55 protein-coding genes and 1 tRNA gene (1 of these 56 cut by a window edge) are annotated in these 57671 nt (G+C 46.0%); 39 read left to right on the top strand and 17 right to left on the bottom strand.

The window, feature by feature from the left end; translation table 11 throughout:
• A protein-coding gene (locus QUB20_RS04175) for a Ycf66 family protein (RefSeq protein WP_333243486.1) crosses the window boundary here: on the bottom strand, positions 1–1403 show its 5' portion. 223 nt of this gene lie to the left of the window's left edge; only the first 1403 of its 1626 coding nucleotides appear in the window; the start codon lies at positions 1401–1403; its stop codon lies beyond the left edge, outside the window.
• A 372-nt stretch (positions 1404–1775) separates the two neighbouring features.
• Here QUB20_RS04175 and QUB20_RS04170 point away from each other — a divergent pair, with 372 nt between their 5' ends.
• Positions 1776–1958 (top strand): hypothetical protein, encoded by a 183-nt coding sequence (locus QUB20_RS04170; RefSeq protein ID WP_333238998.1) that lies wholly within the window; start codon positions 1776–1778, stop codon positions 1956–1958.
• Positions 1959–2490: 532 nt separating this feature from the next.
• Positions 2491–2931, top strand: coding sequence for a DUF6918 family protein (locus tag QUB20_RS04165; protein WP_333243483.1), 441 nt, complete (start codon positions 2491–2493; stop codon positions 2929–2931).
• 116 nt (positions 2932–3047) lie between these two features.
• Here the strand turns inward: QUB20_RS04165 and QUB20_RS04160 are convergent, their stop codons facing one another.
• The 3 genes from QUB20_RS04160 to QUB20_RS04150 all read right to left on the bottom strand — a co-directional run bounded on the left by QUB20_RS04160 (position 3048) and on the right by QUB20_RS04150 (position 7554).
• Positions 3048–4550 (bottom strand): HoxN/HupN/NixA family nickel/cobalt transporter, encoded by a 1503-nt coding sequence (locus QUB20_RS04160; RefSeq protein WP_333243480.1) that lies wholly within the window; start codon positions 4548–4550, stop codon positions 3048–3050.
• Positions 4551–4823: 273 nt separating this feature from the next.
• Entirely contained in the window at positions 4824–6230 is a 1407-nt protein-coding gene (locus QUB20_RS04155) for a hypothetical protein (RefSeq protein WP_333243476.1), read from the bottom strand.
• 109 nt (positions 6231–6339) lie between these two features.
• A complete protein-coding gene (locus QUB20_RS04150) occupies positions 6340–7554 on the bottom strand; it encodes a DUF4331 domain-containing protein (RefSeq protein WP_333243472.1) in 1215 nt (404 codons plus the stop codon).
• Positions 7555–7757: 203 nt separating this feature from the next.
• Between QUB20_RS04150 and QUB20_RS04145 the strand changes: the two genes are divergently transcribed.
• From QUB20_RS04145 to QUB20_RS04125, 5 genes are all read left to right on the top strand, one after another.
• Positions 7758–7991 (top strand): hypothetical protein, encoded by a 234-nt coding sequence (locus QUB20_RS04145; protein WP_333243469.1) that lies wholly within the window; start codon positions 7758–7760, stop codon positions 7989–7991.
• 184 nt (positions 7992–8175) lie between these two features.
• A complete protein-coding gene (locus QUB20_RS04140; RefSeq protein ID WP_333243466.1) occupies positions 8176–8742 on the top strand; it encodes a sigma-70 family RNA polymerase sigma factor in 567 nt (188 codons plus the stop codon).
• 139 nt (positions 8743–8881) lie between these two features.
• Complete coding sequence (locus tag QUB20_RS04135; protein WP_333291181.1) at positions 8882–9502, top strand: cupin domain-containing protein; 621 nt, start codon at positions 8882–8884, stop codon at positions 9500–9502.
• Positions 9503–9722: 220 nt separating this feature from the next.
• A complete protein-coding gene (locus QUB20_RS04130) occupies positions 9723–10166 on the top strand; it encodes a DUF732 domain-containing protein (RefSeq protein WP_333243459.1) in 444 nt (147 codons plus the stop codon).
• A 366-nt stretch (positions 10167–10532) separates the two neighbouring features.
• Positions 10533–11351: a hypothetical protein gene (locus tag QUB20_RS04125; RefSeq protein ID WP_333243456.1), complete on the top strand. Its 819-nt coding sequence runs from the start codon at positions 10533–10535 to the stop codon at positions 11349–11351.
• A gap of 89 nt (positions 11352–11440) precedes the next feature.
• Here the strand turns inward: QUB20_RS04125 and QUB20_RS04120 are convergent, their stop codons facing one another.
• Together QUB20_RS04120 and QUB20_RS04115 are read right to left on the bottom strand one after the other, a co-directional pair.
• Positions 11441–12028 carry an acireductone dioxygenase gene (locus QUB20_RS04120; RefSeq protein WP_333243453.1) on the bottom strand — a complete coding sequence of 196 codons (588 nt, stop codon included), beginning with the start codon at positions 12026–12028 and terminating at the stop codon, positions 11441–11443.
• Between the two features lie 221 nt (positions 12029–12249).
• A complete protein-coding gene (locus QUB20_RS04115; RefSeq protein WP_333243450.1) occupies positions 12250–13458 on the bottom strand; it encodes a NupC/NupG family nucleoside CNT transporter in 1209 nt (402 codons plus the stop codon).
• 247 nt (positions 13459–13705) lie between these two features.
• Between QUB20_RS04115 and der the strand changes: the two genes are divergently transcribed.
• From der to QUB20_RS04070, 9 genes are all read left to right on the top strand, one after another.
• Positions 13706–15067 carry a ribosome biogenesis GTPase Der gene (gene der / locus QUB20_RS04110; protein WP_333210999.1) on the top strand — a complete coding sequence of 454 codons (1362 nt, stop codon included), beginning with the start codon at positions 13706–13708 and terminating at the stop codon, positions 15065–15067.
• A 119-nt stretch (positions 15068–15186) separates the two neighbouring features.
• On the top strand, positions 15187–15603 hold the full coding sequence (locus QUB20_RS04105) for a four helix bundle protein (RefSeq protein ID WP_333057887.1): 417 nt from the start codon (positions 15187–15189) through the stop codon (positions 15601–15603).
• A gap of 246 nt (positions 15604–15849) precedes the next feature.
• On the top strand, positions 15850–16845 hold the full coding sequence (locus QUB20_RS04100; protein WP_333243446.1) for an energy-coupling factor transporter transmembrane protein EcfT: 996 nt from the start codon (positions 15850–15852) through the stop codon (positions 16843–16845).
• Between the two features lie 213 nt (positions 16846–17058).
• Entirely contained in the window at positions 17059–17517 is a 459-nt protein-coding gene (acpS, locus tag QUB20_RS04095; protein ID WP_333059107.1) for a holo-ACP synthase, read from the top strand.
• A 42-nt stretch (positions 17518–17559) separates the two neighbouring features.
• The gene (gene pipX, locus QUB20_RS04090; protein ID WP_333058020.1) at positions 17560–17829 is read left to right on the top strand and encodes a transcriptional coactivator PipX; all 270 of its coding nucleotides are present in this window, start codon (positions 17560–17562) and stop codon (positions 17827–17829) included.
• 72 nt (positions 17830–17901) lie between these two features.
• Positions 17902–18567, top strand: coding sequence for a YggS family pyridoxal phosphate-dependent enzyme (locus QUB20_RS04085; protein ID WP_333058021.1), 666 nt, complete (start codon positions 17902–17904; stop codon positions 18565–18567).
• A 117-nt stretch (positions 18568–18684) separates the two neighbouring features.
• A complete protein-coding gene (locus QUB20_RS04080; RefSeq protein WP_333058022.1) occupies positions 18685–19299 on the top strand; it encodes a cell division protein SepF in 615 nt (204 codons plus the stop codon).
• A gap of 304 nt (positions 19300–19603) precedes the next feature.
• On the top strand, positions 19604–20449 hold the full coding sequence (gene proC / locus QUB20_RS04075) for a pyrroline-5-carboxylate reductase (protein WP_333141028.1): 846 nt from the start codon (positions 19604–19606) through the stop codon (positions 20447–20449).
• Positions 20450–20460: 11 nt separating this feature from the next.
• A complete protein-coding gene (locus QUB20_RS04070) occupies positions 20461–21048 on the top strand; it encodes a Uma2 family endonuclease (protein WP_333243443.1) in 588 nt (195 codons plus the stop codon).
• A gap of 22 nt (positions 21049–21070) precedes the next feature.
• Here the strand turns inward: QUB20_RS04070 and plsY are convergent, their stop codons facing one another.
• From plsY to QUB20_RS04050, 4 genes are all read right to left on the bottom strand, one after another.
• Positions 21071–21751 carry a glycerol-3-phosphate 1-O-acyltransferase PlsY gene (gene plsY / locus QUB20_RS04065; RefSeq protein WP_333243440.1) on the bottom strand — a complete coding sequence of 227 codons (681 nt, stop codon included), beginning with the start codon at positions 21749–21751 and terminating at the stop codon, positions 21071–21073.
• 113 nt (positions 21752–21864) lie between these two features.
• Positions 21865–23196, bottom strand: coding sequence for a DUF3086 domain-containing protein (locus QUB20_RS04060; protein WP_333243437.1), 1332 nt, complete (start codon positions 23194–23196; stop codon positions 21865–21867).
• Between the two features lie 58 nt (positions 23197–23254).
• Positions 23255–23647, bottom strand: a complete 393-nt coding sequence (locus QUB20_RS04055) for a DUF3119 family protein (RefSeq protein WP_333058028.1) — start codon at positions 23645–23647, stop codon at positions 23255–23257.
• A gap of 63 nt (positions 23648–23710) precedes the next feature.
• Positions 23711–24505 carry an MlaE family lipid ABC transporter permease subunit gene (locus tag QUB20_RS04050; protein WP_333243434.1) on the bottom strand — a complete coding sequence of 265 codons (795 nt, stop codon included), beginning with the start codon at positions 24503–24505 and terminating at the stop codon, positions 23711–23713.
• Between the two features lie 186 nt (positions 24506–24691).
• On the opposite strand from QUB20_RS04050, the gene QUB20_RS04045 reads away from it, so the two are divergent.
• The 18 genes from QUB20_RS04045 to QUB20_RS03960 all read left to right on the top strand — a co-directional run bounded on the left by QUB20_RS04045 (position 24692) and on the right by QUB20_RS03960 (position 42809).
• Positions 24692–24979 (top strand): hypothetical protein, encoded by a 288-nt coding sequence (locus QUB20_RS04045; protein ID WP_333238961.1) that lies wholly within the window; start codon positions 24692–24694, stop codon positions 24977–24979.
• Between the two features lie 98 nt (positions 24980–25077).
• Positions 25078–25206: a hypothetical protein gene (locus tag QUB20_RS04040; RefSeq protein ID WP_333243429.1), complete on the top strand. Its 129-nt coding sequence runs from the start codon at positions 25078–25080 to the stop codon at positions 25204–25206.
• A 27-nt stretch (positions 25207–25233) separates the two neighbouring features.
• Complete coding sequence (locus QUB20_RS04035) at positions 25234–25680, top strand: Hsp20/alpha crystallin family protein (protein WP_333243427.1); 447 nt, start codon at positions 25234–25236, stop codon at positions 25678–25680.
• 236 nt (positions 25681–25916) lie between these two features.
• Complete coding sequence (locus tag QUB20_RS04030) at positions 25917–26171, top strand: hypothetical protein (protein ID WP_333243424.1); 255 nt, start codon at positions 25917–25919, stop codon at positions 26169–26171.
• Between the two features lies 1 nt (position 26172).
• Positions 26173–26562: a hypothetical protein gene (locus QUB20_RS04025; protein ID WP_333243421.1), complete on the top strand. Its 390-nt coding sequence runs from the start codon at positions 26173–26175 to the stop codon at positions 26560–26562.
• Between the two features lie 128 nt (positions 26563–26690).
• The gene (locus QUB20_RS04020) at positions 26691–27053 is read left to right on the top strand and encodes a hypothetical protein (protein WP_333205343.1); all 363 of its coding nucleotides are present in this window, start codon (positions 26691–26693) and stop codon (positions 27051–27053) included.
• Positions 27046–27444, top strand: a complete 399-nt coding sequence (locus tag QUB20_RS04015) for a hypothetical protein (protein WP_333243418.1) — start codon at positions 27046–27048, stop codon at positions 27442–27444. The genes QUB20_RS04020 and QUB20_RS04015 overlap by 8 nt, the downstream gene beginning before the upstream one ends.
• 173 nt (positions 27445–27617) lie before the next feature.
• Positions 27618–28019 (top strand): fasciclin domain-containing protein, encoded by a 402-nt coding sequence (locus tag QUB20_RS04010; protein ID WP_015178455.1) that lies wholly within the window; start codon positions 27618–27620, stop codon positions 28017–28019.
• Positions 28020–28352: 333 nt separating this feature from the next.
• Positions 28353–33455, top strand: coding sequence for a PAS domain S-box protein (locus tag QUB20_RS04005; RefSeq protein WP_333243415.1), 5103 nt, complete (start codon positions 28353–28355; stop codon positions 33453–33455).
• A 308-nt stretch (positions 33456–33763) separates the two neighbouring features.
• Complete coding sequence (locus QUB20_RS04000) at positions 33764–33991, top strand: hypothetical protein (RefSeq protein ID WP_015178453.1); 228 nt, start codon at positions 33764–33766, stop codon at positions 33989–33991.
• 317 nt (positions 33992–34308) lie between these two features.
• Positions 34309–35394 carry an amino acid ABC transporter substrate-binding protein gene (locus QUB20_RS03995; RefSeq protein ID WP_333243412.1) on the top strand — a complete coding sequence of 362 codons (1086 nt, stop codon included), beginning with the start codon at positions 34309–34311 and terminating at the stop codon, positions 35392–35394.
• A gap of 297 nt (positions 35395–35691) precedes the next feature.
• Positions 35692–36906 carry an ABC transporter permease subunit gene (locus QUB20_RS03990; protein WP_333243408.1) on the top strand — a complete coding sequence of 405 codons (1215 nt, stop codon included), beginning with the start codon at positions 35692–35694 and terminating at the stop codon, positions 36904–36906.
• A gap of 50 nt (positions 36907–36956) precedes the next feature.
• The gene (locus tag QUB20_RS03985; RefSeq protein ID WP_333243405.1) at positions 36957–37559 is read left to right on the top strand and encodes a hypothetical protein; all 603 of its coding nucleotides are present in this window, start codon (positions 36957–36959) and stop codon (positions 37557–37559) included.
• 45 nt (positions 37560–37604) lie between these two features.
• Positions 37605–38126: a DUF29 family protein gene (locus tag QUB20_RS03980; protein WP_333243402.1), complete on the top strand. Its 522-nt coding sequence runs from the start codon at positions 37605–37607 to the stop codon at positions 38124–38126.
• 133 nt (positions 38127–38259) lie between these two features.
• A complete protein-coding gene (locus tag QUB20_RS03975) occupies positions 38260–39492 on the top strand; it encodes an amino acid ABC transporter permease (RefSeq protein ID WP_333243398.1) in 1233 nt (410 codons plus the stop codon).
• A 162-nt stretch (positions 39493–39654) separates the two neighbouring features.
• Positions 39655–40407 (top strand): amino acid ABC transporter ATP-binding protein, encoded by a 753-nt coding sequence (locus QUB20_RS03970; protein WP_333243394.1) that lies wholly within the window; start codon positions 39655–39657, stop codon positions 40405–40407.
• A gap of 116 nt (positions 40408–40523) precedes the next feature.
• Positions 40524–42587 carry an excinuclease ABC subunit UvrC gene (uvrC, locus tag QUB20_RS03965; RefSeq protein ID WP_333243390.1) on the top strand — a complete coding sequence of 688 codons (2064 nt, stop codon included), beginning with the start codon at positions 40524–40526 and terminating at the stop codon, positions 42585–42587.
• 151 nt (positions 42588–42738) lie between these two features.
• Positions 42739–42809 (top strand) — tRNA-Gly (locus QUB20_RS03960).
• Positions 42810–43408: 599 nt separating this feature from the next.
• On the opposite strand, the gene mutS is transcribed toward QUB20_RS03960, so the two are convergent.
• The gene (gene mutS / locus QUB20_RS03955; protein ID WP_333243386.1) at positions 43409–46036 is read right to left on the bottom strand and encodes a DNA mismatch repair protein MutS; all 2628 of its coding nucleotides are present in this window, start codon (positions 46034–46036) and stop codon (positions 43409–43411) included.
• Positions 46037–46722: 686 nt separating this feature from the next.
• Here mutS and QUB20_RS03950 point away from each other — a divergent pair.
• Positions 46723–47889: a zinc-dependent alcohol dehydrogenase gene (locus QUB20_RS03950; RefSeq protein WP_333243383.1), complete on the top strand. Its 1167-nt coding sequence runs from the start codon at positions 46723–46725 to the stop codon at positions 47887–47889.
• A gap of 27 nt (positions 47890–47916) precedes the next feature.
• Entirely contained in the window at positions 47917–48126 is a 210-nt protein-coding gene (locus QUB20_RS03945; protein WP_333057082.1) for an acetyltransferase, read from the top strand.
• 86 nt (positions 48127–48212) lie between these two features.
• On the opposite strand, the gene QUB20_RS03940 is transcribed toward QUB20_RS03945, so the two are convergent.
• Positions 48213–49367: an AAA family ATPase gene (locus QUB20_RS03940; RefSeq protein WP_333243380.1), complete on the bottom strand. Its 1155-nt coding sequence runs from the start codon at positions 49365–49367 to the stop codon at positions 48213–48215.
• Positions 49368–49382: 15 nt separating this feature from the next.
• The gene (locus QUB20_RS03935; protein WP_333291178.1) at positions 49383–50174 is read right to left on the bottom strand and encodes an RNA ligase family protein; all 792 of its coding nucleotides are present in this window, start codon (positions 50172–50174) and stop codon (positions 49383–49385) included.
• Positions 50175–50295: 121 nt separating this feature from the next.
• Here QUB20_RS03935 and QUB20_RS03930 point away from each other — a divergent pair, with 121 nt between their 5' ends.
• From QUB20_RS03930 to hpxZ, 3 genes are all read left to right on the top strand, one after another.
• Positions 50296–51165: a prohibitin family protein gene (locus tag QUB20_RS03930; protein WP_333057085.1), complete on the top strand. Its 870-nt coding sequence runs from the start codon at positions 50296–50298 to the stop codon at positions 51163–51165.
• Positions 51166–51399: 234 nt separating this feature from the next.
• A complete protein-coding gene (locus tag QUB20_RS03925; RefSeq protein ID WP_333057086.1) occupies positions 51400–51819 on the top strand; it encodes a peptidylprolyl isomerase in 420 nt (139 codons plus the stop codon).
• Between the two features lie 230 nt (positions 51820–52049).
• The gene (hpxZ, locus tag QUB20_RS03920; RefSeq protein WP_333243374.1) at positions 52050–52436 is read left to right on the top strand and encodes an oxalurate catabolism protein HpxZ; all 387 of its coding nucleotides are present in this window, start codon (positions 52050–52052) and stop codon (positions 52434–52436) included.
• A gap of 278 nt (positions 52437–52714) precedes the next feature.
• Here hpxZ and QUB20_RS03915 read toward each other — a convergent pair whose 3' ends face one another.
• The 4 genes from QUB20_RS03915 to QUB20_RS03900 all read right to left on the bottom strand — a co-directional run bounded on the left by QUB20_RS03915 (position 52715) and on the right by QUB20_RS03900 (position 57391).
• Entirely contained in the window at positions 52715–53839 is a 1125-nt protein-coding gene (locus QUB20_RS03915) for a THUMP domain-containing protein (protein WP_333243371.1), read from the bottom strand.
• 225 nt (positions 53840–54064) lie between these two features.
• The gene (locus QUB20_RS03910) at positions 54065–55411 is read right to left on the bottom strand and encodes a TldD/PmbA family protein (protein ID WP_333243368.1); all 1347 of its coding nucleotides are present in this window, start codon (positions 55409–55411) and stop codon (positions 54065–54067) included.
• A gap of 59 nt (positions 55412–55470) precedes the next feature.
• Positions 55471–55722 carry a DUF4926 domain-containing protein gene (locus QUB20_RS03905; RefSeq protein ID WP_333243365.1) on the bottom strand — a complete coding sequence of 84 codons (252 nt, stop codon included), beginning with the start codon at positions 55720–55722 and terminating at the stop codon, positions 55471–55473.
• Between the two features lie 181 nt (positions 55723–55903).
• A complete protein-coding gene (locus QUB20_RS03900; RefSeq protein WP_333243362.1) occupies positions 55904–57391 on the bottom strand; it encodes a TldD/PmbA family protein in 1488 nt (495 codons plus the stop codon).
• Between the last annotated feature and the right edge of the window lie 280 nt (positions 57392–57671).

The following is a 57671-nucleotide window of genomic DNA, read 5'->3' as shown; positions in this document are numbered from 1 at the left end:
ACAGGCGCTGCCATTTCCACCACAGTCATTTCCAGAGATACAGCAGGGGCTTCTGCTTCCGGTACGCCTGCTGCTGCTTCCGGTTCACCAACTGCAGCCAGCGGTGTCTGGGTTTCCAGAGATAAAGCAGGGGCTGCTGCTTCCGGTTCACCAACCGCAGCCAGAGGTGTCTGGGTGTCAGCGGACGATCGATCTTCGATCGTCCCGTCCCCTATTTTGTCAGAACTCGCGGTTTCTGTAGCCATCAACTCGGCCATTGCTTCAACATCGTTGGGAAACGGCACTCCAAGGCTTGTTTCCACAGCAGTGTTGCTGGTTTCGGCTGCCACTTCCGCAGCCGCCTGGGCTAATTCGGATTCGAGAATTTGGTCAATACCCGATGCTGGAGTTGCCGTTATTTGAGATTCAGGTGCGATCGATTCTGGAGTCACTGAAGGTTTTGGCGTCTGCGGAGTTGCATCAGATTTGTTTTTACCCGCACCCCGTCCCAACATACCGCCGAGACTATTTTTGATGTTGTCAAACAGACTACCGAAACCGCCGGATTTTTTAGCTGGTTTAGGAGGAGTAGGAGGAGTTGGGGCCGCCGTTGGGGCCGCCGCTGCCGCTGCCGCCTGCGACTCTTTAACGGCTGTCCTCCATTCTGTTTCCTCGTCAAAATCATCGACTTCTGGCTGCTGTGGAGGCTCTGGCTGAGCCTCTACTGGCTCCACACTTGGTGCAACGGCTATTTCTGAAATTTCTAGAGGTAGAGGTAGAGGAGTGAAGCTGCTGGCTAATTCTGCTGGGGTGGGTGAAGTCTCAGCAGCAGGAGTTTCGACTGAAAAGACGGGTATTTCTGCAATTGCAGGTGGTTTCGAGTCGGGAATTTTCAAGTCAGGGGCGATCGCACTTTCAGCCGTTGCCTCGTCGATCGCACTTTCTGCAATACTTTCAGCTATGGGGGGAATCGCTGGCTGTTCCTCTAGCTTTACCTCGCCCTTATCCAGAGTGGGTGCTGGAACCACATCAGTTTTCGGTTTGGGCGATCGAACAAACTTAGGTTTTTTCGCCGCTGCTGCGGGTTCTTTTTTCTTGGCAAACAAGCCAGTAAACGGCACGCCTGCTGCTGCCAACTTCGCCGACTGAGGAATCGGCGTTTGCTCAGCAATCGGCGTCACCTGCCGGCGCAAAGTCAGAGTTTCCCAGGCAAACCAGCCCAACATCGCCACGCCCGCCATTTGACCAAGCAGGAGAGCACCAGTAATTCGTCCCGCACAAGCCCATAAAATTAACGCATAAAAAAGCCCTACCCCGCTCCAGGTAAAATCACTTTTGCGGTGCACTTCTGGAAAAAAGAAGGCCGCCATGTAAATACTGAAGCTGCCTAGACCGACCGCTAACGCCAGAATGTATGCAAGCATCTTGTCGGTACCTCCGCTGTGTCAAATAACTTCTACGCGCTAATTCTACCTTTGAGAGAGACTCAACGGCTTCTTTCTCTAGGACAATTCTTGATTTTTAGGGAAGTTTGGCAGGGAAGCAGTGTAAGGGATTTAACACGTTCAACGGATGTTGACGCCAGAAGTGCGAGTCAAGATTTCCCACTCTCCCCCACATCCCTAATGCCCATTACCCCCTATGCCCACACCCCCTATCCCCATCACCCCCTCCTCAGTGGTGATAGATGTCACTTAAACTATGCCCGTGCGATCGCACCAAGCGACTGAGGATGTTTATATGTTGTAGGTGTAAGAGGAATTATGCCCTAGGGCATATGTATGGGAGAAAGTGCCATGTTAGAAAAATTATTATTAGCGGCCGGCTTAACCTTATCGCTTCAAATATTTCCCGGACTAAGCACTTCCGCGAAATTACCGAAAAATTTGGTATTGCGATCGAGCGATCGTCCGGCTCAAACCCTGAAACTTCCCATCGTTTCAGTACCTGCAGGCATCAAGCCGAATGTCCAATCCTAATGATACGTGCCAGATCATACGTGCAAGTGCGATCGGACTTAGGCAGAGCCTTTCTAATATTTTTTTCGAGCTGTTCTCTTTTCTATGTGACTGTTCACAACTCATCAGTTTGTAGTCAGGGCTTTAGTCCTCATTAATATCACCTAATAAGGACTAAAGCCCTTACTACAAACCGTAGGCAAATAATTAGTAGCAGATAGAACATTAATTCCTATAACATACTACTAGACAAATCTCAACACCAGCTTGTCAAGTAAAGACTTTCAAACCTTAAAAAACTTGGGAAACCTTGAGTAATGGCTCAAAATAGATATATGATGTCAGATTGAGATCGAAGCTAATAATACCAATTTATTGTAAAGTTGCACATATCTCGATCCCCCTAAATCCCCCTTAAGAAGGGGAGTAGGGGTTGACTTTGATAAGAATCTTGTTCCCCCCTTATTAAGGGGGGCTAGGGGGGATCGGATTCTATGCAGCCGCATAAAAAATTGGTATAAGCACATTGACTATTAAATCAAGGAAAGCGAAAATGGGACTTAGCGATATTCTCTTGAATGAAAACCACAGAGACACTTTTGTTGATGACTGTGTAAAGTTGATAGACCAACAAGTTGCAGCAGCGTCCGGATTGGGTGGTCTGGCTCTGAAAGCTGCCTACTCTACTGTCAAGGGGATACGGGCTGACTATTGCGCCCAAGTCGTCGATCAACTTCTGCCAGAAATCTCGATCGCACTCGATCCGATGTGGGCTGAAGGGGTAAACAATGGCAACCCAGTAGAATATCTAGCCCAAAGAAAAGGTGAAGTAGCAGACGAATTGCTCCAAATCAGCGACAAAAGGGTCGAGAAAAGCACAAGATCGATGGTTAAAGGCGCCTATGCCAAACTCCGCCCCTCAGCCAAGAATTACGTGGAAAAGGGAGTACCCGATTTAGCCGAAATTATTAATAAACATAGTGCGGCCGGATAAGTGAGCAACGGCTAAAAACAAAATACCCAGATACCCGGCTTCTTCAAGAAATCGGGTATCTAAAATCCGACTTATTCGTAAGTTTGTAGTTAGGAGGGAGAGTCATAATTTTATGCTTATCCATTGCCAATTACCCATTGATTTGCAGCCAATATTTTCAACATCGCCTGTCCGGTAATTCCCAACCCCAAAAACATTACAAACATCGCACTAATCGCAGGCAGAAATTTGACTGCTGTTATCTGTTTGGGCAGTTTATCAAAATTCCGTTTGGCATAAACTAAGATTAATCCGATCGCACTCAGCACTAAAGCCAATCCCAAACTAAACGCTACCACTAACGTCATTCCCAAACCAACATTGCCCAAAGCCGACGCGCTCAACAGCATCACCAAAGCGGAAGGACAAGGCAACAAACCACCGGAAATCCCCAATGCTAATAAGCTTTTCCAAGTAATGGGAGAACCGTCAGTACCGGGCGGCAAATGCGAGTGAAGGCGGCCGTCTCCGTGATCGTGATAGTGGTGAGAGATATCTGGTTTTACAGGTTTAAATTCTCTCTCCCAAGTTCCTCTACTCAAAAGATTTACTGGTTCTTCACTTTCCGCAGTAAAGACTTTACTCCTTAAAAACCAGTTTTTATTAAAAATTTTACTTTTGATTTTTTTGAGAACTTCAGTCCTCACTCCCAACCTCGTCTTAATTTTTGATAATAATAAGTTAAACCCGATAAAAGCTACTAATAAACCCGATATTAAACTCAGCCAAGGATCTAATTTTTCGGGGTCGATCAAGTTAGAAGCAAACAAAGTAATTCCGCCGACAGCAAACACGCCCGCAGTGTGAGTAATTGTAGTCGTCGCTGCTAGAAATAAAGCGTGTAGGGGAGTAGCCCGCGAACCCACTAAATAAGCACCGACTATGGTTTTTCCGTGTCCGGGCGACATCGCGTGCACGCATCCCCAAGCAAATGCTCCCGCTATTGCTAGCAGTAAACTCCAACCTGAATCCCAGATAGATTCCTTTCCTGCTAACAAAAAGTCCCGGTTTTGCGGCGTAAACACAAAGCTTTTTACAGCACCCGCTTGCACAATCGTAGCTTGACAGCTAGCTGTCGGAACTCCGGGCAAAAACAGATTGTAATTAATCCGCAATTGCTCGGGTTTGGAGATAGAAATTGCATCAGGTAAAGCGGGGGTTTTATCTTGAGAAGGTGCGGGCCAGGTGTAGTCTAAAATTAACGTGCTGTGGGTATTGGGCTGCTGGATCACACTGGCGGTTTTAGCTGATATTTCTAGCGGTTTTACTGCTACGGAGCCTTGAATGTTACTGCTGTTGGTAATGCGAATTTGTTGGCTGAAAAACTTTTCTAGCTGTGTTTGGTGGCTGCGAACTTCAGCAGGTTGTAGCTGGCTGTCTCGATTGTCGTCGGCGAAGTTTGTTAAGCCGGTTGGGAAAGTTAATGTTATTTCGGTTTGTAAATCGTTGACTACTATTTCTGCTACGGATAAGTCTGCCCAGTGCGAGTAAACTGGTCGGGTTGAGGTTGTTAGTAATAATGAAAGTGTTAGGAAGAATAGGATAAATAATTGGGAAAGTCGGTTCATTTTGTACAGCATAAATTCCTTTTTTTTGTAAGTTTTTTGGTAAGTAGTTTGTGTGTGTTGGGATTTTTTAGGCGATCGCTCTTTTCGTGAGTCTCACAGTCCGCCGGGGATTGAAATCCCCGTCTCATAGCGAAAGTCGGTTGAAACCGACTGAATAGCTAATCAAATTCAACAATTGCGGATTTCATTCCTATGCAAGAGGACTTAAGCTTTTAGCCAGGGGTTTCAACCCCTGGCGGATTGACGGAATGGCGAATTTGGCCGAATGGCTGCTATTAGCTAATCTCAAAATTCATAACTTCCCAAACCCAATGCTTGGCGAGCTCGATCGTCAAAATTCGGGTCAATTTCCTTGGACTTTTGAAAATAAGCGCGAGATTCGGTATCTTTACCTAAAGTCCGGGCGATCGCACCAGCCCGGTAAAACATCCCCGCATCGCGAATGCCCGATCGCACTATTTCGGCCATCACTCGATCGGCCTTTTGCCACTCACCAGCGGCGGAAAGCGCCCAAGCCAAAGTATCCAGCGTCAAAGCATCCCGCCGAATTTTCACCTCCTCCTGCATTAACGCCAGCGCTTCCGCGACATCCTGCGATCGACCTTTTTCCAGCAGCAAACTCGCTAAATCCCTGCGGTGCCCAAAACCGCCAGATCCAGAAACCTGTTCCTGTCGCAGCCCCGCTTCTGCTTTGTCGCGAAGTCGCCGGGATTCGATCGCATCTCCCTGCAAATCCTTCACCCTCGCCATACCGCGATCGACAATGCGATCGAACACAGTCGCAACCTGGCCAGAATACGCAGAAACCTTGCTGTAATAGCCTTCCGCCTCCCGATAATTGCCCTGCCGCGTCTCCAAATCCGCCAAATAAATCAGCGCCAGCGGGTATCGCGGCACCAACCGCAGCGCCTCCAAAAACAGCGCTTTCGCCTGCACAAACTGCCCGCGACGCGCGTAAAATCGACCCAAGAGCGATCGGGCCCGCGCCGAACCAGCAACCTCTCCCGGTTCCTCCGCCGCCATTGCTTGGCGGTAATCCTGCAAAACCTCAGCATCTCGGCCCTGAGACTCTCTCACTAAAGCTCTCAAAGTGAGAGAACCCAAGTTCGGAATCCGGTTAACTAAGGCTTCTGCGGCTACATTTGCCTCGCTCACTTTTCCCATCGCTAAGTGAGATGTAACTGAAAGGGCGATCGCATCTTCATTGTCAGAACCCGCCTGTTTAGCAAAGCGCAAAGCAGTAGCAAAATCGTGTCTTGCCTCAGCAATTCGAGCTAAAACTAACAGCGCACCTTGGTTGTCAAAAGGCAAATCGGCGATCGACCTTTGAGCCGCCTGTTCCGCCAATAAAAACCAACCTCCCTCCCCAGTAGCGCGAGCCATTTTTAAATAAGATCCTGCCAGTGCCGCCCGGTTCAAACCGCTGCGGGAATCAACTGCCAACCGCTGCTGGTAAAAAGCAATCTCTTGCTGAATTGCTTCTTTTTGATTGGGATTATTTCTCAAACTTTCCGAAAAATGATAGCGGTAATTAGTATCGAGATTTTCGGGACTTTGGTTAAAAAAAATATCTGAAATAAAACGCCAATTAGGAGGTAAATTCACTACTACCATCCCAACTAAAGGAACCACTATCAGCAGCCAATACGAGACAATATCCGATTTTATTTTGTGTTGAATTTTAGTTTTCATACATCCGCGTTAATCAGCGTTCATCTGCGGTTCAAAAAAGTATTTTCAATATGTCATTAGCCAATAAGCAATGACTAATGACTAATGACTAATGACTAATGACTAATGACTAATTAGGCAAAGCCAAATAAGGAAAAGTCGGTTCTAAAGGTTTGTGTCCCTGAGCCGGATTTCCCGGAGTTCCGTTATATGAAACGTTATCCCCAACCGGAGAACCCACCAAAGCTCCCAGAGTGATATCAATAACGTCGTCCATCAGCATACGACCTCCGATCAAGCTTCCTTGAGCATTTGTAGCGCTAGCGTAGCCGCTGGTTTTTGTGGTATCGATCCGCATGACATCGGGTAAGAAAGCTCCGGCGATCGCATTTGGATCGACATTATCCCGACCGTCCAAAAGATCGACAGCATTCAAAGTAGCAACAGCTTCCTGACGCACCGGAGCAGCAGCAGCGCTCAAATCCAATCTCGGAGGAATATTATTGAATGCTTCCAGATAAGCGGGAGTAACTATCAAACCCTCATTAATTGCAGGTCTTGCCAAACGCTCGAATTGTTTAAAACCGCCAGCTCCATCCCGGATCGAAACTGTTGACCAAACATCAAAAGTATTCGCCCCAGTTCCTGCTTGCAAAAACGCTTTGGGAACGCGCACGGCAATTGAATTGACGTTGTAACCTTTAGTAAAGTCGATCGCTTGACTCGGTTCTTTAAAAGCAGTGCGCGGCCCCGTTCCCAAAGCTGCGGCGCGAACTCGGAAAAATTGTTCCACATCAAAGAAAAACGGGTCTTCGCGTAAACCCGCAAATACAGTCAAGTTAGAACCGCCCACAGGTACTGTATTTACAACAGCATTAGAATTCAGCGGAGTTGTGGCAATTAGCCCGCCGTTAACTGTAGTCTTAGCAACAGTCTCCGAGCCGTTGCGAACAACAGTTACAGCTACCGCTTGCATACCTCTATTGTTAGGCGGACTGAAGGCAAACCGCAAGATAATATCCGAACGTCCAGTAGGTGTAGAATTCACGTCACTTACTTGCGTGATGTGAAATTGGTAGAGGGCTGTAGTGCTGAAATAATATTGATAACGGGCGACAGACCTGGGATTTGAATTCATGGTAAATACTAAATCCCCGTCCGCAGCACCGGAGTTTTGGTCTTTTTCGCGATATACATATAGGTCAGTTAAATTGACCGCGCGACCTTTGATATCTACTTCGCCGTCGTCGTGGTCAGAAGCGACAATTATCCCTGGAGTTAATAGAGCAATTAGAGCTACTTCAATAGCTAGTATGGTTCGGCGAATTTTTTTTGTGAGCTTCACAGTTAGCACCTTTATTGCAATGAATTTTTTGCACAAATCAATGGTAAATAACCCGCATTCGCGGGTTTTACTTTTGTAGCAACAGGTTGAAATCTGTCAACCTGTCGGGCTTTTGCGCTATTGCTGAGCCTTCTCCTATTGGTGGTATACGAAGGTTTGGCAATTTTGGATCTGTGCTTCAAGATAAATTTAGGGAAAAAAGTGTGTTATTGAGGATTTACTCGTTCCCGGACTATGCTTGGGAATGCCTGCTCCCAGACAAGGCTTCCCTCGATCGAGTGGAGCCACAGCCTCGCTTATACGGGTTCCCAGGCTCTTATTGGGAGCGATCGAACAAAGCTTGGGAACGAGTGAATGGCGCTGTTTTGAGTGTTCAGGCTCCGGGCATTTCTTCGTTCTGCATAAAGCGGATTGCTAAGTCTCAACCAAATCATTAATTAGGTGGTAAAATTCCAGATGACTTGGGATTTTTACAATTCAAAGCACGACAAAGTTAGCCTAAAAAGGCATACTCCAGTTTGTACCCCAACTTCAAACTTACAATTATGTTCTGTAGTGATATACGCCGAATTTTTAATTTTGGATCTGTGCAGTCAAAACAAAAATTTTAGGTACACTGAGATGACAGGCCAGAAGTCAGGCGATGAATCGCTGCTTTTAGTGCAGATTGCCCAGAAAGACCAAACGGCATTAGCTAAACTTTACGATCGCTACGGTCGCCCAAGTTACGCTCTCGCTTACAAAATCCTGGGTTCGGTAGAAGAAGCCGAAGAAGTGGTACTCGATGTTTTTTCCCAAATTTGGCAAAAAGCAGCAACTTACGATCCTTCTCGCAGTCGAGCAGATACGTGGTTGTTCATGCTTACCCGCAGTCGTTCCCTCGATCGACTCCGAGCGATGCAGCGAACAGTCCGGGCTGCTGAAGCTTGTCTGGAAGATGCTAAAGTACCCATCTCTAGCGTTGCAGAACCGATGGAAGATGCAATGTTTAAAGAACGCAGGGAACAAGTCCAAGCAGCCTTAGAAAAACTGCCAAAGGAACAGCAAGAGGCGATCGAACTCGCCTACTACCAAGGGCTGACTTGCGCGGCGATCTCAGCTAAAACTGGTATCCCGACAGGTACAATCAAAACCAGAATTCGGTTGGGTATTTCCAAATTGCGTCAAGCTTTGAGCGAACAATTTTAGATGGTCAAAAAACCTAATTTAAGTTGTTTAAAATCTAAAGTTGTGGCATCTCCAATCATCCATCTTGAGTGCGAGGGCAGCCGACAATCTCAAATTTAAAATCAACTTAGGCTGAATTACAATTAATGGCGGAAAACAGATGGAAATGATGCCAGACGAGGAATATAAAATCCTTGCAGCCCTTCAAGCTCTCGATATCCTCGACGAGTCAGAACGCGGCGCATTTGCAGAGAAATTGAAAGAGTCCGCAGAACTTACAAGTGAATTAGCTGCTTTGGAATCAACAATTGCCGCGATCGCCTACACAGCCCCCCCAGTTCCAGTCGCCCCCGACCTGAAAAACCGCCTGTTACAGCGCATAGCCGAACTGCAGCCAACCCCGGCAGAATCAGTCAATATAAAGCCAATTGTTACCTCTCCAACCGAGAACAATACTCCATCTTTAATAGTGCGATCGCACGATGTCAAATGGAAATCTTATGGAGTTCCGGGACTTTCGTTTGGCAAGCTTTATATTGACAAACAAAAGCGCGAAATTACCTGCTTGATGCGACTAGAACCGGGAGTAACATTTCCCATGCACCGACACGCTGCCTCGGAGGAAGTGCTTGTATTAGAAGGAGACTTAATTGTAGAAGGGGAAATTTGCCATCAAGGCGACTACATTCGATCGGTTCCCGGTTCCACACATTCGCCCCTGACACAAGGGGGATGTTTGCTGTTAATGAAAACTTCCCTAGACAACGAAATGTTTGTCTGATATTATTTTTGTTGAATTGCCGACAGCTTGGAGGGCGGGTTTATGTATATTTTTAGTTAGAAGTATAGATGGTTGGTGAAACCCGCCCCTACAATTATTTCGGTTAATTTACCGGACACGCTCTAATTCAAAAACACCCGTACTGCTCAGCATTCGGCGGTTAGAAATGCTAAATATATCACGTAATTCCATGCTAAATTACTCGCGTTTAACTGCTGTTATGTCCGCCGTTATTATACAATTTGTACCCAGTGACAAAAGCGCCATCGCCCAAGAACGCGAAGGATGTTTTCTGGTTAATTCAGTGGGAGAAGTAATTAACTTAAATTTGTTGTGTTCGCCTCAAGAATCAGACATTAAGCTGACAGGAAACGATGGCAAATTTCTCGAAGACTACAAACGCTTAGCAAAAAGCTACTCTCCCGAAGCAACGGACAATTTACTGCAAGCAATCCAAAGGGCCCCTGGTCAAAAAATTGCGGCCGCTAAAAGAATGTGTGCGGAAGCAAAATCGGGACTTTCTCTGCCGGAAGTTAAATTAAGAGCGATCGGGCAAGCTGTCAGTATCGAAAATCCAACTGCCAAAGAAAGTTTTCTCGCCGATGCCGATATTATTACCACCCTTGCCGCCAATCATTATTGCCCGGAATTAGCCAGTAAGTAATATCATGAAATCTGTCAGTCCTCCCGCTCATCGGCAGTCCGCCAGGGAATGAATTCCCTGTCTCATAGGTAAAGTCCTCTCAAAGAGGACTGAAGAACTCATTAGTCCTCGTAGCGAGGAATTTCGCTTTGAGCCAGGGGTTTCAACAATAGCCGGACTGAGGGTTTAACGTTAAGTTGACACGCCTTGGGTAAGGCATTATTTCAGTTTTGATTTTACAGGAGTGCAAGGGGGAACGATCGCACTTCTAAAAAACGCTTTTTACAAAACTGAGATTCTCCCACGGTAATACGGCGTCTTCACTTGCAGCTACAATATGAATTGTCCTCTTGTCGCGCAATGATCGATGAAATTACCGGACATGAGATGAAACATTTAAAATCAAGTTCCGCCGACTTGCGGGATTTATTCAAAGACAGCATTACAGTTAAATACCTCGCGGAACCGCTGAAAGCTGTCCCAGCTTGCGAAGACGCAGCCAAATTGCGATCGTGGATGGAGGCCCGCGATTTTGACGTGCTCGGTATCGAAGAAAATGGCACGGTTTGCGGCTATGTAGAACGATCGCACTTAATCGCAGGTAAGTGCAGCGACTACCAGCAAATTTTTCACCCCTCCCAATTAATTGCCGCCTCGACTCCTTTGATGGAATTGCTGCCGCTGCTGCGAGAAAAACCCAGATTATTTGTATTGGAAAGCAACAGGATCGACGGGATTGTTACCTGTGGCGATTTACAAAAAGCACCGGTGCGGATGCTGCTGTTTGGATTGGTGACGCTTTTGGAAATGAATTTATTGCGGATCGTGCGGATTTACTTTCCCCAAGATTCTTGGCAAAAATTGCTTAAGGGCGATCGTATTTTAGCAGCAAAACACCTTTGGCAATTGGGGCGAGCGCGAAATGAAGCAATTGACTTAATCGATTACCTGCAATTCTGCGACAAGCGAGATTTAATCCTGACTTCTGCTGAAATAGTCGATCGACTGGGGCTCAAATCCAAACGCTACGGGGAGCGTTTTTTAAAGTCAGCAGAAGCATTGAGAAACAAATTAGCTCACGCTCAAGATTTAATCAACGGTTCTTCTTGGCCGGAAGTAATTTTTTTAGCTCAGGAAATAGAAGCGCTTTTGCAGCGTTGCGAAGAAATTGAAATGGCCGCACCTAATGAAGTAGAAAGCATTTAATCCTCATCTTTTATAGAGAGACTTTGTTTGTAGTGTCGCCATAATCGCCTATTTTGATAGAGGAAGGTGCGCCGAAGCGCACCCTAGATTTAGTTTGTAATTTTTAGTTTCCTGTTGGTATACTTAGGAACCCAGCCTTGAGCACTGGTGTAATACTGCAAGGCTTTCAAGTACAGCGACGGAGTGAGATAAAACCAATGTTCGGTATTAGCCGGCACTTTAATGTATTCTTCAGCTTCCAGCATTAATTGTACCTGAGAGCCGTTAGAATACACAAACCCAAAAACGCATTCCCCAGCTAAAATGTGAAGAACTTCTGCATCTGTGTGGGTGTGAGTGCGATCGCTTTGAGTCATCAGCGCGTAAATCTGCTGCGAACCTGGATGCAGCACTTTTAAGTCGCACCACTTATATCCGCTGGCGCGCTTAAACTGTTCAAACTCGCTATTATATGCTGCGAGAATCTGCTGTTTTTCTGTTACATTGAGAATGTCTTGAACTAGCAGTTCTTGAAACGCCGGATTTTCGTTGGCGGGCAGGGAATCGATCTCAATATTTAAAACTGCCAGTTGACTCGCGATCGCCCGGATATCCGTATATGTTCTACCGTCTTCTAGTTGCAGAACAGCCATATTACCACCTAATGTTTTGAGCTTTGAGGGAAATTTAGTTTCCATTTTTAAGCTGCTGTTTTAAGCTTTCGTCAAAAACTAAACTCCTGCTTGTTTTCAATAATAGCCGATCGCTAAAATTCCATGTCCTGCCTCGCCAATTATCAAACCAATAGCACCCATCAAATAATTTGGTGGTTTTTTTAACTTTTATTTAATAAGATTTACTGGAGTTAATGTAAGGTGCACCATAAGCACCGCACAGCTTAACTAAAAACTCAAAACTTTCAAATCAGCATCCCCGCGATACAAGCAGTCATAAAACAAGCCACAGAGCCAGCAATCATCGCCCTCACGCCCAACCTCGCCAAATCGCCTTGCCGCTGCGGAGCCATCGCGCCAATTCCCCCAATCTGAATCCCGATCGAACCAATGTTAGAAAACCCGCACAAAGCATAAGTCGAGATAATTTGCGATCGTTCAGAAATCCCCTGTTGTTTCACCAATTGCATCAAATCTAAATAAGCAATAAACTCATTCAAAATCGTTTTTTTTCCCAAAACAATCCCCACCTCTGCACAATCAGCCCAAGGCACCCCCATCAGCCAAGCAACCGGAGCCATCAAATAAGCAAAAATTAATTCTAGCGACAACTGAGGCAAACTAATTAGCCCTCCAAACCACCCCAAAAGCGCATTAAAAAAAGCCAACAAACCCAAAAAAGCAATCAGCATCGCTGCCACATTCGCCGCCAACTTCAACCCGTCGCTAGCACCCGAAGCCGCCGCATCCACCGCATTAGCATAAACCTGTTCCACCTTCACCTCCACCTCCCCAGCAGTCAGCGACTTTTCAGTTTCCGGGTACAGCAATTTAGAAATAGCCAAAGCTGCTGGTGCAGACATCACCGACGCCGAAATTAAATGTTGAGCCGGTACTCCAAAAGAAATATAAGCTGCCATGACTCCGCCGGCAATTGTGGCAAATCCTCCCGTCATGACAGCATGGAGTTCCGAGAGCGTCATCGTCGCCAAATAAGGTTTAATTAACAAAGGAGATTCCGTTTGCCCGATAAAGATATTCCCAGCACAAGAAAGCGTTTCTGCGCCGGAAGTTTTCATGGTTTTAATCATCAACCAGGCCACTGCTTGCACAACTCGCTGCAAAATGCCGTAGTGATAAAGTATGGTGATAAACGAAGAGAAAAAAATGATAGTCGGCAGCACTTTAAAAGCGATAAAGTGTTCAGCAAAATTATCTCCAAATATAAACTTTGCCCCGGCATCAGAAAAATTCAGAAACTGCGTCACCAAATCTCCCAAAAATTTAAAGACAGCCAAACCAGGAGCAGTTTTGAGAATTAAAATAGCAAAAATTAGCTGTAAAGCAATTCCCCACAATACGGGCGGCCACTTGACAGCGCGCCGATCGACTGAAAAGACGTAGGACAAACCGACAAAAACAGCTAACCCGAATACAGAAATAAGTCGTTCCATGTATAGCAATTTTTAGAGAATCTACAGCAAGCTTTTATCGTTACCAGGCTCTGGTAATCCAGATTAACAGCCCGATCGTACTTTATCTCGTTTCCAGAGGTTGCCATGAGTTCGCGGCGCGGGCGGCACAGCCCCGGAGGGCGTATAATACACGATGCAGCCCGATCGCATACAATATCAGCCAGTTTCGCTTACAATAAAAGGCTAAACCTCAAAATCACGGCGCAGCCTAATTGCTGCTATTTTTATGTCTCTACCTATAGTTGCTATTATTGGACGCCCCAATGTAGGCAAATCGACGCTCGTCAACCGTTTAGCCAACACCCAAGACGCGATCGTCCACGACGAACCAGGAATCACGCGCGATCGCACTTACAGACCAGCATACTGGGGCGATCGGGAATATCAAGTCGTAGACACCGGCGGGCTAGTATTCGACGACGAGACAGAATTTCTGCCTTTAATTCGCGAACAAGCAATGGCAGCCCTCGCAGAAGCCAGCGCAGCCATTTTCGTAGTAGACGGCAAAACCGGGCTCACCGGTGGCGACGAATCGATCGCATCTTGGCTGAGACTGCAAAAAGTCCCCGTCATTCTCGCCGTCAACAAATGCGAATCCGAAAATACAGGGCTTACCCAAGCAGCCGACTTTTGGCAATTGGGACTCGGAGAACCTTACCCAGTTTCCGGCATTCACGGTAACGGCACCGGCGAATTGCTTGACAAATTAATTACTTACCTTCCCACAGAAGTATTACCCGAAGTTGAGGAAATTAAAGTAGCAATTATCGGTCGTCCCAACGTCGGCAAATCGAGTTTGTTAAACGCATTTCTCGGAGAAAATCGCGCCATAGTCAGCCCAATTTCCGGCACAACCCGCGACGCGATCGACACCTTAGTAGAACGCAACGGTAAAACCTACCGCCTGATCGACACAGCCGGAATTCGCAAAAAGAAAAACGTCGAATACGGCGCAGAATTTTTCGGCATCAACCGCGCTTTCAAAGCCATCCGTCGCGCCAACGTCATACTATTAGTAATTGACGCAATCGACGGCGTTACCGATCAAGACCAAAAATTAGCCGATCGCATCAGCCAAGAAGGTCGCGCCTGCATCATAGTCGTCAACAAATGGGATGCCATAGAAAAAGAGTCCGACACAATATACGAGTACGAAAGAGAAGTCAGAACCCGACTTTATTTCCTCGACTGGGCAGAAATGATTTTTGTTAGCGCCATGAGTGGACAGCGAGTTGAAAAAATCATTGAATTAGTAGACAAAGCCTCCGACGAACACAAACGTCGCGTCCCTACCGCAGTCATTAACGAAGTCATAGAAGAAGCCACAACCTGGCACTCAGCCCCAGTTACCCGCCAAGGAAAACAAGGCAAAATCTATTACGGTACTCAAGTGCGATCGCAGCCACCGACAATCGCCCTATTTGTCAACGATCCCAAACGCTTCACCGAAAATTACCGCCGCTACATGGAAAGCCAATTCCGCAAACATCTAGGCTTTACCGGTACACCAATGCGGCTACTTTGGAGAGGCAAAAAAGTTCGTGCCACCGAAATGAGCACAACAAACAGAGCACTGCGCGTGAAGTGATTTTAGATTTTAGATTTTGGATTTTAGATTAAAGAGAAAACGCAGTTTAATGGTATAATTAAGTTGCGATTTTTTTCTTTTGTCTTCCTTCGCCTCTTGGCAATTCAATTACTTGGTATTTGAAACAATTCCAAATCAAACAATCTAAAATCTCAAATCGCAAGGTGGACGAACAAGAGTTTAAAAGAAGAACAAAGCAGCTAGCATTGAGAGTTATTAAGCTAGTAGATGCGCTGCCCAAAGGCTCCGCTTCTCAGGTAATTGGCAAGCAGTTAATTCGTTCAGCAACTTCTGTAGGAGCCAATTATCGAGCGGCTTGTCGTGCGAAGTCAACAGCAGACTTAATTTCTAAACTCAGGATAGTGGAAGAAGAAGCGGATGAAAGTCTTTACTGGATGGAGTTAATAGTTGAAGCTGAATTGGTAGATGCCACTAAATTGAAAAGTATCATGTCAGAAACAAATGAGATTTTAGCGATGACAGTTGCGTCCATCAAAACTTTAATTGCTAAAAACCCAACAGCAAATCGCAAATAAAAAAATGTCAAAATTCAACAAAAATTTTCTATCAAAAATCAAAAAATTAAATAATCCCCAATCAAAAAATCAATTGCTCAATCAAATAATCCCATTCAAAAATCAATCCCTCAATCAATCCCTCAATCCCTCAATCAATCAATCCCTCAATCAATCCCTCAATCCCTCAATCCCTCAATCCCTCAATCCCTCAATCAATCAATCCCTCAATCTAAAATCTAAAATCTAAAATCTAAAATCGACAAGATGGACTTACTTCGATCGCTCCCCATAGGACTTTACCTAGAACAACCCGTAACCTGGCTTCACCGGCTAGACTCCCGCGTCAAATTAGCTTGGTTGATGACATTTCTGATTGCACCAATACTCGCCAATCCCATCTGGCGGTTGATGCTAGTAGGAATGTTAATCGTACTGACACTAACTGCAGCAATTCCATTGCGCGTGTGGAAACAGCAAATGGGACTGCTGCTGCTATTTTGCCTATTAGTATTTTGCCTCAGCGCGATCGCCCCCGACGGACTCCCCGCAGAACACCAGCCCCGCATCCCCGCCGACGAATTAACCTTTTCCCAACAGCCGGCAACCCTTCCACCTCCTCAAAAGCCCCAACCCTGGTACAAATCTTTTAACTTAGGCTCAAACTCCCCAATTCCCAATCCCAAAGCCCAAAGTCCAAATCAACTCCCCCAACCCACAAACTACCGTTACGTTGTATTCAAACAAGGCCCGATTAAAATCACCCGCAAATCCCTAGATTTAGCTATCAACGTCAGCACCCTATTTTTCACAGTAATTTACAGCACCAACCTCTACCTTCTCACCACAGCCAGCGAAGAAATTACCGCCGCCCTTGAAAACTTAATGCAGCCCTTGCGCCGCTTGAACTGGCCTATTACCGAAATAGCCTTAACATTAACTTTATCTTTGCGATTCATTCCCTTAGTATTGGAAGAAATACAAAATTTAGTGCGATCGGTCAGAACCAGAGCGATCAACTGGAAAAAACTCGGATTTCGCAGCGCAGCTCAAGTTTGGTTAATGATAGCCGAGCGGCTGTTAGAAAACTTGCTCCTGCGAGCTGAACAAATTGCCAGCGCCATGAAAGTCCGTGGCTTCACCAGTCCCGATCGACACCGGGTAGAATGGCACCAGTTGCAATTGAAAATCCGAGACTGGATCGCCCTCGGCTGCTTGCTCCTCCTCTGGAGTGCTCGCTTTGTTTGGGGTTGGGACAGTTGACAGTTGACAGTTGACAGTTGACAGTTGACAGTTGACAGTTGACAGTTGACAGTTGACAGTTGACAGTTGAGGATATTGAAAAGCAGAATCTCATATCCCACAAAAGCGTCAATACTAAGTCACTCCTTATAAATTTTAGATTGAAGCATTAGGAATGATTGGTTGCACACTACTGCTAAAGTAATGGAGACAAATATTTAGAGAACCAAGACCTTGAACATCTATCTTGGGACAGATATCGTATATGTTCCGCGCATACAAGCCGCATTAGACCGGTTTGGCGATCGCTTCCTCGAAAAAGTTTACACACCCGCCGAACAAAGGGATTGTGGGCAACTAAATTCTCAACACAGCAGCATTAAAGGTAAAATGAATCGAGTTTCCTGCAACCAACTAGCGGGGCGCTGGGCGGCAAAAGAAGCCGTTGTCAAAGCTCTAGGCACGGGATGGCGGGGAATACGGTATGCAGATGTGGAAATTCGGCGCTCCGAAAACGGTGCTCCAAACGTGCAACTGCACGGAACCGCAGCAGCACAAGCCTCTGTTTGGGGAAATTGCCAGTGGCAATTAAGCCTCAGCCACGACGGAGACTATTGCACGGCTACGGCGATCGCCCTTTGTAGCCCGCCCTCAAACAACGCCGTCGGGCGATCGAGCGAAACTAAAATCTAAAATCTAAATCTTTAATCTAAAATTGATAGATTGTGAGTGTGAATGACTACCGAAACTTACCTGAATCATCCAAACTTTGGCCTCCTCTTCAGGGTATCCCAGGTTGAAGACAGCCAAGAATTATTTACCACCCTATACGCCCAACGCCTGTTTTTTTTGGTGACAAACGGCCCTGGCGGGCTGAGATTTGAACCAATCAGCCGCTCCGACGCTCGCCTCATGGTCGAAATTCGCCTGCGAACCCTGCGTCGCAGCGGTCAATATCACGAGTACGACCAATTGCAAACCATTCACCAGCGTACATTTCAATAACGAAAATCAGTAATTTGGTAATTGGTAACAGTCTTAATTTTCCTTCCCTCCCGTCAAGAGCGTTGAGTACCCATGACCATAGCCTCTCGAATTAACAGCATTCGCCAACACTTGCCGGAATCAGTGCGGTTAATTGCCGTTACCAAACAGGTATCGACTGATGCTATCCGCGAAGCATACGACGGCGGTATCCGGGATTTTGGCGAGAGTAAGGTTCAAGAGACTGCCGAAAAACAAAGCCAACTGCAAGATTTGCCGGATATCAACTGGCACTTGATCGGGCACTTGCAAGCCAACAAAGCCGCCAAGGCCCTAGAGCATTTCCAGTGGATTCACTCTCTCGACAATTTAAAACTCGCTCAGCGACTTTCGCGCTTGGCGGGGGAAATGTCCTGCTCTCCCCAAGTCTGCCTGCAGGTCAAAATGTTGCCCGACCCGGACAAATACGGCTGGAGCGTTCCAGAACTGCTGGCTGACCTTCCAGAACTCAACAAATGTCAGCATATCAAAATTCAAGGTTTGATGACAATTCCTCCGCTGGGATTAGATGACTCGCAAATCCTAGAATTATTTAACAGCACCCGCGAACTTGCTGACAAAATCCAGCAGCAAAATTTGCCCTACATTCAAATGCAGCAGCTCTCGATGGGGATGTCGGGAGATTATCATTTGGCAATTCAAGCAGGTGCTACTATGGTACGGCTAGGACAAACCTTATTTGGCTCTAGGAGGGGATAAATAATTGAAATCTTCTGATAAAGACAATTTGGGTTAAATATAGAATAGTCAGCCACCCGCGACTAACGCGCAACGCGAGTATAGTCGGGGCAGCAAAGTCGTAAAGGAGCGTGAATCATGAATATTTTTTCTAAACTGCGAGATTTTGTAGGGATCAACAATGAGCCTGAGTACGATGACGTGTACGACGAAACTGAAGGGGAGCGCTATCAGAACTTCTACCAAGCGCCTGAACCCAACCCCGCTGCAGTCGCAGCGGAAGAAGAACGTCGTCAAAATCGTAGAATGCGAGAGCGGTCAGTAGTAGGATCGACAGGTATGGATGTAGTTGCACCAACCGGGGGAGTAGGGTCAGTAATGAATAACGTGATTGGAATGCCTGGAGCTATGAACGGGATTTCGGAAGTAGTAGTAATGGAGCCGCGCACTTTTGAAGAGATGCCGGCAGCAATTCGAGCCCTTAAGGAACGGAAGTCTGTGGTTTTGAACCTGACGGTGATGGACCCAGACCAAGCGCAAAGAGCTGTGGACTTTGTGGCGGGCGGTACTTATGCCCTTGACGGTCATCAAGAGCGAATTGGCGAAAGTATTTTCTTGTTTACGCCTAGCTGCGTGCAGGTGAGAACTCAGTCTGGTGTGGTTCACGAAGTGCCTCCTGCTCAGGGACGCCCTCGTGCTGCTGCTCCTGCACCGACAGTCTGGCCGGCAGAACAAGCTACCATCGCTCAGTAGTTATTAGTCAGTAGTTATTAGTCATTAGTCATCTGTCTTTAGTCTTTAGTTATTAGCCAGTAAGCTTTTAACTAGCGAGATCCTGAATTTTGTATCCTTAGTTCTGGGCGCTTAACTCTTAGCTAAGGCGGAGAACTGATAATTAATGGCAACTAATAATTAATGACTAATGACTAGCATAAAATAGTAAGGTGCGTCGCTTTCTAATTTTCGATCGAACTTGTAAATTGTTGCGGGCGACGCACCCTACAAGGTAGCACTGTAGACTAATGACTAATGACTAATGACTAATGACTAATGACTAATGACTAACATAAAATTTGGTACGATCGGCGGTGGGGTAATGGGAGAAGCTCTCTTATCCCGCTTAATAGCACAAAAAGTTTATTTGCCTTCAGAAATATTGGTGAGCGAGCCTGGGGTAAAGCGCCGCGAGTTTTTGGCTAACAAATACGGGATTGGAACAACAGCCAGCAATCTAGAAGTTGCTGCAGCTACAGAAGTGCTGTTTTTGGCGATTAAACCGCAAGTTTTTGATACGGTAGCTTTGGAGTTGGCGGTGGCGGCCGATCGCAAACAAGGAAATAATGGAGAAACGGCTAATTCCCAGCCAGAAGCGCTAGTAGTGTCGATTTTGGCCGGAGTGCCACTGAGCAAGCTGGAACCAGCCTTTCCGGGGCGGGGAGTGCTGCGGGTGATGCCGAATACTCCAGCCACGGTAGGAGCGGGAATGAGCGCGATCGCTCCGGGAAAACTCGTGCAACCGGCTGATTTAGAATTGGTAAAGCGCATCTTTCAAGCCGTGGGAGAAGTGGTAGAAGTACCTGAGAGTATGCTCGATGCGGTGACTGGACTTTCGGGTTCCGGCCCTGGTTATGTAGCAATTTTGATAGAGGCCTTGACAGATGGCGGAGTTTGTGCAGGACTGCCACGGGCGATCGCCTCTCAATTAGCTTTACAAACAGTATTCGGTACAGCGAAGCTAATGCAAGAAACGGGAATGCACCCGGCACAATTGAAAGATCAAGTTACGAGTCCCGGTGGCACAACTATTGCCGGAATTGCTAAACTAGAGAGTAACGGCTTTCGTTCTGCCCTAATCGAAGCAGTGAAAGCAGCTTGTTTGCGTTCTCAAGAATTGGGTAAATAGGTGTTAGTGCCATGCTGACTTTAAAATTAGATTTAAGTCCGTGGATCAAGTTGACAGACGATCAGTTTTACGAACTGTGCCAACATCACCCCGATTATAAATTTGAACGGAATGCAAAAGGAGAACTGCTGATGGTTCCACCAACGGGAGGAGAAACGGGCAACCGTAATATGGATTTATCCTATCAATTGCAAGCTTGGAGTCGCCAAAATCCGAATCTAGGAATTGCTTTTGACTCTTCCACCTGTTTTAGACTCCCAAACGGTGCAACTCGTTCTCCCGATGCTTCTTGGATAAAACGCGAAAGATGGGAAGCTTTAACTCCCGAACAAAAAAGAAAATTTCCGCCACTGTGTCCTGATTTTGTAGTGGAATTGCGCTCGCCCACTGATTCTATCCGAGAAACGCGAGAGAAAATGCAGGAATATCGGGAAAATGGCGTTTGTTTGGGGTGGTTGATTGACCCGCAAACGCGGAGTGTGGAGATTTATAGGATCGATCGAGAAATAGAAATATTGCAGTCCCCTGTTACGCTGTCAGGGGAAGATATTTTGCCCGGATTTGTGTTGGAACTAGGGCCCGTTATGGGAAATAATTGAAAAGGTGTCAGGCTGTTTCAGATCAATCGCTAGCTGCTGTTTCCAATTTCTCTCCAATCCTCGGTTCCGTACCATTCAAAAGCCGCTGAATATTGCTGCGGTGTCGCACAATTACAAACACACCGCCCGCAATGCCAAACAATACATAAGCCAGCGGCTGATGTAAAGCAAACATCAATCCAGCCACGCTAATTGCCCCGATAATCGAACTTAAAGAAACAATTCGCGACACCGCAAATACTATCCCGAAAATTCCGAAAGTTCCCAAACCAACGGGCCAGTACAAACCCAGCAAAACTCCCAAACTCGTAGCCACAGATTTACCCCCCGTAAACCCCAGCCAGATTGATTTGCTGTGGCCCAAAATAGCAGAGAAACCCGCCAAAGTTGCCATCCAAGGGATGACAGTTGCAGTATTTTCTAAACCGGCTGCGGTTGCTAGCTGGCTGGTAAAAGTGAGAGAGTAAATATAGCGAATTAGGACGATCGCACTTACCCCCTTCAACACATCAACCAACAACACCCCCAACCCCGGCCCTTTGCCCAAAGTCCTCAGTACGTTAGTTGCACCCGTCGAACCCGAACCAACCTCTCGAATATCAATTCCCAGCATCCATTTCCCCAAGGCGTACCCAGTCGGAATCGAACCAAGCAGATAAGCTGCTATTAACAGTGCGCCATTTAAAATTATCCAGCTAGCCATTTTTTAATTTGAGATTTCGTGTACTTTTAAAATTTGCAACCTTTCCCCTAGCATAATTAGCAATTAGCAATTACTAAGTAGCAATTACCAATTACCAATTACCAATTACCTCATCAAAAATCCTTAGCAGCCATCAAAGTTTGCGGATCTGCCGCAAAGGCCAGCCATAACGGAAATTGCAGGATTGACAAACTAATTAAATCCTCAGTTTCATCAATGACAATTAGTGGCAATTTACCATCTTTCACCAGTCGATCGGCTTTTTGAGCCAAAGCTTCCGCAGACTCAAACATAATAATCCCCCTTTCCGGGCCAAAATCGCTGCGAGTAATGCCCAAACAGTCCTGCAAACCCCGGCGCCACTCTCCCAAACGTTCGGGACTGTTGGCGAGCACCAAAGTCCGCACCCGTCCGCCGTAGACGCTTCTGAGTACAGAAATAATTGTCGAAGTAATCAAGATATTTTGCAAGCGCGAACCCATAGTCCGCAAAGCACCCCTTCCTCCTTGAGTGAAAAACCAGTTAGAAACTCGTTCCGCGTGGATGGGTTCAAAAGTGCGGCGAAGTTGCCAAGGCGGGCCGTAGTAGTCGGGGACAGTGCGATATTGATCGAGGGTGCGGCGAATTTGTTTGGCTTGTTCTTGAAATCCCTGTTCGGCAAATTTGGGATTTACCGGTGCTGAGGATTGAGACTCTTCAGCAGCAGTTCGCTGTGGTGTCTCTTGCGCCGGTGGCGTCAAATCTAAGAGTTCGGCGGTAGCGGCCAAATCCTGCAAACTGCCTACTAAATAGTCTTTGAAACCCTGGACTCGAATTGCTAAATCTTGGGAAACGCCGGCAAAAGTGGTTCGCATTTCCTTTTGAATTCGATCGCGCCGGCGTTCTAGTTTTTCTACTTCGATTTGTAGCGCTTGTTTGCGCTGATCTAGTTGAATCAAGCCGTCTTGTACCAAACGCCCGATCGATGCTTGAGCCTGGCCCAACGCTTCTATAGCATTGGCTTTGTCGGCTTCCAAGGCGGCAATTTTTTCAGTCAAAGCTTGTTCTTGCTGCTGCAATTCTTGGACTCTCTCTGCCAACTGTTCGGTAACATTTTCTGGGATGTGCGTTACCGTTTCTGGGATTGCTGTTGGCTGGGAGTCTGTGGGAATCTCGATTTGAGCGATCGGACTTTCTGATTCGGCCTCGTCGGTGTTGGGCGCAATTTGGGCTAGTGCGCCTGCTTCGTCCACGAATTGGGCAATTTCGGCATCTTCCTCGTCCAGCGGCGGGTCTGTTTCTGCCGGGAGTTGGGCGGGCAGTTCATTTTCGTCGATCCACAAATCTTGTGTTTGAGATAGAACTTGGTACTCCGTCTCATTCACGGGTAAATCGACTTCGCCGTCACCGCTTGGGGTGGCTGGTTGTGGTTGCGGTTCTTGGGTTGGAGATTCGTCTGAATTCATGGGAAATTTTGTTCGGCGTGGGCACGGAAAAGTTAAAAATTAAAAATTAACAACTTTTTTAGTCTTGACGGGGACAGCGCTGTTCTAAGCAGGTCTGTAGCATTTTACGATCGAACAGAACCGGCAGAAAGTGAATGCTGTTAATTTCTTTGAAATAGAACAAAATCGGCACAGCGGGCCAAAATATCCGCCAATTTTGCCATTCTCGGTAAGGAAAGCGGCGGATTAAGTTGGACGATCGATAAATGTCCAAATCTGTTGGGGTAAATTGTAGCCGGATGGTGGCGGCTTGGTACATCAAAAACAAGCCGAACACAGAAAGTGGCAAACTCACCCACTTCTGCACGAACAGCAGCGGTACGGCCGCCAGTACCAGGACTAGGGGAATCGCATAACTCGGGGCGAGTTCGATCGTACTTGTCGGCGCAGTCGAAGAGGCTGTTGTAGTCACGGGTTTAAATCAAGGGTAGTAAACTAATGTTGCCAATTATTCATATTTTATCCGTTTCTTAGCTTACAAGCCTTTGAGTAAGCTAGAGCCCGTGCCCTGAAACATCAGCCATGTCATCAAAAAGTTAAAGATAAAAATAGCCAGTAAAGCCGTCACCACCGCTGTGGTAGTCGATTGGCCGACGCCTTTTGCCCCGCCGGTGGTGGTCAAGCCCCAGCTAGTGCCGATTACAGCAATCAAACCACCGAATACAAAAGCCTTAATTGCCGCGCTGCAAATATCCCACAAACTCAGGAAATTGCGGACTGATTCTAAAAACACGCTTTGAGAGATGCCGTACATCGTCGTAGCAATCAGCAGTCCGCCGAGGATGCCGGTGACGAGACACATGATGGTTAAAATTGGCAGCATCAAGCAGCAAGCAATGACGCGGGGAATTACTAAATAGTCGATCGGGTCTGTTTTGAGCATCAGCAGGGCATCTATCTGTTCTGTTACCTGCATCGTGCCGATTTCCGCCGCAAAAGCCGAACCTACCCGTCCCGTCACGATTACCGCTGTTAAGACGGGGCCGAGCTCGCGAGTCAAAGACAAAGCCAAAACGCCACCGACGACATTGCCGGCACCGAGGTTAATAAACTCCCTCGCTACCTGAATAGTAAATACCATGCCGACAAAACCCGCAGTCAGCAAAGCAATCAGCAGAGATTCCGGGCCGACTGCTGCCATTTGGTCGATGGTGTTGCGACGGTGAATTTTGCCCTTCAGCAAGTGCAGCATGACTTGGCCGCCCAATAAAGCTGCTGCCAGCAACCGCCGACTCCACAAACTGAGGCTGGAAGATGTAGTGGTGCTCAAGGGGATTTCGAGTGTAGAACAACTGCCAAAAATGAAATCTATCTACAAATCTTAAACAAGTTTTTTCTATAACATTTAAGATTTCTGACAGAACTGGCCACGGAGGGCGATCGCTGCCTATCGTAGAAAAGGACAAGTTTTGTTTGCTTGCACCTTTCGGCAGTTTAGCTGAATTTACTGACTCTTATGAGCATTTTTCCCAATTTTCTTCGCTCTGTACTGTTGACCAGCCTGTTGAGCTTTGTCGCCCCCTTATTGTTAATCGGCGGGGGATTGACTAGCTTTTCGCTGATTGGCTTCGTGCCTGCTCTCCAAGGAGTTGGTCGTTCTGGAGAAGACCTGATTTTGCAGTTCTTAGCTACTTTCGGCAGCGGCTGTCCCCTCCAGGGTTTTTTCGTCATCGGTCTAACTTTTGGTTTGGTGGGTGCTTTGTTTGATACCTACGCTTCTTATCAGCATTCGCGGTGGAGTTAATCGAACCTTCGATTTTAGATTTTAGATGGGAATTCCTCGATCGAATCTAAAATCTAAAATTGCTGGGTTCGGGTTGGATCGGATACCCGCCCCTTTTGATGATTTTACAATACCGATCGCGAATGTTCGGAAATGCGATCGGCCTTTTTGCGGAAAACCGAATTCCCCAGTTTCGGGAGCTGGAATATATTAAATACAAGTTGAGTCAAGTATTTCTCAACTTCTAAAAAGTTAAGAAATTCGAGGTATCAGTTATGGCACTTATTCGTTGGGAACCTTTGCGGGAAATGGACTCCTTGCAGCGAGAAATGAATCGGTTGTTTGATAGCTTGACACCGGCAACCGATCGCGCATCTAACGGTGTTGCTTTTGTACCTCCCGCCGAACTCGATGAAACTCCCGAAGCCATCCACCTTAAATTAGAAGTTCCGGGCATGGAAGCTAAGGATTTGGACGTACAAGTAACCGCAGAAGCTGTTGCTATTAGCGGCGAACGCCGTCTGGAAACTAAGAGTGAAGATAAAGGCATGACTCGCTCTGAGTTCCGCTACGGTTCGTTCCGCCGGGTGATTCCCCTACCCGCACGGGTTCAAAATGACAGCGTAGAAGCTGAGTACAAAAATGGAGTTTTGCACCTGAATTTGCCCAAAGCGGAAGCGGAAAAGAACCGCGTGGTTAAAGTGCAAATCGGCGGTCAATAATTGTTTGCCAGTTTAGTTAGTTGATTAATAGGGGTCACACTGCGCCCCTATTTTTTTTTAATTGATCATTGGTCATTGGGAATTTCTGCTTCCTCCCCTTCTCCAACTGTGCTAAACTAGAAAAGGCAATGGTTTTTGAGGAGACTTGCGTGCCGAGTCAGGGAGTTGGAGGCAATGGAATTGCATCGGAATTTGGAGACTTAACCGGAATGAATCGTTAAGAAGTCGAGGACTTTTTGCGCGGGCTGGGTGCAGAAATCAGAACTACTGAAGGGGGTTATCTTGAATACGAATTTGCCGATCGTTCACGAGTCAATATCCGTCCTGATGGTGAAGTTGTACGCACCCCAGCTCCCAGATACGGTTCAGATGGCCGAAAAATAAACAAAGGTTTGCGTCTTGACAAAGATGGCAGCTTGGTCAAAACACGCGATGAATTTGGCAATAAGATTCCTGGGACGCAAAATACTGGAGAAAAAGTGAGTAATTAATATGCCCGATGACTACAACTTGCTTAATTTAGGTGGACTTACATCCCTCATCACAAATGTCCATGTGTCTTTGTGGGGGAATGAAATTTTATTTGAATGTATTTACGATCCGACAGGCGATCGATTGCCTTATAGCATAGTATTTCATGACTGCCGAGACATCAGTTGGGAGGTGTTCCATCCTGAAGATGTCAAAGATCCTGAAGCTGATTTGATTGGCATTCATTTGGGTGAAAACGCGCACCGGAAAGCAGCTTTGATTCATACTGATATTTTTGAAATTGCAATTTTGTACGGCAGTTTTAGCATTCACACAGGAGAGAATTTTAACTCACTAATAGCAGATTTAGAAACAGAGATTTTGGCATCACAAGTGCAAGCAGTATTGTAGCAATCTCAATTTTAGGTGTGAAATTAGAGATAAAAGACTTGGGAATGAGTTGATAAACAGAGGTTTTGGTATCACAAGCGTATTGCGTAGCTACTTGCAAAAGGTAATGTGCTAAACTCGAAAAGGCAATGGTTGGTGAGGAGACTTGCGTGCCGAGTCAGGGAGTGGGAGGAAATGGAATTGCATCTGAGTTTGGAGACTTAACCGGCATGACTCGCCAAGAAGTCGATGACTTTTTGCGCGGACTGGGTGCAGAAATCAGAACTACTAGAGATGGTTATGTTGCATATAAATTTTTTGATAAGTCAACACTAATGATCCGTCCTAACGGTGAAGTAATTAGAACGCCTGCACCGAAATATGGCTCAGATGGAAGAAATATCAACAAAGGTTTGCGTCTCGATAGAGATGGTAATTTATTGCGAACGAGAGACGAATTTGGTAATTTAATTCCAGGGACTCACAATACGGGAGAGAAATTAAATGAGTGATTGGAAGGATGACTATAACTTGCTTGGATTGGGTGGTTTTACATCTTTAATCACAAAAGTCAACGTATCTTTATGGGGAAACGAAGTATTAATTGAATGCGTCTACAATCCAGAAGAAAGATTGCCTTATATGCTGGCATTCAAAGACTGTCGCGATATCAGTTGGACTGTACACGATGAAGAGGCAGTTGGCGAATTGGAAGCTGAATTCTTCGGAATTTCTTTGGGCGAGCCGGAACACCGCAAGCCTGCGGCGATTACTACAGACATTTTTGAAATTTCTATTTTGTACGGCAGTTTTAGCATTCACAAAGGAGATAATTTTAACTCACCCATAGCAGATTTAGAAACAGAGGTTTTGGCATCGGGTACGCCAGTATTGTACAAATAACCAATAATATGGTTTCCGGTTGCATCGGAATGATTTAACCGCAGAGAACGCAGAGAACACAGAGGGAGATAAGAGAGATGAATAATTCCGATGCTAACAGATTTGATATAACCAGTAACCAAATCAGTTTACGATACTTAATAGAACTTTTTTCCCAGATGAGGTAAAACACAATGCCTGATATTGTTGATATTGCCGTAGGTGCGGGTTCGTTCCAAACCCTCGTAACAGCCGTGCAAGTAGCTAATTTAGTAGATGCGCTCAAAAGTCCGGGCCCTTTCACTGTCTTTGCACCCAATGACGATGCTTTTGCGAAATTGCCGCCGGGAACTATCACAACCCTAGTGCAGAACGTTCCCCAACTGACTAGGATTTTGATGTTTCATGTCGTCTCCGGTAAGTTTATGAAAGCTGATTTGGCAAAACTCGGTTTTGTTACTTCCTTGGAAGGTTCGCCGATTAAAATTGATTGTTCTGACGGTTTTGAGGTTAAAAATGCTACAGTTGTTGCTGCGGATATCGAAGCAGACAACGGCGTCATCCATGTGATCGATAATGTGATTTTAATGGGCTAGTTTCACCGTCCATTGATTTTCGATTTTCGATTTTTGATTGACTCTACAGATGAATTTGAGGGTTTGAACTTTGGTCTAAATTTTTTTGGTTTAATCCACGGAAGTCTGGATATTGCATCTATCTTTAGGTGTGATGTTAAGTCGCAGCGGGAGCGAGAGCTTGCATTGAGCAGTGTCTCTTTGCTCCCGATCGCACGCTTTTTTTTTATCGGTTGAAGGTAATTTCAATATCAAAAAGTTGTCTTTTCGGCGGATATATTTTAAGATGATTGTTTACAAAAATTTGAAAATCAATAATTATTATAATATAAGCAAACCAGCGTGGTGAGCACTATGCAAATCCTAGCCGCCAGCCTCAAAGCAAAAGTCCGCCAGCGTACCTTGGAACTGCAAGTTCTCAACGAACTTACGGAGAAAATACAACTCGCGGCTGGCGCTGATGAAATTTGGTCTGCGTGTCTGACACATCTCGATCGCCTCATTCCTGGCGCGGCGATCGCCATTTTGACGCCACCGGACGATCGACTATACCTGGAACACTCACAGCCCTTAACTGCTAGCGCCAAAGCCGAAATTGAAGAGCGCTTGCAGGCTGCTCGCGCTGAATGGCTTGCCGGCAATGGGGACTGGGCGCACAACATCGCTCCGCCACCAATTGCTCAGTTTCAGTCGGTATTGATGGCACCAGCCAACCCAGATGAAAGTGAAGAATTGTTGGGAGTATTTTTCATTGGTGCAGAGCAGCCAACTGCTTTTAATTTGGAACACCTTTGTTTGCTCCACACAGTCGCTCAAATTTGTACAAAACAGTTAACTATTTTAGCAGCTAAAACGACCAGTGTCAAGGATAAAGTTAAAAATAATTGGGTTCTGGATTCGGTAATTCAAGAACTATTGGTGCGGGCTGTAATGGACAAGGCGCCGGACAGAGTTTTTGCGAAAGATAGAAACTTTAGATACATTTTTGTCAATCAAAGTTTTGCTGAATATGTGGGGAAAAATGTTGAGGAAATTATCGGCAAAGATGATATTGAATTAGGGTTTTCAGCCGAATTAGTATTTGGCGATCGCAACGGCAAAATTAGGAGCATCCGCGAGGAAGATCGAGCTGTGCTGGCTGGGGAGAGGGTTCGCAATCCCTACCAGGCGATCGTCTTTGAAGGTGGCAAACAGCACATCTTTGACACGCAAAAAGTGCCACTGTGCGATGCAGAGGGTAATATATTTGGGGTTTTAGGTTTTTCTAGAGAGATTGGTCAATTGCAGGCCACAGATGAAGCCAGGAATCAAAGCCAAGCCCAACTGCAAAAAATTACTGCTAGCGTACCCGGTACGGTATATCAAATTGACTTGCATCCAGACGGCTCGATGGCCTTCTCGTTTGTGAGCGCGGGCTGCCGAGAATTGTATGAAATAGAACCAGAGGCTGCTCAGCAGAATTTTAATGTAATTGTTGACATGATTCATTCCGAAGATCGAAATGATTTTCTCAACTCGGTGACGCTTTCTGCTGAAAACTTGCAGCCTTGGCGCTGGGAAGGAAGAATTGTCACTCCGTCGGGAAAACTTAAATGGGTGCAAGGAGCTTCCCAGCCCGAATTTCAAGCATCGGGGGAGATAGTTTACTACGGCTTGTTCACGGATATTAGCGCCCGGAAACAAGCTGAACGGAAGCTGCAACTTTATCAACAAATATTTTTGAAATCCAACGATGCGATCGCGATCTTAGACCCCCAAGGCTATTACTTAGAAACAAATCAAGCTCACACGGCTTTGCTGGGCTACAGTTCGTCTAAATTGTGGGGGAAAACCCCGGTAACTCACATGGGAGAACAGGCATTTGCCTCGGTAATGCAAACCTTGGCAGAAACTGGGAGTTACCGAGGCGAAATGACCTTTATTAAGGCTTTGCCAGAAGGAACAGTTGAGGTGGAGCTTTCGGCTTTTGCGGTTCTCAATGATGCTGGGGATGTAGTTTGCTACGTAAATGTCAAAAGGGACATCAGCGAACGCAAGCGAGCTGAGGAAAAACTAAAACTTTACCGAGAAATATTTTTAAACTCCAATGATGCGATCGTCATTATCGATGCTGACGGGTTTTTCCTCGAACAAAATCTCGCTCACCAAACGCTTCTAGAATACACAGACGCGGAATTAGAAGCAGAAGCTTCGCCCCTGGTTGCGGGGGAGCGCTTTTTGGCAATTGCCCAAAGTTTAGCGACAACAGGAAGTTTTCGGGGCGAAATTACTAACTGCACTAAAAAAGGCCAGACGCTGGCGATCGACGTTGCGGCATACTCTGTGATTAACAACGCCGACGATGTAATTTGTCACGTCTGCGTCAAGCGCGACATTACCGAACGCAAAAAAGGAGAAGAAGAACGGCAAAAATTTGTGTCGCTGATTGAAAACAGCAGCGATTTTATCGGTATGGCTACCCTGAAAGGCAAAACACTGTTTGTCAACGAAGCCGGACAAAAACTGGTGGGTGTAGAGAATCTTTCGGCAGTGCTTTATACGGAGATATGGGATTATATTGGGCCCTATTTTCAACAGAAATTTAGTCAAGAGATTTTACCAACAATTATCAGTCATGGCCAGTGGCAAGGCGAAGGTCAAATGCAGCACTTGGGAACCGGACAACCCATTGATGTTGTGATGAATGCTTTTCTGGTCAAGCACCCTCAAACCACCGAACCGCTGTGCTTTGCTGCGGTAATTCGCGATGTCACCGAACGCAAGCAAGCTGAGAGAATGCTGCAGGAACAAGCAGAACAAGAACGGCTGGTTTCGGCGATCGCCCAGCGAGTCCGGCAGTCTCTCAACCTCACTCAAACTCTGAGCACTGCTGTACAAGAAGTGCGGCAGTTGTTGGCAACTGACCGCACGGTAATTTATCGTTTTGAGTCCGAGGAAACAGCGGTTGTGGTTGTGGAATCTGTAGGGGATGATTGGATGCCCCTGCTGGGCAGAGAAGTTCCAATGACATCCTTTGGGGAAAGTTATGTATCCCTATATAGTTCTGGACAAATTCAAGCAATGGCAGATATTTATACTGCCAGTTTGAGTGAAACACACCGAGATTTACTTGCTAGTTTGCAGGTAAGGGCTAATTTAGTTGTACCAATTTTTATAGGCGATGAAAGTCAGGAGTTGGCAACAGAATACTCGCCGGAAACTAAAATGAGTCCGCCGGGAAGGAGTTTGGAAACGAGTCAACATCGCTTGTGGGGGTTGCTGATTGCCCATCAGTGCAGATCTCCGCGCGTTTGGACTGATTCTGAGGTGGATTTGCTGGGAAGGTTGAGCGTGCAGTTGGCGATCGCCATTCAGCAATCTACTCTTTTTGAACAAGCGCAGCAGGCCCGTGAAGCAGCCCTGGAAGCGTCTCGAATGAAGTCGCTATTTTTAGCAAATATGAGTCACGAAATCCGTACTCCGATGAATGGAGTGATGGGGATGACTGATTTGCTGCTGAAAACGAATCTTACTCCCGAACAGCTTGACTTTGTACAGACGCTGAAACTCAGCGGTCAAAATTTACTCTCCATCATTAACGATATTCTAGATCTCTCCAAACTGGAAGCAGGAGAAATGCGCTTAGAAATACTAGAATTTAACCTCAGTATCTGTATGAATGAAGTGCTGGATTTGTTGGCAACTCCCGCACAAGAAAAAGGTATAGAAGTGGTGGCACTGATTGACAGTGACGTGCCGGTGCAAATTAAAGGTGATGCAGCGCGGTTGCGGCAAATACTGACTAATTTGATCAACAATGCTATTAAGTTTACAGAAGCAGGAGAAGTGGTAATTGAGGTTGCTAATGCTAGTAATCCTGGGTTGTTGGCAGCCAGCGATAATCAGAAAATTTTAGAAAATATAGAATCGGTAAAAATAGAAAATAATGACTCGATGCTCCTGCTGTTTAAAGTCACAGATACAGGAATTGGGATTGCTCCCGAAGACAAAAAAAAGCTGTTTCAATCTTTTACTCAAGTTGATGCCTCTACGACAAGAAAATACGGTGGTACTGGTTTGGGGCTGGCTATTTCTAAGGAGTTGGTGGAGTTAATGGGTGGGCAAATCGGTGTGGAAAGTACCCCTGGCCAAGGCTCGACTTTTTGGTTTACTGTGCCGACAGTTAAGGAAAATTTAACTGCTGTCGGGACAGCGTGCGAAGTTAATTTTGAAACGGTACTGGCGGGGCGAAAAATGTTAGTTGCCAGTGACAAGCCGACAGTGCGAAAAGTGCTAGTGAGAATGGCTGTTTTGTGGGGAATGGAAGTTGAGGAGGTTGAGAACGGTTGGATGACGATCGCATCTCTGTACAAAGCTGTCAGCCTTAATACCCCTTACGATATCGTTTTGGTTGATATTCAGTTGCCGGAAATGGTGGCCGGAAGTCTCGAACGCTTGAGGATTTCTGAGCCGGCAATGCAGCAGACGCATTGGGTGGTGCTGACTTCAATGACTCAGCTTGCAGAGGCGAAACGCTTGGTAGATAGCGGTTTTAGCGGGTATTTAACTAAACCTGTTAAGGCTCACCGACTATTTGATTGCTTGGCGAATGCGATCGCCCCGATGACGCTGATTGATGAGCCACTGGCAAGTTCAACTTCCAATCGAGCCTCAGCTATTGACAACCGGGAGTTAGGAAGTTTAAAGATTTTGTTAGTTGAAGATACTCCAATCAATCAAAAAGTTGGTCTCAATCAACTCAGAGTTTTGGGATGCACTGCAGATGTCGCGAATAACGGCGCAGAGGCGCTATCTATGGTTGCTCAGAAAAAGTATGACATTGTGTTGATGGACTGTCAGATGCCGGTTTTGGACGGTTACGAAGCAACGCTGGAATTGCGCCGCCGGGAAGCGGCAGATGCTGCTGGGAAGATGCAGCCGCATCAAAAGACGGTGGTGATTGCGATGACGGCGAATGCTTTGAAGGGCGATCGGGAAAAGTGTCTGGCGGCGGGCATGGACGATTATATTAGCAAACCTATTGCGATCGAAAAGTTAAAATCGGTACTAGCAAATTGGTCGGCCAAGCTAAAAATTGAAACTCCCAAGTTTAATGGCGAGGAACTTCAAAATTCTGAGCCAGATATCGAATCGGTAGTCGATATGGCACGTTTGCACGAAATTTCGGGCGCTGATTTAGAGTTTGAGCGGGAAATACTGCAAGCTTTTGTGGTGGATACTGGTAGTTATTTAGAAGCTGCTAAGGGGGCGATCGCCTCTGGAGATATGGAGACACTGGCGCGCCACGCTCATCAAATTAAAGGTGTCAGCGCTACGGCGGCGGTGCGGTTAATGCCCGATCTGGCAGATCGGCTTCAAAGTCGGGCCGAATCAAATGATTTGGAGGGGGCTACAAAAATCATCGCTGAATTAGAAATCATTCTGGCGGGGGTTCAAAAGTTTGTGGCTACCGAGTAGTCAATTTTATTGTGCACCGGGCCCGTGGAGCCCGATCGCGGATATTGGCAGCCCCGCGAGCGAGCGCGTGTAAAGATTGTTAATCTTTTATCAAGATGTTTATCTCAATGTGAAGGAATTGGGAACTCTTATAACATCTTGTGTGTTGTAACTTGCGACACTACTGTCTTAAGTTATTGTGGTCAAATATAAAATAATCATTAAGCCGATGGCTCAGAGGGTGCTTTTCGTCTATCGGCTTGAGACACCAAGACCAGCTTTTCGCTATCCCCGCCCATTAAGTGCGTATTTACGCTCAACGAGGTTTTATGACTCCAGTCATGTTACGCCAACTCTGGTCATTAATTGAGACCACCCAAGCTACTCTGTTAGTCAATTTAGACGATGCCACCCTGGTACAGTGGCTGCTGAAGCAGTTAAAGACAAACTCTGCGCTCAATGGCAAAGAAGCAGATTTGTTGGACGAATACATCCAGTCTCGGCTTTCCCTAATCCGCGATTTAGCTGAGCAGCGGCTGGCACCAGAGCTACTGTGAGCGGATTCAATCAAAATCGGATAAATATTCCAGGGAAGGGCGACGATCGCTCGCGCTGGGCAGAAATAGCAGAAAAGAAACCGGGTTTCAGGGATAAATCTGAGGTTTGACGACCATACCTCCAGCCAGAAACCGGGTTTCTAACTTTGGGATCCCAGCTTGCTCAAAAAAAACAGGCGGGTAGTCAGGGCAGTTGCCGCTGTGCAGCAATGGATGCAGAACGGCTAATTTGAAACCGGAAGCTGTGTAGATAGCCGATCGCCACAGTTCTGACAGCTACAAGGTAGGATTGTCAGGAAAGCGTTCTATTAAAATCTATGCGTAAATGGGGATTTCTGCTACTAGCAAGTGTGTTGTTTGTGGCACCGTTGGCATCTTGTAGGGATCGATCGGCACAAACCGGACAAACAACAGCAACAACTGCAGCAGGCGGCAACTCGCAACAAGGTTCCAGCCGGATAGATACAATTGTCAGCCGGGGCAAACTGATTTGTGGCATCAGCGGCGAACTGCCGGGTTTTAGCTTTGTAGACGAAACAGGCAAATATTCGGGACTGGATGTGGATGTGTGCAGGGCTGTGGCGGCAGCAATATTTGACGATCCCGAAAAAGTCGAGTACCGAAAACTCAACGCTAAAGATAGATTTACAGTTTTGCAGGCAGGAGAAATCGACATTCTCAGCCGAAATACCACCTACACCGCGAGTCGCGACAGCACTACCGGACTGGAATTTGCCCCGGTGATCTTTTATGACTCTCAAAGCATCATGGTCAAAAAAGACAGCGGCATCAAAAGTTTAAAAGATTTTGCGGGCAAATCTATCTGCGTGCAGACAGGTACGAGCACCGAACAAAATTTGTCCGACCAAATGCGAAAATTAGGAATTAAATACACTCCTGTGGTGTTTGAAGATGTGAATGCTACCTTTGCGACTTATCAAGAAGGTCGCTGTCAAGGTGTTACTGCCGATCGATCGCAACTTGTTTCTAAGCGGACAACTCTGCCGAATTCCGAGAATAATGTTGTTTTGCCGATCGTGATGTCAAAAGAACCATTAGCCCCAGCGGTGAAAAGCGGCGATCCTAAATGGGCTGATGCGGTGAGATGGATCGTTTTCGCGGCGATTGAAGCTGAAGATTTGGGAATTAATTCAGGAAATGTAGACCAAATTGTGGCAAGCACTACAGACCCGAACATCAAACGTTTGCTAGGAACAGAAGGAGATTTAGGTAAAGGTTTCGGACTCCCGAACGACTACGCCGTCCGCGTTGTGAAGAAAGTGGGGAATTACGGGGAAATGTACGATCGCAACCTCGGCCCCAAAAGTACACTCAAGTTAGAACGGGGTCAAAACAGACTCTGGAAAGATGGCGGTTTGCTTTACTCGCCGCCATTCCGCTAGTAAAGCTATGTAGGGTGCGTGACGGTAAAAATCCCCATCGCCAATCAAGTAACTATCAAGTCACGCACCAAAGCTATGTAGAGTGCGTGACTTGAAAAATCCCGATCGCCAATCGAGTAACTATCAAGTCATATCAAATCCGGTAGCATCGGAATAATTCATCTCTGTATTCTCTCCCTCTGCGTTCTCTGCGCCCTCTGCGGTTAAATAATTCCGATGCAACCGGAAACGATATCACGCACCAAAGCTCAATCTCGCCTGGATTTGCCAGCAGATTTATCAAATATAATTTAAGTTATGAACCCAGAACCTCCACCGGGCAAAGCCCAGAGATTTCCCAAATTTAAAGATATATCAAAACTGCTGCGGGACGATCGCTTCTGGAAAATAGCCGTACAGGCGATCGCCCTAATTTTAGTAATAGTTGTGATCGCGATTCTCGCGGACAATCTGGGCGCCAATTACTCGCAACTGGGGATTGCATTTGGATTTGACTTTCTCAATTCCCAAGCATCCTTTGACATCGGCGAAAGCGTGATTCCCTACAGTCCAGAAAACAGTTACAGACAAGCTTATTTTGTCGGTTTAATCAACTCGCTGCGGGTGATGGGTCTCGGTATTGTTTTCGCAACAGTTGCGGGTTTGACTGTAGGAATTGCCCGCCTTTCCGACAATTGGCTGCTGCGGCATTTGGCTGGTTTGTACGTAGAAATTTTGCGAAATACGCCGTTATTGCTGCAATTATTTTTCTGGTATTTTGCCGTTTTCATTTCCCTGCCAAAACTCGAAGACAATCAGCAGATGAGGGGGCCGATTTACTTGACAAATCGCGGCATTGCTGTACCAACAGCGGTGGCTTTGCCGGGTTTTGAGATTTGGGTGATTTTGCTAACTATCGGAGTTTTGGCTGCCGCTGGGCTGTGGATGTGGCGGGCGCGGGTGATGTTGGAAGAAGCGAAGCCGGGAAGACAGTTGTTTTGGGCTCTAGGTGCGATCGGGCTAAGTGCAATCTTAGCTTTGATTATTACCAAAAATCTGCCTTTTCGCCTAGATTTTCCCCGCTTGACGCCAGCATTGCAACTCGAAGGAGGATTAAAATTAACTCCAGAATTTGCCGCCTTGGTGACAGGGCTCAGCTTGTATACTGGCAGTTACATTGCAGAAATTGTGCGGGCCGGAATTCAGTCAGTATCGAAAGGCCAGTGGGAAGCGGGAAAGTCTTTAGGGCTGAAGTCGGGAACAATGATGCGGATGGTAATTTTGCCGCAAGCTTTGCGGGTGATTGTGCCGCCTTTAACCAGTCAGTATCTGAATTTAGCTAAGAATTCGAGTTTAGCGGTTGCGGTTGCTTATCCCGACGTTTATTTTGTGGTGGGCTCTCCGACGCTGAATCAGACTGGTAGGGCGATCGAAGCAATGTTAATTATCATGGTAACATATCTAACAATTAGTTTGATAGTTTCTCTGTTCATGAATTGGTACAATAAAACTGTACAAATCAAGGAAAGGTAAATAGTTGAAATTTAATCTATTTTAATTGGAATCAAAGGAGAGCGCGTTAAATGGCGTACAGTGATTTTAGTTTAGAGGGCGCAGTCCAAACATTTGAATTAAAGTATTCGGAAGTCGCCGATTTGTTTGGCAAAGAACCCAACTTAGAATGCAGCCAACTACTAGCAGAAACTCTCAAGCGCAGTGTACCGTTAGGTCTGGCAAGTAACACCCAGAAATCCCGCGCTGAAATGATTACAGCACCAATTTTAATTGAACTTAGAGAACAATTACAAAATCGAATTAGCTTATTTTCCGGTATTGACTTTAATGTTGACTCCGAAAGAGGCTTAGACGGTAGTTGCGATTTTCTAATTGGCAATTCATCAGGACTTTTGTTAGTTGTTGCACCAGTCATTATAATTGTAGAAGCAAAACCGGAAAATCTCAATAGTGAATTGGGACAGTGCGTAGCGGAAATGTTGGCAGCCAGGATATTTAATGAGCGCCAAGGAAACGAAATTCCGGCGATTTATGGCGCTGTCACTAGCGGAACTATCTGGAAATTTCTCCGATTAAAAAAACAAGTAATTGAAATAGGTTTGACCGAATATTATATCACAGATGTGAATAAAATTTTAGGAATCTTAGCTAGTGTAATTAATCATCAATGACAACAAATATCTGGGTTGGTCACTATCAAATTTAAGGGGAATCAAATGACACAAGAATTAATGGCTCTTAGAAATAGCATATTGGAAGGAAGGTATACGGATGCTTTGGCAATAGTCGATGAGTTAGATGGAATGAGCAAACAGGCAATTTTGCGACAAATCCAATCCTTTTTAAATGTTTTGCTGATTCACTTGATTAAAAATCAAGTTGAACAGCGATTAACTGGTTCTTGGGCAAGTTCGATTCGCAATTCAATCAGAGAAATTAAGAAGGCAAATATTAAAGATAATAAAACATCTTATTACATCAATTCTGATGAATGGGAGAGTTTTATAGAGGAGGAGGTGATTGAGGATGCGATTGCAGAGGCTGCGGAGGAAGTATTGAATGGTGCTTATACTCAATTTCAACTGGCAGAGATGATGGATAGAAACCTGATTATTCAAACTGCTGTGAGGTTATTGAACTTGACTTATATCCATTCCGCAAAAGATTTACCCGCAGTGTTAGCCCAGCATTTAAGTCAGTTACCAGGTGGAGAAGATTGGATAAATCGGCGAAAATAAGTATGATTTTTTTTAGCCTTGGCGATTGGAAATCGCGTCTCCACAAACAAAACCCCTGGCGATTGGAAATCGCGTCTACACAAACAAAACCCGCCTACGCGGGTTAATAAAATATAGGATTGAAAACCGCTAGATGGAAACTCTCCCCATATTACCGCCCCCAGCCACCGAATCGCCTACCCCTTGGAATTGGGCGCGCAAAAATTTATTTAGTACCTGGTACAACAGCATTCTGACAGTAGTTTGCCTAATTATCGCCTTCCAAACTATTAAAGGAATTATCGTTTGGGCAACAACAAAAGCTCAATGGCGCGTATTAGAAGCCAACTTGCCGCTATTTTTCGCGGGCAGATTTCCCCGCGACTCCTACTGGAGGCTGTGGATAGTAACGGGGATAATTGCCTTGTTGGGAGGATTAACTTGGGGAAACATTCAGCGGCAAGAACGTCTTTGGAATCCGCCTTTACTAATTATACTCGGTGCTGCGGTTGTGGGTGCGGTCATTTCGCCGATCGACCTAACCTCTCGCCTCTACCTCTTAGGAATTATTATCGCAGCCGCCGCCAGCTATGTCATCGGAAGGCAAATTAACCGCAACCCCCCCTCGCCCCCCCTTAGCAAGGGGGGGTTGGGGGGGGTTAGCTGGATGCCTGCAATTTGGGCTCTTTCCTTCCCCATAATTTTGTGGCTAATTAAAGGCGGGTTGGGTTTGACAGAAGTGTCAACAAATGATTGGGGCGGTTTAGTATTGACGCTGTTTTTAGCAGTTATTAGTATTGTGCTTTCCTTTCCTTTGGGAGTATTGCTAGCACTAGGGAGACAAAGTTCTTTGCCAGTTGTGAGATTGTTATCAACATTATACATTGAAATTATTCGCGGTTTACCCTTAATTGGCATTTTGTTTTTAGGTCAAGTGATGCTGCAACTCTTCTTGCCGCCCGAATATCCGAAATTAGATAGAGTAATTAGAGCCATTGCTGGATTAACCTTATTTAGTGCGGCATACTTGGCGGAAAACGTGCGCGGTGGCTTGCAGGCAGTGCCTAGGGGACAAATAGAAGCAGCTAGGTCGATCGGACTCAATACACCCCTACTCACAATTCTCATTGTACTGCCTCAAGCACTGCGAATAGTCATTCCTGCGATCGGCGGTCAATTCATCGGATTATTCATGGATACATCCCTGCTGTCTCTATTCGGAATGTTAGAATTAATCGGAATATCCCGCGCAGTTTTAGCAAATCCATCCTATATCGGCAGATACGCCGAAGTTTACATATTCGTCGGCATCATTTATTGGATATTTTGCTACTCAATCTCCCTAGCAAGCCGCAAAATAGAACGAACTTTAGAAAAAAGTCATTAGTCCGCAGTCTGTAGGGGCGGGTTCACCAACAAAATATAACTCCCAACCCAAATATATATAAACCCGCCCCCTCCCAACCCAAATATATATAAACCCCCCTCCGCTGAAGTAGTCAACAGTCATCAGGCAATAATTATCCGTCATTATTTAAAGGACAAAACTATGCAAACTAAACCCACAACCCCAGAACAGGTAATCGTAGCAGAAAACGTCCACAAATGGTACGGACAATTTCACGTACTGCGAGGCGTCAGCATGACCGTAAACCGAGGTGAAGTGGTTGTCGTGATGGGGCCATCGGGTTCGGGAAAATCGACGTTTATTCGCACATTCAACGCCTTAGAAGAATACCAACAAGGTAAAATTACGATCGACGGAATCGAACTTTCCCACGACTTACGCAACATTGAGACAATTCGCAGCGAAGTAGGAATGGTGTTTCAGCAATTCAACCTATTTCCCCACTTATCAGTCTTGCAAAACGTCATGCTAGCGCCGGTGTGGGTGCGTCGGTGGCCGAAGAAAAAAGCCGAAGAAGTGGCGATGCAACTGTTAGAAAGAGTGGGAATTTTGGAACAAGCAAAAAAATATCCAGGACAGTTGTCTGGGGGACAGCAGCAACGGGTCGCTATTGCACGTTCTCTAGCCATGCAGCCTAAAATTATGCTGTTTGATGAACCGACATCAGCATTAGACCCGGAAATGGTGCGGGAAGTGTTAGATGTAATGCGAAATTTGGCTCAAACAGGAATTACAATGGTGGTGGTGACTCACGAAGTCGGTTTTGCGCGCGAAGTTGCCGATCGCATTGTATTGATGGATGGCGGCGTTTTAGTGGAAGAAGCGAAGCCAGAAGAATTTTTTCAGAACCCGAAGGAAGAACGCACTCGCAAGTTTTTATCTCAGATATTGTAACAGATTTTCAAGTGTAGTCGGTGGGTTTTGCGACGGTAGCAGCCGTCAAACTAGACGTAATTAAGGTAAAATAAAAGAGTGTACAATCAGTCTCTATTTTGCTGAGATAGCTTGCAATGCCATCCACAAAAACTCTGCCGTTAGTTAAAGACTCGGAACGCCTAGAAAGTCGCCTCAAAGAAATCCCGGCGGTTCCTGGTGTATATTTAATGCGAGACGAGAGCGATCGCATCCTTTACATCGGCAAATCCAAAAAACTCCGAAACCGCGTCCGTTCCTACTTTCGCGAAAGCCAAAATCTCAGTCCCCGCATCGCGATGATGGTGCAGCAAGTGCGCGAAATTGAATTCATCGCCACCGACACAGAAGCGGAAGCTTTAGCGTTAGAAGCAAACCTCGTAAAACAGCACCAACCTTACTTTAACGTCCTCCTCAAAGATGATAAAAAATATCCTTATTTGTGCATAACTTGGTCGGAAGAATACCCGCGCATTTTTATCACCCGCAAACGCCGCGCAGGTAGTGCAAAAGACCGCTACTATGGCCCCTACGTTGATACAGGGGCACTGAGGAGTACGCTGCATTTAATTAAGCGAATTTTCCCCCTGCGGCAGCGCCCTCAACCGCTATTTAAAGACCGTCCTTGTTTGAACTACGACATCGGGCGCTGCGTTGGCGTTTGTCAAGGGTTAACTTCGCCGGAGGAATACCGAAAAATCATCCAAAAAGTAGCGATGATTTTCCAGGGAAGAACTCAGGAATTACTCGACTTGTTAGCGCCGCAAATGGAACAAGCTGCCGAAGATTTAAACTTTGAAACGGCGGCGCGCATTCGCGATCAAATTAAGGGTTTGCAGTCTTTGAGTGCGGGTCAAAAAGTGTCTTTGCCCGACGATACGGTTTCCAGAGATGCGATCGCACTTGCGGCAGACACCCAGCACGCTTGCGTCCAATTGTTCCAAATTCGCGCCGGTCAATTGGTCGGAAGATTGGGATTTATGGCGGAAATACCCTCCCAACTCAGGGCGGGCACGGGGGCGCCGCCCCTACAAGCGGGGGGGCAAGAGTTATCTGAACTTTCTCTTTCCTCCCCCCCAAGCCTTGGGGGGGTAGAGGCCGGAGCGATTTTACAGCGGGTGTTGGAAGAACACTATCAAAATGTCGAATCCGTAGAAATTCCCAGCGAAATTTCTGTGCAGTACGAATTGCCAGAAGGGGAAATATTAGCAGATTGGTTAAGCAATCGTAAGGGGCGAAAAGTTACCATTTTGACGCCACAACGGCAAACTAAGGCTGAGTTGATTGAGATGGTGGAACGCAATGCTGAGTATGAATTGGCGAGAATGCAAAGATTGAGCGATCGCAATTCTCAAGCAATGGAAGATTTAGCAGAAATTCTCGATTTGCCAGAAGTTCCTCGTCGCATTGAAGGTTACGATATTTCTCACATTCAAGGTTCTGACGCCGTAGCTTCCCGCGTCGTATTTATTGACGGTTTGCCAGCTAATCAACACTACCGCCACTACAAAATTAAAAATCCTGAAATTAAATCGGGTCATTCTGATGATTTTGCTAGTTTAGCAGAAGTTATCGGTCGCCGATTCCGAGGAGTGAAGGAAGAAGAAAGTTCGGCAACGGATTTTATAACGGATTTAACGGATTTAACGGATAAGGAAGAAGAATTTAGCGATTTAGGAAAATCGAAAAAAATCAGCAATTTATCCTCCGTTTCTCGTACTATCTCCGACAAACCAGATTTAATTATGATAGATGGCGGCAAAGGTCAACTGTCAGCGGTTGTGGCAGTTTTGCGGGAGATGAATTTGCTAGAAGAGTTGCGCGTTGTCAGTTTGGCAAAGCAGCGAGAGGAGATATTTTTGCCGGGGGAATCTTTGCCACTGCAAACTAATTCTGAGCAACCGGGCGTACAATTATTGCGCCGGGTGCGGGATGAGGCGCACAGGTTTGCTGTGAGTTTTCACCGGGATCGAAGAAGCGAGAGAATGAAGCGATCGCGCCTTGATGAAATTCCCGGATTGGGACACCACCGACAAAAACAATTGTTGGCACATTTTCGGTCGATCGACTATCTCCGTTTAGCGACTCCCGAACAGTTGGCAGAAGTTTCTGGGATTGGCCCCCGTCTGGCGCAGCAAATTTACGATTATTTCCACCCGTAAAGCCTTACCCAGCATCGGAGACGGGGATTTTTGGAGTGAGGGGGCGATCGACCCGCAAGTCCGGATTCAGCCACTGTGAGGGAGGTATTCAAAAATTTTGCACAGGCCTATTGCAATCCCCAGAGACTTGTGGTATGTTTAGTTTCTGTGCGCGGGCATAGTTTAGTGGTAAAACTTTAGCCTTCCAAGCTAACTATGCGGGTTCGATTCCCGCTGCCCGCTTACTTCCATAAAAACCTCAAACCAACGATAAATCAACGGTTTGAGGTTTTTTATTGCTGATTTTTTCGCTTTGTGATGAGTCTAGTTGACTAGAAATTGGATACAAATTGACTACGGAATGACCAAACTGAGTATCGTTTGAATAGAAATTGAATAGAAATTGAATAGAAATATTCACTTTCTATTCAATCTCTCCCCAATTGCTACTACCTGTAGTCGGCAAGTCAAGACGCCCTGACTACTCATCCGCCCAACAATCCTAAAATTACCTCCACGTCTTCCCGTTCCGCCCTCGTCTTTTTACGCCGCGCTTTCAACTGATTGAGCAAGTCGGCCTGCTTTGGAAATAGGGATGAGCGTGCACAAAGAGGTAAGAAAATTGCAAAATGGGCGTTAGAGTTGCTGGAGAGTTCCTGGTTTGTAGTAAAAGTAGTAACTGAGATATTGCACCATGCTCAAGAACAGGCAGGATGCCTGTTCCACAAAGAGTGAATTTTATTGTGGGGAGTAGGGGTTGGGCAGGAGATCCCGCCCCTGAAAGGCTTATTGAAAATGGTGCAATATAGCAGTTACTACAATTTTTTTTCCCACCGGAAATTTCAATCATCAAAAATATCCAACTGTTCGCCCTCCGACTCTTTTTTACCATCTTTTTTAACACCTTTCCGCAGCCCGATCGCAATTTTGCTATGTTTCTCAATCTGCCTCATCACCTGTCTCGCCCGGTCAATCACCGACGGCGGTAAACCGGCTAATCTGCCGGCTTCAATTCCGTAAGATTTGTCAGCACCTCCCGGCTGAACTTGGTGCAAAAAAACAATTTGATCCGGCAATTCTTTCACTGTCACCTGATAATTTGCGACATTATCCAAAATAGAAGCTAACTCATTTAACTCGTGATAGTGAGTCGCAAAAATTGTCCGCGCCCGAATCTCAGTTGCTAAATATTCTGCCACAGACCAAGCAATCGAAAGTCCGTCAAAGGTTGCCGTTCCCCTGCCAATTTCATCTAGCAAAACCAAGGATTGCGGCGTCGCGTGATTGAGAATATTTGCAGTTTCGTTCATTTCCACCATAAACGTAGACTGACCTGTTGCCAAATCATCGACGGCGCCGACGCGGGTAAAAATCCGATCGCAAATTCCCAAACTCGCAGCTTTCGCCGGCACAAAACTGCCCATCTGCGCCATCAACTGAATCAAACCAACCTGCCGCAAATAACAACTTTTGCCGCTAGCATTCGGCCCGGTTAAAATAATTAAATCTGGGCGGTTTAGCGATTCTTCCCGACCCAAAAAAGCGGAATTAGGTACAAAAAATCCCGGTGGCAAAGACTTTTCCACCACAGGATGACAACCTTCAATAATTTTAATTTCCCGACTTTCTGTCATAGTCGGGCGGCAGTAATTCTGGTAAACTGCTACTTCTGCTAAACCGCACAAAACATCGGCCGCCGCCACGGCGCGGGAAACGTTGCGAATAATTTCGGCGTGTTCTCCTACCTCCGATCGCACTTTAGCAAAAATATCGTATTCCAATTGATTTAAATCTTCCCGCGCTGTCAGAATTCGCACTTCCCTTTCTTTTAATTCTTCAGTGCTATAACGTTCTTCATTGGTGAGAGTTTGCTTGCGGGTGTAGTCCTTCGGCACTTGGTCTACTTTCGATTTTGTAATGCTGATGTAATAGCCGAAAGCTTTATTGTAGCCTACTTTTAAATTAGAAATTCCGGTGCGCTTTCTCTCAGTTGCCTCTAAATTTGCAATCCATTCTTGGTCTGCTGATGCAGTTTGGCGCATTTCATCTAGCATAGGATTGATTCCCGATCGAATCAAACCTCCTTCTTTTAAATGAATCGGCGGTTCATCAACTAAATGAGCGTGAATTTTACTTGCTAATTCTTCTAAAATTGGCGGTACATTTTGCAGCGCTTTCAAATAGGGCGATCGCCCTTCGGCTGCGATCGAGGCTAATTGCGGCAGTTTCGAGAGAGAATCAGCTAAAGCGACCAAATCCCGCGCGCTAGCTGTTCCAGAACCGGCGCGGCCTGTCAGTCTTTCGATGTCATAAATTTGGCGCAGCAACTGCTGCAAATCTTGGCGCAGACCGTTATTTTCTACTAATTCTTGAATCGTGTCATGTCGGGCGCAAATGCCTTTAATGTTGAGCAAAGGTTGCAGCACCCAGCGGCGCAAAGCGCGGCCTCCCATGGCGGTGCTGGTTTTGTCTATAGCCCACAGCAGCGAACCGTGAAAAACCCCATCTCTCACTGTTTGAGTAATTTCGAGATTGCGGCGGGTTTGGTAGTCGAGTATGAGAAAATCGGTGAGAGTGTAAGTGTGCAATCTTTGCAAAGAAACTGCTTTTTCCTTTTGAGTTTCTTCGATATATTGCAGCAAACCGCCGGCGGCACGCACTGCGAGGGAAAGGTGGCCGCATCCCATACCTTCGAGCGATCGCACTTTGAATTTTTGCAGTATTCTCTGTTTTGCTTCGGACAAAGTAAACGGAATTTGCGATCGCAAAGAATAGCAAAACGAATTCGGCAAACAATCGGGCAAATGCTCGGATTTCTCTCCGGGCCTCAACATAGTCACCAAATCCGGCGCATTAGTCGGTACCAAGACTTCCGAAGGTTGCAAACGCAGCAATTCTAAGGTTAATTGTTCTAAACTATCTGCTTGGGTAGTGACGAATTCTCCCGTAGAAATATCTGTATAAGCCAATCCCCAATGTTCCCCAGCAATGACGACTGCTGCTAAAAAATTATTTTGTCTGGGTTTGAGCATTCCGTCATCAGTCAAGGTTCCGGGAGTGAGAATGCGGGTAATTTCTCGCTTGACTTGGCGGCCTTCTTTCGCAGCAATCGAGGCATCTTCAACTTGGTCGCAAACTACTACAGCATAGCCTTTTTCTACTAACATTGAGGTGTAGCGGTCTAGGGCGTGGTGCGGCACTCCTGTCATCGGCACTCTGCCGATTTCTTTGCCGCTTTCTTTGCTAGTACAAACAAGTTCTAATTCGCGCGAAATCGTAACTGCATCTTGGAAAAAACACTCAAAGAAATCTCCGACTCGAAACAATAAAAGTGCATGGGGATACTGTTCTTTCACTTCCACATACCGCTGCATCATCGGAGTTAGCTTGGTGAATTCTAGTAGGCGGTGGTCGGCATTGCGGATGTTGGGTTGATTGGGATCTGTTGGGGTAGATGCAGTGTAAGGCATAAAAGGCGATCGATAAATTTTAATCTTTAACAACTTTAGCGCAAGCTCGGCTTTTAGCTATAACTAATATACAATATTTGACGATTAATCCTCCTTAAGCAGGGTGCGTGATTGTCTATATTGGTGAAGAGTGTTGAGCTATACAAAAGTCAGGCACCCTACTTAATAATCGATAAACCCGCTTTTAGTTGAGAATTTTTATGTCGCTACTTATCTAATGTGAGTCGAAGCAGCCGCTACAGTGAGACTTAGGGCGGATATTTTATCTATTGTGAGAGGATAGGGATCGGCGATCGACAAAAACAACCTCATCCATCTCGTTATTAACTGTTATAGCAGATGTTGAAAGCCTTTCAAGTTCGCTCACCGTAAAAAGAAAGAAGAAGCAATCTTCCGCAATGATTTCAGCAATTAGGCACGTCTTAACCGTCGAGCGTGCTTGCTATAAAGGTTGGGCATTAACACAATAATGTCAAATTTTCCGCATTTTAGGGGCATCAACTTTACAATTTTGTTATTTAAAAGAGCCGGAAGATAGATTTTTAAATTATACCTCGGATAGAGAGATAAAATATTTTATATGCTTAGAATTAAAAACATCGAAGCGAGTAAATTATCGGCTTAGTAAAGGTAAGATTTAGAATCAAAAATCTGCTAGCTAGTAGTTAAATAGAGGAAAAAAAATAATGAAAGCTCTTTGCTGGCACGGAGCAAATGATGTGCGAGTTGATAATGTACCAGACCCAACAATTATCAATCCGCGCGATGCGATAGTTAAAATCACGTCTACAGCAATCTGCGGCTCAGATTTGCACCTCTATAACGGCTACATCCCGACAATGCAATCGGGTGACATCATGGGCCACGAATTCATGGGGGAAGTAGTCGAACTCGGCAGTGAAGTCAAGAATTTAAAAAAGGGCGATCGCGTCGTCATTCCTTTTACTATTTCTTGCGGCAGTTGCTTCTTTTGCAACCGCGATTTGTGGTCGCTGTGCGACAACTCCAACCCCAATGCTGGGCTGGCTGAAAAAATCTACGGTCATTCGCCGGCGGGACTGTTTGGCTACTCGCATTTAACGGGTGGTTATGCAGGAGGTCAAGCAGAATACGCGCGGGTTCCCTTTGCAGATGTCGGCCCTTTAAAAATTCCCGACGGACTTTCGGACGAACAAGTATTGTTCCTCACCGATATCTTTCCTACCGGTTACATGGCGGCCGAAAACTGCAACATTCAGCCGGGGGATACGGTAGCAGTTTGGGGATGCGGGCCGGTCGGACAATTTGCGATCAGAAGCGCGTTTATGCTGGGGGCCGATCGAGTAATTGCGATCGACCGCATACCGGAACGCTTGCAAATGGCGGCTGCGGCGAAAGCTGAAATCATCAACTACGAAGAAATGGACGCCGGGGAAGCTGTCACCGAAATGACGGGGGGACGCGGGCCAGACTCTTGCATCGACGCGGTGGGGATGGAAGCCCACGGCACCGGTCTCGACGCTTTGTACGACAAAGCTAAGCAAGCCGTGCGCCTGGAAAGCGATCGACCCACTGCCCTGCGACAAGTAATCCTCGCTTGCCGCAAAGGCGGCACAGTCTCAATTCCCGGCGTTTACGGCGGCTTCGTTGACAAAGTGCCCCTAGGTGCAGCTTTCAACAAAGGCTTGACCATGAAAATGGGACAGACGCACGTTCACCGCTATTTGCGGCCGTTGCTCGATCGCGTTCAAAAAGGCGAAATTGACCCGTCATTCGTAATTACGCACCGAATGAAATTGGATGAAGCGCCCCACGCTTACGAGATTTTCAAACAGAAAAAAGACAACTGCATCAAAGTTGTCCTCAAACCCTAACTCGCATTTACCCTTCAAGGAGAAACTATGCTTTTACAAGAAAAAGAATCAGGCGACTTGATTGAAATCCTCGATGTAGATGCTTTAATCAGCCCTACAAAACAAGAAGTGTCGGGAAAAAATCAAGCTGGTCAAGAAGAGCAAGAGAAAGCAACTTTTCCAAAAAGTAATTTAGTCTTTCCTTCCGGTGAAAATCTGCCGCGCTGCTGGACTGAGGAAAATTATCAAACTCATTGATATCAAGGGAAACCCCAAACCTAATATCCAGAACCCCGACTTCTTTAAGAAGTCGGGGTTCTAACAGTTTGAGGTAAAAAGGGAGATTAATTGTTAACGTTCCACTCGACTTGATGGGCTTCTGTGATGTCTGGAATATCCAGCCGCGCAGCTAATTTGCGAATAACTGCTTGCGGTACTGTTGTTGTGCGCGATCGATTCCGCTGCAATATTTCGTCCAAAGGAACTTCGAGGTAAACAATGCGAATGCGCGCTTGATAATCGGCAAAAAAATTAATTAATTGCTGGCGCATTTGTTTAGTTGTATTCGTGGCGTTCCACACAAAAGAGCGCCCGTCATTCATGTATTCGCGGGCTCTTTTTTTCGCGGCTGTGACCACATTTCCAGGGGTTTCGTCGGGAGGGAGATTCATCTCTTTTCGCAGTGCATCCAGCGAGATTACTGGCAAATCTGGGAGATTTTTCCGAATCCAATAATCTTTACCGCTTCCTGGCAAGCCCGACATCAAAATTACTTCGCATTTAGTGTCGTCAAATGCTTCGTAATCCGGGTGGCCGTTCTCTTTGCGGAAGTAGATAAATCGGCTGTGTGCTGAGGGGAATTGTCGGGGAGAATCCAAACAATTATTTTCTTGACAAAACTCCCAAAATAGTTGTATTTTATCGAGTAATTCTTGTTTGTCGGCGCAGTGGCGGCCGCGCACGTCTGCTTCGGCTAAAAGTGCGAGGAAATCGCAGCGGACAACTTGACTCACTTTAATTACAGACTGCTGCGGGTTGGGTTTGTCGATCAGCCAGATGGGTAAACTGCCGAATTGGACGATCGCCACCACGGTTTCCCGAATCTCAAACTGCACAGGCGGCTCGAATTGAGATAAAATTTGTCTAACCATTCTCGCACCTTGGCGGGCGTGACCTTTTGAGCTAATTCTGCCATCGGCTTCGATTTTTGTAAAGGTTGGTTTGGCGACATCGTGCAGCAAAGCGGCCGCAAAAAGTATCGATCGTTCTTGCACGGGTAATTGACGCCAATTTGGGGAAGATATTAATGCTTCGCAGACCATTTTGGTATGAATTAAAACGTCTCCTTCGGCGTGATAAATCGGGTCTTGCTGACATCCTTTTAAGTTTTGAATCCAATCGAAATGATTTTGAATGCTGTCCCAATCCAGGAACCAATCGGGCGGTTCGGGACAAAAGGGAAAAGTCCAAGTTGCCGAGGGCGATAACAGTGCATTCATAAATTTACCTGCGGGTTAACTAAAATTAAATAAATCTGCGCCGGGACGCAGAATATTGGGTATAATAGGGCGATTGAGCCAATGTCCTTCAGCATTTTTAATAGCAGTCAAAAAACTGGCACGCACGTATTTATAACGAGCCTTTACTATGCCATCTTCTTCGACTTTAATGTACAGACCCTCCATAATCTCGCTCTTGTCAGTCTCTTTCAAACATCGTTCTTCATCTAATCCCAATTCCTCGCAGTACAAACGCAACCGATCCAAATGTCCAGGTTGAATAAAATTAGATTTTTCCATAAACTGCATCATTTGCTTGGGAGATTTCAGCACTCCCGAAAATAGCACGGGAACTGACACTAACGGCAACCCGCTTAACAACTTGCGGCGGGATTCTGTACTCAGAAATTGACGGGTTTCTAAGTCCAGCACATCGTATTCCATAAAATAGTGCGGCAAAAAATTATAAAAAACAGTGTGTTTCGCATAAAGCCATTCGCCGTAAAGAATGTAGCGATTTCCCAGCACTTCTCCCAGGGCTGGGCTGAGACTGAAAGCCCACTGTTTGAATAAGTTAAAATGTTTTTCCCTCGGCCCGCCGGTGAGATAGTGACCGCGACTTTGCAGCAGCATTTGTCCGTCTGGTGCGAAGCTGATGCCTGTATTAGCGCCGTCTACCTTTTCTTCTATAATTAGAGGGCGATCGAGCAAAGCGCTAAATGGCACGCTGTCGAGGTCTTCATCACCCGGTTGGAAACGCGAACCTTCGATGTGATAAGTTCTAGGATATTTAACAATTTTGAGCATCAGCCAATCCATTTTAGATTTGAGAGGCGACCCATCCATTTGAGATTTGAGATTTGAGACTTGAGAGGCGACCGAATCTATTTAACCATTATAATGGAATTATCACAAAGGAGCGTGTATTTTGAAAAGTCAAAGTTTCCAGAGCATATCATCAGCATTCGCTGGGATTCTATTAGTAGGCGCGCTACTCCTGGGATTAAACTCTTTTGTCGTCATCAATCCAGGTGAAGCAGGGGTGGTTAGCGTTTTAGGAAAAGCCACAGATGGAGCATTGTTAGAGGGGTTTCACCTCAGACCCCCGCTGATCTCCAAGGTAGATGTGTACGATGTAACAGTGCAAAAATTTGAAGTTCCCGCCCAGAGTGCTACTAAAGACCTTCAGGATTTAAATGCTAGTTTTGCGATTAACTTTCGCCTCGATCCTGCGAGAATAGTTGATGTCCGAAGGACTCAAGGAACCTTGGAGAATATAGTCTCAAAAATAATTGCTCCTCAGACGCAAGAAGCATTTAAAACAGCGGCTGCACTGAGAACCGCCGAACAATCTATTACTCAAAGAAGTGAACTGAAGCGAGACTTTGATACTGCGCTGAAGGAAAGGCTATCAAAATATGATGTAATCGTACTTGATACGAGCGTTGTTAACATTCGATTCTCCACCGATTTTGCGAAAGCGGTTGAGGAGAAACAGGTTGCTGAACAGCGGGCGCAAAGGGCTGTTTATGTTGCTCAGGAAGCAGAACAGCAGGCTCAAGCTGATATTAACCGCGCTCAAGGTAGGGCAGAAGCTCAAAGGCTATTGGCTGAAACTTTGAAGGCTCAAGGCGGCGATTTAGTGCTGCAAAAAGAGGCGATCGAAGCTTGGAGAAGCGGCGGCGCTCAGATGCCAAAAGTGCTGGTGATGGGCGCAGGTTCGAGTCGGGTTCCTTTCATTTTTAATATGAACGATATTCAGGAAGAACCCGATCGCCCGCCAGTGACCAACAATTAAAATATGGCTGAGGGTAACAAGCCCGGTGTCTCCGAAAATATTGGCTTTGCTAACCACAAATCTCGGAATAAACCGGGTTTCCTCAGAAAGCGCACATAAGTTCTATGAGAGTTGCCGGAATATGCTACACTTCTGAAAGCCACAATATAACGACAGTTTGAATCTGTCGTTATAAAAGCGAAGTCCGCAATTAACACGCAGGCAACACACTCATTTTAGGAACCAGGAGAAATCATGACCCGCGCTATTATGGAAACCGACAAAGGCACAATCAATTTGGAATTGTTTGATGCGGATGCGCCTAACACAGTGAAGAATTTTGTTGACTTGGCGGAAAAAGGTTTTTACGATGGATTGTCCTTTCACCGAGTCATTCCTAACTTTATGATTCAAGGTGGCTGTCCAAAAGGCAATGGAACTGGTGGCCCCGGCTACAAAATCAAGTGCGAAATCAACTCGAACAAACATGAGGCAGGAACTTTATCGATGGCTCACGCAGGCCGCGATACGGGTGGCAGCCAATTCTTTATTTGCCATTCTCCCCAGTCTCATCTAGATGGAGTTCACACAACTTTTGGCAAAACTGAGGATATGTCTGTCGTTAATGCTATCCGCCAAGGTGACAAGATTATTTCGCTCAAAATTGAGCATTAATTTCCTCTAATTAGTTTTGTTTGTAGTAAGGACTAAAGTCCTTATTGCAAACAAAACGTGTGAAAGTTAAGAGTTTTAAAATCTACAACTTATGACCAATATTTTTTTGATGGTACAAGCCCCGGATTTATCCGTGGAATCAATCCAAAATCCCAAATCATTGCATCCTCAAGCCCCCGGATTTATCCGTGGTGTCAATCTAAAATCTAAAATCTAAAATCTAAAATCGAATGACTGTTATTAATGATAATACTGTGGTGACTGAGTTAACTGAACTATATTTAAAATACGAAAAAGCTCTTTGTACGAACGATATTGAAACTCTCGATAATTTGTTCTGGGATGCGCCGGAAGTCGTGCGGTTTGGGGTGACGGAGAACCTGTACGGGAGTGATGAGGTGAGGGCTTTTCGCAAAGGACGATCGCCTGTAAATGTCGATCGAGAAATGTTCAACCTCAAAGTCGTGACTTTCGATGCAGACACGGCGGCTGTGACGCTGGAATTTCGCCGTGTAATGGATGGAGTGGTACGGCTGGGGCGGCAGAGTCAGATGTGGCGGAAGTTTCCTCAAGGGTGGAAGATTGTTTCCGCTCACGTTTCTTTTTTGCCGGTGTAGATGTTAAGTCATTTCCCTTGAATTGCCCGTAATGAAATTCTGTCGATCGGGCTGGGCGGGTTTATAGATATTATGGATGTGAATTACAGATTGTTTGTGAAACCCGCCCCTACAAGTATTGTGGTTAATTTACCTGACAGGATATTAAAGCTAAGAAAACAATATATTCAAATGTAAAATTACTATTTTAATTTGATTATTGTTGAGCCATGTAATTCGGCATAGATTCTTTTTTTCCTTTACTATTAGTACCTCTTCTTTTTGGTCACTCCCATTCGCTAATACAGTTCATATTTGAGCAAAGTACACGGAATCGATCCATTATAAACAGGAATTCGCCGCGATGTCCTGAGTCCCACCTTTTTACCCAACTCCTTATTCCCAGTCAAAATAAAAGCATTCCAACCTTTAAAACGATGCTTGAAAATATCCCCCAACATCTTGTACAAATCTCCTAATTCGCTAGCATCTCCCAGGCGCTCTCCGTAGGGAGGATTGCAAATCAAAACGCCTCTGTCTGCGGGTGCTTCCAACTGAGATAACTCGGTTTGAGCAAACTGAATTTTACCGGAAATACCAGCTTGCTGCGCGTTCGTGCGAGCTTGAGTTAACATATCGGAATCGCGATCGCACCCTGCAATCACCTCTTTAAGTTCCGGTAACTCACTATTTTCCGCTTCCGCCCACAATTCATCCCACAAAGGTTCGTCAAAATCCCGCCAACTCATAAATCCAAACTTTTCTCGAAACAATCCCGGTGCAATATTCAATCCCTTTAAAGTCGCTTCCAAAGGCAAAGTTCCCGAACCGCACATCGGGTCTAAAAACGGCAAATCAGGCGTCCATTCTGCCATCTCCAACAAAGCCGCAGCTAGGGTTTCTTTGAGGGGAGCAAGCCCCATCGCCGGTCGATATCCCCGGCGGTGCAAACTGCCGCCAGAACTGTCTAAACTTAAAATAGCTCTATCTTGATGAATGTGAAGGTTAATTTGCAAATCGGGATGCTCTACATCGACATTAGAACGCTTGTTAAATTGAAGGCGCTGTTGGTCGGCGATCGCATTTTTGACCTGCAAAGCTGTAAAGTGAGTGTGGTTCAACTTTTCGTTGCCGCCGGTACAGTTTACTGCTAAAGTATTTTCGGGATATAAGTATTCGTCCCAAGGGATTTTCTGCACTTCGCGGTAGAGCATATCCGAGTTGTAACACCGGAATTCGGCGATCGGCATTAGCACTCGAAAAATTGTTCTCGACCAAAGATTGACGCGGTACAATAAAGTGCGATCGCCCGCAAAGTAAACCCCAGTAAAATCTGGCTTGACATCCTGGGCCCCTAAACGTTCTAATTCTTGGGCGGCAATAGTTTCTAAACCGCGCGCAACTGTAGCAAAATATTGATTCATTGATAATTGGTAATTGGTAATTGCGGATTGGGCATTGTTACTAACAACAGACACCAGACTGATGACTATAATAGCTGGTTTTAATCCTAACTATCAAAATAAATACTCTACCTTTACGATAAATCACTCGCATTAATCTGGGTGGGGGCGGGTTTGAGAGATTGTTCTTTGTTGGCTGTGATTGTTTGTGAAACCCGCCCCTACAGATTGTTAGAAATGTGCGAGTCACAAACTGTCAGTAATACTCGTGAAATTAAAAGCTTTCACGCGCACTCCGGGCACGACACTACCGCCGTAACGCTTCACCGCACTAACTGCATCCACATCGCGCAACATATCAGGTAAAACTTGATTGAAACGCAGGTTTTTAATCGGGTAAGCAATTTTGCCATCCTCAATCCAAAAAGTACCGTCGCGAGTCATTCCCGTTACTTCCAATGTTTTCGGATTAACGTAGCGCACGTACCAAGCTCGACTAACAAAAATTCCTCGCTCGGTTTGAGCAACTAAATCTGCTAAACTTTGGTCGGAACCTGTCATTACGATCGGGTAATAAGCACCTTTTGCCTCTTTGCCTTTTTGTGCGGCCCAGTAGCGGGAATAAGACAAACTTTGAGGGACGCCATCTTTGATGATTTCCAAATAGTTATTCCTCAATCCGTCGCCGAAAAAAGTATTCGATCGCAACAAAGGATGAGCCGGATCGCGCTGCACTTGCACTAACGGGCTAAAAAGTTGTTCCCCCGCACGGTTTCCCGCTGGTTTTCCCTCTGCATCGGCGATCGACATAAACGATCGCCCCTCATCCGCCGCCCTCGCATCCAGCCCCCAAATTACCCACGGTAGCAAGCCCGCAAAAGCAGCGCCGTCAAAGATTACCGGATAAACGCCGGGAGTGATGGGGCGCGGGTTGCGAGATGCGATCGCCCGATCGAGCACTTGTTCTGCTAATTGGGCGATCGGCAATTCGTTGATACTCCAAGCAGTGCTCTTCGCCCAACTAGAACCGTCTTCAACGCGAGCAGTAAAGCTGAAATCTGCCTCTGTAGACTGGTTGCAGGCGCGGAGTCCGGTTGACGAGGCGATCGCGTACAGCGACGCCTCAGTGCTCAAAGTGCCCGAACCATGAGCGCCCCCCTGGGAGGATCTCGCGCACGCTTGCTGCACCATTTCGGCCCGTGCTAGAGGCGATACAGTTGCCGTTGCTGTGTCGAAGGCGGGCGATCGCAAATCATAGGTTTGAGGCGGCAGCAGCGGCATCCATTCGGGGTCTGCCGGCGCAATTCGGGCCAATTCTTCCGATCGCTTGACTGCGGAGGCGATCGCATCTTCATCAAATTCTGTAACAGCAGCAGAGGCGCTTTTGTTGCCAAAATAGCTAGTAATGCTCAGATTAAATACTGTTTTGCTGATATTTTGGCTGATTTGGTTTTCCGAGAATCTCGAAAGAGATTCTTCGCCAGTAGAGAGACTTACAAATACTTCCTCTGCTTTGGATAATTTGACTGCTTTTTCTACTAAAGATAAGGCTTGGTCTTCACTTAAAAGTGCGGGCGATGTTGTTACGAGCATAAGCTAAAGTCCCGGAATATTTGTTGTATTTGAAAATAGGTTTAGCCGCAATACTACGGTTAACTCGCCTGTACTAAAGAGCGTACTGCTAACACTTCATCTGCTCCCAGAGGTTCCACATCTGAAGGAGAAACAGCCACAACTAAAATCGATTCTCCTAAAGCATTAAATATTTCTAGAACGCAGCCATCATCTTCGCCTTCCCTTGGATGAGGTACCCGATCGACTAGCATGGCTACATCACCTTTTTTGAGCTGATATAGCGGCATATCCCGACACAATGCTACACGCTGGTAAAGTTCAAGTTTCACGTCGAGACTCCTTTTTGGGTTTGAGAGTAAGCTGTCGGGCATCTAAGTTGTCAGTCCGGGACGCAATTGTCATAATTAGTAAGGTGCGTCGCTGCGATATTTTAGATTTTTTTGAGGATTTTTGATGGCGACGCACCCTACAGATCCTTTAGAATTCTCACATTAAAAACCTACAATCTAATTAAGAATTTCCCCCAATTTGAATATCTCTCACTCGCACCGGCACACAAGCGTGAGTCATTTGAGCTATCTGCATCGGTTCACCTTTGCCGCACATATTCGTACCGCATTGAACCAGCTCCGAAGCTGGCCCGATCGCATCTATTTGATTCCAGAAATCAGTAGTCATCGCCTGATAAGTTACATCCTTCAACATCCCGACAATTTTACCTTTTTCCACCTTCCAAAAAGCATCGCCGCCGAATTGAAAATTGCGCCGCTGCTGGTCGATCGAATAACTACCCATACCGTCGATTAAAATGCCGTCTTCCGTATCCGCAATCATCTGGGCCAAAGTAGCAGTATGGCTGCCGCCATCCGGGCCCGGCTCCAATCCCAAATTGGGAATTCTCACCATCGGCACGCTCGACCAACTGTCAGCGCAAGCAGAACCGTTGCTGCTGGCACGTCCGAGGCGATAAGCCGTCTCTCTGTCAGTGAGATAATCAACTAAAATTCCATCCTTGACAACGTACCACTCTTGTGATTTTACGCCCTCATCATCGTAACCCATTGTACCGCGACCCCCTGATTGAGTGCGATCGCACTTAAAATTCACCCAAGGCGCAGCATATTGCAGTTTATTTAAATTATCAGTAGTAGCAAAGCTCGTGCCAGCAAAATTAGATTCGTAGCCGTAAACCCGGTCTAATTCAGTTGGATGTCCGACAGATTCGTGAATAGTTAAGAACAAATTTGTCGGCTTGAGAATCAGGGATTTGCAAATACCAGCCGGGATTTTAGGAGCGCGGACTTTCTCAATAGCTTCAGCGGCAACTCTTTCGACTTGACTCAACAAATCATCGGGATTAATATGTTCGTAACCGATATTTAGCGGCGGGCGATCGTAACTGCGACTTTGGGCATCGCCGCCCGCAATTGCCGTACAGTCAAAACCCGGATAGCAGCGGTAGATTGTTTGTTCGATTAGCGATCCTTCTGTAGAAGCAAAAACCTTGTCTTCGCGGCTGGACTGCAAAAAAGAAGAAGCTTTTTTGATGCCTTGTGCGCCTTGTGCTAGCAGTTGCTCGTTGATAGTTAGAAGCAGTTCAGCTTTCTCAGCAACGGGTACAGAAAAAGGGTCAATGGCGATCGGAGTTACATAGGTATCGACATATTTTTCGACAGGCACCAACCGCACCGGTTCCTTCTGAGTTAAGCGGCTGCCTTTAGCGATTTCTACAGCCAAAGCGACTATTCTTGCAACCTCTGCGGGTGTTTTGCTGTGACTGGCGGCAAACCCCCAAGCGCCGTCTAGAAGCACCCGCACGCCAAAACCCGAACTTACATTATCTGACAGTTGACTTAAAGATCGATCGCGCGCGTAAAGATTCTGCCTTCGGTAACTGCAAAAACGTACATCACCGTACTCGCAACCTGTTTTCCGAATCAAATCTACAGCCAAATTTGCTAACTCGTTAGCAGAGATTTTTGCAGTTAATTGCACCATAGTTATTCGTCATTCGTCGTTAGTTGTCAATTATTATAGCGCTTTTAAATTATTTGAACCATTTTCAATAAGCCTTCTATGGGCGGGCAGGATGCCCAACCCCTACTCCCCACAATCAATTCACTCTTTGTGGAACAGGCATCTTGCCTGTTTGTGGAACAGGCATCTTGCCTGTTTGTGGAACAGGCATCTTGCCTGTTAATTTTGTGGAACAGGCATCTTGCCTGTTAATTTTGTGGAACAGGCATCTTGCCTGTTAATTTTGTGGAACAGGCATCTT

This window comes from Microcoleus sp. B4-C2 (genome assembly GCF_036705265.1).
Classification (GTDB): Bacteria; Cyanobacteriota; Cyanobacteriia; order Cyanobacteriales; family Microcoleaceae; genus Microcoleus.
The sequence above is the reverse complement of the archived record's forward strand: the minus strand, read 5'-3'. Positions and strand labels throughout refer to the sequence as shown.

What these genes read in the sequence shown, in the direction of transcription:
- QUB20_RS04170 (WP_333238998.1), top strand. Translation starts at nt 1,776, where the DNA reads ATGTTAGAAAAATTATTATTAGCGGCCGGCTTAACCTTATCGCTTCAA.
- QUB20_RS04165 (WP_333243483.1), top strand. Translation starts at nt 2,491, where the DNA reads ATGGGACTTAGCGATATTCTCTTGAATGAAAACCACAGAGACACTTTT.
- QUB20_RS04160 (WP_333243480.1), bottom strand. Translation starts at nt 4,550, where the DNA reads ATGCTGTACAAAATGAACCGACTTTCCCAATTATTTATCCTATTCTTC.
- QUB20_RS04155 (WP_333243476.1), bottom strand. Translation starts at nt 6,230, where the DNA reads ATGAAAACTAAAATTCAACACAAAATAAAATCGGATATTGTCTCGTAT.
- QUB20_RS04140 (WP_333243466.1), top strand. Translation starts at nt 8,176, where the DNA reads ATGACAGGCCAGAAGTCAGGCGATGAATCGCTGCTTTTAGTGCAGATT.
- QUB20_RS04135 (WP_333291181.1), top strand. Translation starts at nt 8,882, where the DNA reads ATGGAAATGATGCCAGACGAGGAATATAAAATCCTTGCAGCCCTTCAA.
- QUB20_RS04130 (WP_333243459.1), top strand. Translation starts at nt 9,723, where the DNA reads ATGTCCGCCGTTATTATACAATTTGTACCCAGTGACAAAAGCGCCATC.
- QUB20_RS04125 (WP_333243456.1), top strand. Translation starts at nt 10,533, where the DNA reads ATGAAACATTTAAAATCAAGTTCCGCCGACTTGCGGGATTTATTCAAA.
- QUB20_RS04120 (WP_333243453.1), bottom strand. Translation starts at nt 12,028, where the DNA reads ATGGAAACTAAATTTCCCTCAAAGCTCAAAACATTAGGTGGTAATATG.
- QUB20_RS04115 (WP_333243450.1), bottom strand. Translation starts at nt 13,458, where the DNA reads ATGGAACGACTTATTTCTGTATTCGGGTTAGCTGTTTTTGTCGGTTTG.
- der (WP_333210999.1), top strand. Translation starts at nt 13,706, where the DNA reads ATGTCTCTACCTATAGTTGCTATTATTGGACGCCCCAATGTAGGCAAA.
- QUB20_RS04100 (WP_333243446.1), top strand. Translation starts at nt 15,850, where the DNA reads ATGGACTTACTTCGATCGCTCCCCATAGGACTTTACCTAGAACAACCC.
- pipX (WP_333058020.1), top strand. Translation starts at nt 17,560, where the DNA reads ATGACTACCGAAACTTACCTGAATCATCCAAACTTTGGCCTCCTCTTC.
- QUB20_RS04085 (WP_333058021.1), top strand. Translation starts at nt 17,902, where the DNA reads ATGACCATAGCCTCTCGAATTAACAGCATTCGCCAACACTTGCCGGAA.
- QUB20_RS04080 (WP_333058022.1), top strand. Translation starts at nt 18,685, where the DNA reads ATGAATATTTTTTCTAAACTGCGAGATTTTGTAGGGATCAACAATGAG.
- proC (WP_333141028.1), top strand. Translation starts at nt 19,604, where the DNA reads ATGACTAACATAAAATTTGGTACGATCGGCGGTGGGGTAATGGGAGAA.
- QUB20_RS04070 (WP_333243443.1), top strand. Translation starts at nt 20,461, where the DNA reads ATGCTGACTTTAAAATTAGATTTAAGTCCGTGGATCAAGTTGACAGAC.
- plsY (WP_333243440.1), bottom strand. Translation starts at nt 21,751, where the DNA reads ATGGCTAGCTGGATAATTTTAAATGGCGCACTGTTAATAGCAGCTTAT.
- QUB20_RS04060 (WP_333243437.1), bottom strand. Translation starts at nt 23,196, where the DNA reads ATGAATTCAGACGAATCTCCAACCCAAGAACCGCAACCACAACCAGCC.
- QUB20_RS04045 (WP_333238961.1), top strand. Translation starts at nt 24,692, where the DNA reads ATGAGCATTTTTCCCAATTTTCTTCGCTCTGTACTGTTGACCAGCCTG.
- QUB20_RS04040 (WP_333243429.1), top strand. Translation starts at nt 25,078, where the DNA reads ATGATTTTACAATACCGATCGCGAATGTTCGGAAATGCGATCGGCCTT.
- QUB20_RS04035 (WP_333243427.1), top strand. Translation starts at nt 25,234, where the DNA reads ATGGCACTTATTCGTTGGGAACCTTTGCGGGAAATGGACTCCTTGCAG.
- QUB20_RS04025 (WP_333243421.1), top strand. Translation starts at nt 26,173, where the DNA reads ATGCCCGATGACTACAACTTGCTTAATTTAGGTGGACTTACATCCCTC.
- QUB20_RS04020 (WP_333205343.1), top strand. Translation starts at nt 26,691, where the DNA reads ATGGTTGGTGAGGAGACTTGCGTGCCGAGTCAGGGAGTGGGAGGAAAT.
- QUB20_RS04015 (WP_333243418.1), top strand. Translation starts at nt 27,046, where the DNA reads ATGAGTGATTGGAAGGATGACTATAACTTGCTTGGATTGGGTGGTTTT.
- QUB20_RS04010 (WP_015178455.1), top strand. Translation starts at nt 27,618, where the DNA reads ATGCCTGATATTGTTGATATTGCCGTAGGTGCGGGTTCGTTCCAAACC.
- QUB20_RS04005 (WP_333243415.1), top strand. Translation starts at nt 28,353, where the DNA reads ATGCAAATCCTAGCCGCCAGCCTCAAAGCAAAAGTCCGCCAGCGTACC.
- QUB20_RS04000 (WP_015178453.1), top strand. Translation starts at nt 33,764, where the DNA reads ATGACTCCAGTCATGTTACGCCAACTCTGGTCATTAATTGAGACCACC.
- QUB20_RS03995 (WP_333243412.1), top strand. Translation starts at nt 34,309, where the DNA reads ATGCGTAAATGGGGATTTCTGCTACTAGCAAGTGTGTTGTTTGTGGCA.
- QUB20_RS03990 (WP_333243408.1), top strand. Translation starts at nt 35,692, where the DNA reads ATGAACCCAGAACCTCCACCGGGCAAAGCCCAGAGATTTCCCAAATTT.
- QUB20_RS03985 (WP_333243405.1), top strand. Translation starts at nt 36,957, where the DNA reads ATGGCGTACAGTGATTTTAGTTTAGAGGGCGCAGTCCAAACATTTGAA.
- QUB20_RS03980 (WP_333243402.1), top strand. Translation starts at nt 37,605, where the DNA reads ATGACACAAGAATTAATGGCTCTTAGAAATAGCATATTGGAAGGAAGG.
- QUB20_RS03975 (WP_333243398.1), top strand. Translation starts at nt 38,260, where the DNA reads ATGGAAACTCTCCCCATATTACCGCCCCCAGCCACCGAATCGCCTACC.
- QUB20_RS03970 (WP_333243394.1), top strand. Translation starts at nt 39,655, where the DNA reads ATGCAAACTAAACCCACAACCCCAGAACAGGTAATCGTAGCAGAAAAC.
- uvrC (WP_333243390.1), top strand. Translation starts at nt 40,524, where the DNA reads ATGCCATCCACAAAAACTCTGCCGTTAGTTAAAGACTCGGAACGCCTA.
- mutS (WP_333243386.1), bottom strand. Translation starts at nt 46,036, where the DNA reads ATGCCTTACACTGCATCTACCCCAACAGATCCCAATCAACCCAACATC.
- QUB20_RS03950 (WP_333243383.1), top strand. Translation starts at nt 46,723, where the DNA reads ATGAAAGCTCTTTGCTGGCACGGAGCAAATGATGTGCGAGTTGATAAT.
- QUB20_RS03945 (WP_333057082.1), top strand. Translation starts at nt 47,917, where the DNA reads ATGCTTTTACAAGAAAAAGAATCAGGCGACTTGATTGAAATCCTCGAT.
- QUB20_RS03940 (WP_333243380.1), bottom strand. Translation starts at nt 49,367, where the DNA reads ATGAATGCACTGTTATCGCCCTCGGCAACTTGGACTTTTCCCTTTTGT.
- QUB20_RS03935 (WP_333291178.1), bottom strand. Translation starts at nt 50,174, where the DNA reads ATGCTCAAAATTGTTAAATATCCTAGAACTTATCACATCGAAGGTTCG.
- QUB20_RS03925 (WP_333057086.1), top strand. Translation starts at nt 51,400, where the DNA reads ATGACCCGCGCTATTATGGAAACCGACAAAGGCACAATCAATTTGGAA.
- hpxZ (WP_333243374.1), top strand. Translation starts at nt 52,050, where the DNA reads ATGACTGTTATTAATGATAATACTGTGGTGACTGAGTTAACTGAACTA.
- QUB20_RS03915 (WP_333243371.1), bottom strand. Translation starts at nt 53,839, where the DNA reads ATGAATCAATATTTTGCTACAGTTGCGCGCGGTTTAGAAACTATTGCC.
- QUB20_RS03910 (WP_333243368.1), bottom strand. Translation starts at nt 55,411, where the DNA reads ATGCTCGTAACAACATCGCCCGCACTTTTAAGTGAAGACCAAGCCTTA.
- QUB20_RS03900 (WP_333243362.1), bottom strand. Translation starts at nt 57,391, where the DNA reads ATGGTGCAATTAACTGCAAAAATCTCTGCTAACGAGTTAGCAAATTTG.